The following is a 57671-nucleotide window of genomic DNA, read 5'->3' as shown; positions in this document are numbered from 1 at the left end:
CTTTCTAATAATATCCATATTGTTCCTTTTCTTCTCGCTTGTCATTTAGTACGACACCAAGTAGTTTACCAGACGCCTTGTCTAAAATTTGTTTCGCTTTTACTATTTTATCTTTCTCTGTTTTTTCACTGCGCACGACAAGTATGATTCCATCACATTTGTTCGCAAGTATTTGTGCATCGGTAACCGCAAGAACTGGCGGTGTGTCTATTAAAATAATATCAAACATGTTATATGCTTCTAGTAATACCTCGTCCATTACTCGATTTCCTAACAGTTCTGCTGGGTTTGGCGGTATTGGACCTGCCCCCATTAAGTATACATTCTCTATATCTGTTTTTTGAATGCATTGCATTAATTTTGCTTGTCCTAATAATACGTTCGTTAATCCATTTGAATGATGTATTGCAAATAAGTTTTGTATCGTCGGCTTACGTAAGTCGGCTCCGATTACTAAAACTTTCTTTCCTTGTTGACCGAAAACAACTGCTAAGTTTGCAATTGTCGTCGTCTTTCCGTCACCTGGATCTGCTGAAGTGACAATAAGAGAACGAATATGATTATCTACAGATGTAAATTCAATATTTGTACGAATGTTGCGGTATTGTTCTGTAATATGCGATTTAGGCTCTTTATGTGTAATTAATTGTTTTAATGGCTTTCTTTTCTTTCTCCCGAACATGTTCTAGTCTCCTTTTTTTAAGCGCGACCTTTTCCCCCTATTTCTATATGCTCGGTATACACGCCCATTTCATTCATGATCGATATATTACGCTTATTCCCCACTTATTTCCACAGGTGAATCCACCCATTTTTTCTCCATACCTCATCATAACCAGTACTATTCTATTTTGTCCTATATAAAGACTGTAACAATATGACAATGGCTTCATTTCTTTTATACCTTTATCATTTATCTCAATAACGAGATAAATGATAAAGTAATTATATGGTAATCCAAATTAATTTACAATGAATTTTCTGACTAGTTTGTATTTATATCGATATATATAGTAAATAAAAAAATCTCCTTGCATTTTTACAAGAAGATTTTTTTATTCTATCTATTCTTTTTTATCACCAATTGCAAATGTAATTTCAGCTTCACACGCAACTTCACCATCCACTGTTGCGATTGCTTTTCCTTTTCCGATTGGGCCACGTACGCGCGTCATTTCTACTTCTAAACGAAGTTGATCACCTGGGCGCACTTGTTTTTTAAAACGGCAGTTGTCGATGCCTGCGAAGAAAGCCAGTCTCCCGCGGTTTTCTTCTTTCTTTAATACAGCAACTGCCCCAACTTGTGCTAATGCTTCTACAATAAGTACACCAGGCATAACTGCATAATCTGGGAAGTGTCCATTAAAGAACTCCTCGTTTGCAGATACATTTTTAATTCCAACCGCTCTTTTCCCCTCATCCACTTCTAATATTTTATCAACAAGTAAAAACGGATAGCGGTGAGGAATGATCTCTTTAATTTGTTCTATATTTAGCATGTAACAATCGCCCCTTTTGCAATATTGGTCTTACCACTTGGACATATTGTTATTATCCCATTTTGTTTATTATTTGTCATTATAAAGTGAAACTTTAATCAGTGGGGGGCCATCCCCCACTGATTATTAGCCCACACCAATCGGGCTTTTACGGGCAGCCCGACTCCCACCTAACTCCCTTGCATTCGCCGAATTTTGAGGTGGGAATCTTACTGCCCGGCAAATAGCGGGGTAAAGTACTACTTTACTTCCTAATTATAAAAAAATGCATACACTCTATTCCATTAAAATAGTTGCACTTCCCAGCAACTGACACGGAGGTAGAAAAGAGTGTATGCCCAAATTAGGGAAAGGCAATATGTATTTAAACATTCTTTGCCTTAATGTCGTATTCCGAATCATTATATTACATACGTTTTCAAATAAGAAAACATTAAATTTAACTATATATATGAATATATCGCCCTATTCCTTTATTTTTCTCTATTTTTCTTCCGTTTTCGTAAAAAATTAGAATTAAAAAAATCAAAAAAAAAAAAAAAAAGAACTAAGGTTTTCCCTTAGCTCTTTTTCACTTTATTTCAAAGCACGTCTTGGTAATTTATCGATATTCTCTAACATAATACCTGTACCAATAGCAACACATTGCATTGGGTTTTCAGCGATTAATACTGGTACCTTTAATTCTTCTGCTAGAAGCATGTCGATACCGTGTAATAAAGCTCCACCGCCTGTTAGAATAACACCGCGGTCGATAATGTCCGCAGATAGTTCTGGTGGTGTGCGCTCTAGTACGCCTTTTGCAGCTTGTACAATGATAGCTGCGTCTTCTTTTAGTGCTTCTGTAATCTCTTCAGAGCATACTGTAATTGTACGTGGTAAACCTGTTACCATGTCACGTCCGCGAATTTCAAGCTCTTCACTACGTGCACCTGGGAATACTGTACCAACTTTAATTTTAATATTTTCTGAAGTACGTTCTCCAATTAATAGCTTATACTTACGTTTAACGTAGTTTAAGATTTCCATATCAAACTTATCGCCAGCCATTTTGATAGAGGAAGAGGTAACAATATCACCCATAGAAAGTACGGCAATATCTGTTGTACCTCCACCAATATCAACAACCATGTTTCCGCTTGGCTGGAAGATTTCCATACCAGCACCAACTGCGGCTACTTTTGGTTCTTCTTCTAAAAATACTGTTTTACCACCTGAACGTTCAGCAGCCTCACGAATTGCTTTTTGTTCTACAGATGTGATATTTGTTGGACAGCAAATTAAAATGCGAGGTTTTGAAAAGAAGCTCTTCACGTCCAATTTGTTAATGAAATACTTTAACATTGCTTCTGTAATTTCGAAATCTGCGATTACACCATCTTTAAGCGGACGAATTGCTACAATATTACCAGGTGTACGTCCCACCATACTTCTTGCTTCTTCACCTACTGCTAATACTTTTCCACTATTACGATCAATTGCCACAACAGATGGCTCATTTAATACAATACCCTTACCTTTAACATGAATTAATACGTTAGCCGTACCTAGGTCAATTCCGATATCTCGCGCAAACATTCCCGTCATTTCCTCCTCGATATTCAAAATCAGGTTACACCCGAATTCTTTTACACCTAATTTCTGATTTTATCATAAATTTAACAGAAACGTAATATTCGCAAAAAGAATTCTTCTGAAAAATATTACCGAATTCACAAGGAATGTTTGCTATTTTAGATTTATTGGCGTACAGGGTTTTCTGTATCTTCTTTTCGATACTTTTGCTTTGTTGCTTCTCCACCTCTTAAATGACGAATAGACTTATGATAATCAAGAATTTCTTTCACTTCATTTGCCAGCTCTGGATTAATTTCTGGCAAACGTTCTGTTAAATCTTTATGGACTGTACTCTTTGATACCCCAAACTCCTTTGCGATTACACGCACTGTCTTTCTTGTCTCCACGATATACTTGCCAATCTTGATAGTTCTCTCTTTGATGTAATCGTGCACACCACTCGCCTCCCTAAATTGGATGTGAGAAGTGTGAAATGAGACTCGCTGCATACGACTATGAAGTAAATGTGAGTGCTGTTTGTAAGCGTTAAACATTCTTGGATTTATAATGAAATGATTCACGATTTCTCACCTCAAACACTCTCTTTGCATTGGTTTATACCATTGTATTGCCCGCACTACTGATATATGCTACATGTTCACTATTTTTGCGGACTAAGTTAAGAAAAATTACGTTTTTTTGTGAGAAATACGTTAACGATGACAATTATGGCGAAAAAAAGTGACACCTCTTTATAAAAGGTGTCACTCTTCTCTTTCATATTCTTCTTCTAACAACTGATGGTGGGGAACTTCTTTCTTACCGGCAATATAATAATATAAAGCGAATAAAACAAACAATAAAATGATAGCAATCGACAGAACAGATAAAAATGACACAGTATCCCCTCCCTTTTGTAATATATATTCGAGAATCTCGTCATTTTTCCTTGTTATTGCAACTTTTTTCTCGAAATTGATTATTTTTATATGAAAATAAAAAAATCAGCTCTCCTAATGAGAACTGATTTTTTCACTTTATTATTCTTGTGAAGAAGAACCGTTAGATGATTCTGTAGAACCATTCGTTGATTTTTCTTCTTTTTGAGATTTGTCATCTTGTTTGCCGTTCGTCTCTTTATCACTAGTCGAACCGCTTGTTGATTTCTCTTCTTTTTGAGACTTATCTTCTGGTTTCGTACTTGTCGACTTTTCTTCTTTTTGAGATTTGTCATCAGCTTTTTTACCAGAAGCATTTGTCGCCTTTGCAGCACCTGCATCAGCTTTAATTTCTGCTACTGATTTATTTAAATAACGCTCAGGGTTCACAGCCACATTGTCTTTACGTACTTCAAAGTGAACGTAAGAACCTGCATCTTTATTCATTGCATTTAGACCTGATTTTCCTAACACTTCACCTTGCGCGACTCTTGCACCTTTTTCTACTTTCACACTGCCTAAGCTTTGATAAGATGCTGCTACACCATTTCCACTATCTACTGTTACAACATAACCAAGAAGTGAATCTTTTTCAGCTTTCGTTACTGTACCACTTAAAGCAGCTGTAACATCGAATTCTTTTCCGTTTTTCGCAGCAATGTCAATTCCTTTATTCGGGGAATATGTGTTGTTATAAAAGACAAGTGCTTTTTCTTGTTCCGCCTCTGATGCTGCATCTTCATAGAATTTCTTCTGTACTACTACTTCTGCATTTGCTGCAGTTGGCATTTTCACTACTTCTGAAGATTTTGTTACTGGTACTGCCGGATCTTCCGTTTGTGTATACGGTGTTGCTTGATCTTGGTTCGGAGCTTTCTTTGGATTAGCTCCCTGGAACCATAGCGCAACCATTAAGATTACCGCTGCACAAGCAATGTATAGTGCCGGAAACACCCATCTTTTTTGAAATAAATGTACTACTTTTTGCGACTTTTTACTATTTCTTCCTCGCATTCCATCATCACCTCAGCAATCATTTTGAACAATATTCACTCATCCTATACAACCTATAACTAATTACTTTTCGACAAATTCTGTAAAAATATGTATAGGAATTGCAAAATTTCCGAGGAAATGATAGAAAAAGGAAAAAACTGAGCGTTTCAGCTCAGTTTTTTAGTCTAGTTGTTTCTTTTTATAAACGATAATACAAAGAATAATAGAAAGTACGCACCAAATTATTATATTTATTAAATCACCACTAACAGTTGATAATCCCTTTCCGTTCATTAGCTTCGGCATTGCATCCGCAAGGTGTTTCGTTGGAAGAAAATCAATCATTTTTTTTACAAAATCATTTTTAAAAAAAACTCCTAATATTGGAGCTAGAAGGAAAATAAATAAGATTGGCATACCTACTACTGATGTTGATGCTGTTGTTTTAGCTATTAATCCAATCGCCGTACCTAACATAAGAAAGAAAAATATACTAATAAGTAAAAATAGCACTATTAATGGAATATTCCCCTTTACTACACCTAAAATTGCGAAGTTACTAAAACAAATTGCAAATGTAATAAGACCTGTTAATGCGCTTTTTCCTAGTAACACTTCTAACGATGATGCTGGTGATAACATCAGCACACGTAGCGTATGCTTTTCTTTTTCTTCTGCAATTAAAGCCGCTTGAACAAAGCTTCCTACCATTGTTAAAGCCATTAAAGTTACCATATTAGATATTTCATCTTTCGGCCCATCCATCTGTCCATAAACAAAAGCAAATATAATTGGAAGTATTGCCATTACAAGTACAGATGCATTTGCTTTAATATCCTGTACCTCTTTCCAAAAAATCGCTGAAAATCTTCTCATCGAAAACGTCATTATAATCCCCTCCCAGTAACTTCAATAAAGATATCGCCTAAAGTTGGCTCTTGTGAATGAATGGATAGTAGCTCGCCCTTTTTCATCCATTCTGAAATACGTTTTGCACCTAATTCATCTTTTTGCACTATTTCTTTCTTCTTATCTGTTAATACGACTCGTATTTGATCTTTCGCGTATTGCAAGCGAAGGTTTTCTGGTGTATCAAGAGCTACAATTTCTCCGCCGCACAGAAAGGCAATACGGTTACAAAGCGTTTCTGCCTCGTCCATGTTGTGCGTTGTTAAGAAAATCGTTGTTCCTTCTTTATTTAGGTCTTTTAAGATTTTATGAATGTTTTGTACGTTTACTGGATCAAGTGCAGATGTTGGTTCATCTAAGAAGAGGATATCTGGTTTGTGAAGGATCGCTCTCGCTAGCGTGACACGCTGCTTCATTCCTTTTGATAATTTTTTCACTTGTGTTTTTTTATCATCCAATAAGTTCACTTGTGCTAACACTTCATCAATTCGTTCTTTTTTGCAATCGTATAAGTCACAAAATAATAGTAAGTTATCATAAATGCTAAGTCTTTCGTATAAGCCGCTATTGTCTGTTAAAATGCCGATTCGTTTGTAATCGATGCTGCTTGGTCCTGTAATGTCTTTCCCCAACACTCGTACCGTTCCAATACTATGAAGCAATTGAGATGTTAATATTTTTACGGTTGTCGTTTTTCCAGATCCACTCGGTCCGAGGAATCCAAAGATTTCTCCTTGCTTTACCTCAATATTTACATTTCGAAGGGCCGTTTTTCCATCGAAACTTTTCATTACATCTTTCATTTCAATTGCCAATGTCATTTCGTCATCCCCTTTGTTTTTCTTTTATAGATGAAATTTGCTTTCGCAAGTTTCGATTTGATTGTTTCGCTTTTCTTGACTCAATCATATGAAAAACAAAGGGTTTACGCAGTAAAATACCAGTAAAAGGAGTATTTTTACTGTTGAATGAATCGTATTTTGAGCTTATCCGAGCATTTTTTATAGCCCAATTACACCTTTTAACTCATCCATTCGTCCTTTTGAAAGCGGGATTGAACTTTTTCTTTCGTCATCCAAAATTAAACTAAAACTATTACGTGTCCAAGTAATGACTTCTCGTACTCTTTGTAAATTAACGAGGTACGAGCGATGACATCTGAAGAACCCGAATCCTGTTAATCTCACTTCTAGTTCACTTAATGTTAATGCACATACGAAATCACCTTCGCGCACATGAATATGTGTCACTCCATTTTGTGTTTCAATGAAATGGATCTCCATCGGATCCAGTAAAATGATTTTATCGTTCACTTTCGCTGGTATTCTTTCCAGTTTCATTTGCGGAATCATTTGAACTACTTTTTCTTCATCTACTTCTTCAACTTCTTCTTGCTCTATTTCTATCTTTTTCACACCATCATTGTTTAATATGTACACATCTTCTGTCAGCGAAAGGGCATCTGATAAAAAGGAGGACGTAATAAAGATTGCCTTTCCTTGCTCTTTCATTTTCATAATCGCTTTTCGAATAATGATCGTACTCTCTGTATCGACATTTTGCTCTGGCTCTTCTAAAATAACTAAATCCGGATTATGAATCATAACTCGCCCAAGATGAAGACGGCGTTTCTCTGAAAATGACAATTTTTCTATTTTAACGTTCAACTTGTCTAGGAGACCGACATATTGTACTACTTCTTCCATACTCATGTTAGATTCATAAAGCCCTAATATAAACTTGAAGTACTCCCTCACCTTCAAACGATCGTATGCTTCATCTTTCAAAAAACAAAAGCCGATGCGGGAATAATTCTTCTTTCCAATCGCTGTGCCTTCAAATAGTACATTACCAGTTGAAGCTTCTTCTTCACCGATAATGATGCGGTGCAACACTTTAGCTGTATGATTGTTGCATTGCAAAACAACACATTGCCCTTTTTCAACCTTCAGTTCAACTGCCGGTAACTGGTTCGTCTTCCCTAACTGTTTCAACTCCAATAACGCCATTCCGTCTCCTCCAGATGTTTTTATCCTATTATACCAAACAATTAATGGAAAATTATGATATTTTAAACAAAAAAGAAGTAGGTATCAGGAAACCCCTGACACCTACTTCTTCACCATCAACTTTCCTTCATAATCATTCATCGTCTTTATTTCAATGCCTTTATAGTAATGAGCGACTATCTCTGTATATTTCTTACCTTCCACTGCCATACCATTCGCACCGTACTGGCTCATACCGACGCCGTGACCGAATCCTTTCGTTGTAACGGTGATGTTATCTCCTTCTTGTTTCCACGTAAAGTCTGAGGAGCGTAAATCTAACTTTTCACGAACTTTTTTTCCTGTTAATGTTTTTCCTTGAAACTCTACATCCTTTACTCGCTTTCCTTCCGTAAGGTCTTTAATATTACCAACCTTTCCGTCCGCTAGTACTTTCACACCGAGGCGTTTTTGAAAATCAGCTACTGTGAATTTTTGCTCACTCGTAAATTTTGGAGAGGCTTGATCCCACGGACTATCTACACTCTTTAAGTACGGATAATCATTCCCCCAATAATCAGCTGCATTTTCTGTTCGTCCGTTACTCGTTGAGAAGAAGGATGCTGAAATTGGTTTTCCATCATACGTTAAAACTTGTCCTGCGGTTTTCGAAACGGCTTCCTCAATTTTCTTTAAATTATTTTCGTAGTTATTACCCCATTGTTTCTTCAATTCCTCTTTGCTTTTGTACACTTGATCTTTCACCGTATCTGTCACGTCCGCATTGTTTTTCTTACCTCCGCTTAGCATACGCTGCACTACAAATGTTCTTGCTGCTAATGCCTGCGCCTTTAGCGCCTCTATTTCAAAGCTGGCATTCATCTCAGAAGCTACTACACCGGCCACATACTCCTCCATAGGCAATGTCTCTACCTTCTTCTGCTGATCACGATATACAGCAACTTGAACCGCTGTATCCACTTTCCCTGGAGCTGGTATACTTTCTATCGCTGGAGGAGTTTTAGAAGCTGCTTCTTCCCCTACTTTTGCTTTCGCAAACGGAATAACAAGAGCAGCAGGTACAATGATAACGAGCGCTATTAAGAGCGCTACTGTAATGAAAAGTGGCTTTGAAAATTTCATCCTATTCCCCCAATATAAAGTTGGATTCCTTTCATTCTTATGGAAATACGGGATCTTTTAGAACATACTTGGGGGTATCGTTATAAAGTGAAACTATAATCAGTGGGGTTTTACTGACCGCAAATAGTGGAATAAAACAAAAATTTTCTAAATATTTTTACTGAGACGTGCATAAGTATAGAATTTATTGACTATAACAGTAATAACCCAAAAAAAAATAGCCCCTATGTCAAAAGACATAGAGACTACTTCAATTAAGCGTGAAGATCAGAAACTTCTTGTTCTTTCACTTCTTCTACTTTTTCGTTTACACGTTCAATAGTTGCACCTAATGCAGCTAATTTCTTATGGAAGTCTACATAACCGCGGTCAAGATGTTTTAACTCTGTTACACGAGTATAACCTTCTGATACTAAACCAGCTAAGATTAATGCTGCTGCTGCACGTAAATCAGTTGCGCCAACTTCAGCTCCTTGCAAGCTACTTGGACCGTTCATAATTACAGAACGACCTTCGATTTTAATATCAGCATTCATACGACGGAATTCTTCAACGTGCATAAAGCGGTTTTCGAATACCGTTTCTGTAATCATACTTGTTCCATCAGCATGTAGTAATAATGCCATCATTTGTGATTGCATGTCTGTTGGGAAACCTGGATGAGGCATAGTTTTAATATCAACCGCTTTTAACTTATCTGGGCCGATAACACGTACACCTTCATTTTCCTCAATAATTTTAACACCCATTTCTTCCATTTTCGCTGTAATTGAGCGTAAATGTTCAGGCACAGCATTTTCAATTAAGATGTCTCCACCTGTAATTGCCGCTGCAACCATGAATGTTCCTGCTTCAATACGGTCAGGAATAATAGGGTGGTTCGCACCATATAATTTTTCAACGCCTTCAATACGAATCGTTCCAGTTCCAGCTCCGCGTACTTTCGCTCCCATTGCATTTAAGAAGTTAGCTAAGTCAACGATTTCTGGCTCTTTCGCTGCGTTTTCAAGGACTGTTGTCCCTTTTGCTAATGTAGCTGCAGACATAATGTTTTCTGTCGCGCCTACGCTTGGGAAGTCTAAATAAATTTTAGCTCCTTTTAGTTCGCCCTCTACGTGTGCCTCAACAAATCCGTTACCAACTTTTACTTTCGCTCCCATTGCTTCGAAGCCTTTTAAATGTTGGTCAATTGGACGTGAACCAATTGCACATCCACCAGGAAGTGCAATACGAGCACGACCGTTACGTGCTAATAATGGTCCCATTACTTGAACAGATGCACGCATCTTACGTACATACTCAAATGGTGCTTCAATGTTTAATTCTTTAGAAGAATCGATTGTTACTTGGTTATTTTCAAATACGACTTCAGCATTTAAATGACGTAATACCTCGTTAATTGTGTATACATCAGATAATACTGGTACTTCAGATAGTACATTCTTTCCGTCACTCGCTAATAGGGCTGCAGCGATTATAGGTAATACAGCATTTTTTGCGCCCTCAACACGCACTGTGCCGCTTAACCGCTTTCCGCCACGGACGATGATCTTTTCCAAATTATTCCCCTCCGTGTCCTTTTTTCAGTATCTATTCACTCAATACTCAGAAGTTATGATCGGTGTGCCAACCACAATTGTATCTTTGTTGTTTGTAGAACGTATTGCTATTTGCACATTTATTTTCTCTCTATTTGTTGAAAGAGCGTCATTCCACTTTTTATTATATGCGGAGACTGATACAAATGCTCTTTCTTCTATCTGTTCGATCGCTCTTGCTGAAAGATCTTTCAAAACCTGATTGGTTTTATTTTGCAAAACACCTTCAATCTTATCATTCAGTACACCTTGAACACAAGTGTAAATTATAGGTTTTTCACTAAAAATTTTATCCATGTTCTGAACGTACTTCGGGTCCCATTTCGCCCCGCTCACTTCAAAAATAATAAAAGTGTTTTCTTTAGTATTTTCCTTACTCCAAGTTACTACTATTCGTTCTTCATGTGAAGAAGATTTTTTATAGGATGTAGCCTTATATCCATCTGGAGATTGTTCTAATTCCCAACCTTCGATGTTTGCCTCTTCCTTCACATCGTTTAACAATTTTTGAAACGTATGTATATTAGAAATTGTTTTCGTTTCTCGCGCTAACCATGACCACCGCTCTACTTTTGCATCGTTCTTCTCTAAAGCTGCAATCATGCTCTCCATTTTCTGTTCATCGCTTATAGGTTTCATCTCTTTATATCCAACCAAAAATAAAACAACACTTACGATAACGATAAGAATGGCTTTAAACTTCAATTTCATCCCCTCCTATCCCCATTGTTAACGGAGATATGAGGTTCTATACACTTACTTTACTAAATACGTTAAACTCTTTGAATAGCCTAAATAATCAAGGAAAAAGTTACTTACAGATGTCCCAATTGCAATTGTAATTAGGATAAGTAATACTCTCGTCTGCATCACTTTTCCAGACTTCATTAAGCGCTCAATGTGAATACCTTGTAAGGCCCACCACGTAATGGTAATAAACAATAAATGCGAAACAATGGCAATCAGTGCTTGTTGCCCTAAAAGATGTGCCAAAAAATCGACCCCTTTTTTGCTTGGCTACTACTTACGCAAAATGTAAAAAACGATACCATAAATAAGTAGGAGCCACACTTTTTCAAACGCAAATAAGCATCTTACATCGTAATTTCCTCTCGGAAAACATATACCTATAGACGTTTTCATTTGTTGTTACTCCAAAATAAAAAGCGTAGAGTACGGACTCTACACCTTTTATTTCCACTATTGTACCACGTTCCCCAAGAAGAAGAAATCCTTCATTAATGGAAAATGTTCATAAAAGAAATTGTAACCAATCATCGGCATAATCCCTAGTATTACAATTGAAATTGCGCAAAGACTCATGACAATCTTTATATTTAACGGTAATCGGAGCTTTTCTTCTGTCTCTCCCTTGCGGAAAAACATTTGCTGTAATATTTGGAAATAATATATGAATGAAATAACCGTCGTCCCCATCATAATAGAAGCTAATACGTAATGAGCAGGTTCAACATGAAGTGCCCCTAAAAAAATGTTAATTTTCCCGATGAAACCTGCTGTCCCCGGTATTCCAGCTAACGATAAAATAAAGACCGTCATCACTATAGCTGTAAAGGGGGATCGCTTATATAACCCTGTAAAAATCGTCATGTTTTCCTTATCATTTTGTAAGATTAATCCGTGGATGATTGCAAATGCTCCTATATTCATAAGCATATATGCAAGCATATAAAACCACATACTATCCATCGTAAACTGTGATAGCGCTACAAGAGGGACTAGCAAATACCCAGCATGCGCGATACCTGAATAGGCAAATAGACGTTTTACGTTGTATTGCTTTAATGCTACTACGTTCCCAACAATCATCGTAATACTAGCTAGTACCGCAATGTATATACTCATACGCCCGTACAAAGATTGTGCGTCTCCTTGGATTGCCACACCTGCAAACACCATAAGAAACAAACGCGTAATGAGTAGAAAACCAGCAATTTTAGAAATCGTTCCGAGAAAAGCAGTGACAGGTGTAGCCGCTCCCTCATACACATCTGGTGCCCACATATGAAATGGCACTGTTGCAATTTTGAATGAGAGTCCAACGAGCAAAAGTAGAAATGCGAGAGCTAACAATAACTGAATGCCCCCGGCCAATCCTTGCGTAAATACCTTTTGCATTTCCACTATGTTGGTCGACCCTGTAATACCGTATAAATAACTCATTCCAAAGAGTGTAATTGCTGTTCCAATTCCTCCGTTAATGACATATTTCATTGCAGCCTCATTCGATGCGCGGTTTCTTTTTCGGATTCCTACTAAAATATAGGAAGAAAGCGAAAGCAACTCTAAACCAACGAACAATGTGATGAAATCAACGCTAGACGCCATGAACATCGCTCCAAGAAGCGCCATTAAAAACAAATAATAATATTCCCCTTTATCTTGAATAGGCTCCTTCTTGTCATCGCTTATTGCCATACATAAAACGAGAGCTGATCCACCTAATAACAACGTTTTAAATCCTTTTGAAAATCCATCTAGTACAAACGATCCATTTAAAATATCTCCTGCCGGTTCGCTATATAGCGTCATTAATGACACTATCGCTAACAAGGCAGCGGCAATTGCACCAATCGCGACGTACCTATGGTTCAGCTTAAAAAACAAATCACATATGGAAAGAAGGATGGCTGCCCCGAGAATAATGAATTCTGGTACCATGAGATGCCATGATAAGCTAAGTAACGTGTTCATATCCATCCTACTTCACCCCCAATGTTTTCAATGTAGTTTGAAGTGGATCCCCTAGTAGTTCTGGCATTACCCCAATTGCAATAATACAAACGATAAGCACTATAACAGGAACGTACTCCCATCCGTGTATATCAATTTTCGCTTCCCATTCTTTCTTACCAAATATCACTTGAAGTGTCGCTCTTAATACGTATACAGCGGTTAAAATAATTCCAATTACACCGACGGCGGCGATAACAGGTTTCCCTTGGAATAAACCGAGAAAGGCAAGGAATTCGCTAATAAATCCGGACATCCCTGGCATTCCAAGCGATGCCATACCGCCCGCTAGGAAGAAACCGCTAAGCACCGGAACACTTTTTGCAAGTCCACCAAGTGCTGTAATATCCGAAGTCCCGAAACGCTCTTCAATAATGCCAAGCAAGAAGAAGAGTAAGGCCGCAATTAAACCGTGAGACACAACTTGGAACAATGCCCCTTGTGTACCTGGTGCATTTAACGCCGCAAGCCCCATTAATACAATGCCCATATGCGAAATACTAGAGTAAGCAAGTACCTTTCTAAAGTCCGTTTGGATGAGTGCTAGAAAGGCTCCATACAATAAATTAATTACCCCTAAAATCGCGATTAGCGTTGCAAAATCACGAAAATATTCTGGGAATAATCCTTTCCCGAAGCGAACAATACCGTACGCGCCAATCTTCAGCAAAACCCCCGCGTGAAGCATAACTACAGCAGGATGCGCTTCTATGTGTACATTGACCATCCAGCGATGCAAAGGGAAAACAGGGAGTTTAATCGCAAAAGCAATCATTATGGCAAGAAACAAGCCGAACTGTACGCTACTTGAGACGGCCATTCCTCCCCCAGCACCTACACTCGTTAATATTTCTTTAAGCTCTGCAATATTTGTTGTACCTGTTTTCGCAAATAAAACCGAGAAAACGATAAGTAAAATAGCTGATCCAATACCGTTATATATTAAATAACTATATGCAGCCTTTTCACTCGACAATTTCCCCCACTTGCCAATTAATAAAAACATTGATGGCAACGTAATTTCAAAGAACATGAAGAACAACATTAAATTTTGAGCAGCGAAGACACCGAGCATACCTATTTCTAACATGAGTAACAGCATGTAGAATGCTTTCAAATTTCTTTTAATAGAAAATGCCGCAATAGCTGCAAGCATCGCTAGAAGGGCTGTGAGCACCATCATTACAAGCGATAAACCATCAATACCAAGCTCGTAATAAATTGAAAACCACCTTTTGTCCACTGCTGTGAAATCCCCAAATTTAATCCATTTCACTTTTTCATCAAATATCGATAAGCTCTTTCCTGAAACGTATGTACAAGCAAGAACGATAGCAATTCCAAATGGAAGCGCCGTTCCGAATAAACCAAGCGCCTGCACTGTACGCGATTCTCGTTTCGGCGTTAATAAAAGCAAGAGAATTCCTAAAAGCGGGGAAAAAATGAAGAACGTTAATAGCAATCCATTCACCGTAAATCCCCTCCCGTATATAACAAAATAATTAGGAGAACTGCGAGCGAAACTGCTGTTACAGTTCCGTACACTTGTACATTCCCGTTTTGAAGCCGCGATCCTAGACCACTCATACCTTTAACGAGTCCAGCAATTAAAACTGCGATTCCTTCTACAACGTATACTTCAAATAAGCGAAGCACATGAGCGATTCCTTTCGTAATAGGAAGCACCGTCACATTGTATAGTTCATCCACATAATATTTTCCTTTCAAAAAGTTATAAAGAGGCGTCCCTTCTCCGCCGGCCCAATCTCTAGAGATAGATTTCTTGCCGTATATGAAATATGCAAGGGCAATTCCCGCAAATGAAACAAGCGTCGCAACAACCATAATCCAAACAGGTCCATGCACTTCCTTCACCTGGAATCCTATATCTTTCGTAAGCCAATCCCCAAGAAACGTTCCGAACCACGGTGTATTTATATAACCTGCAACTACCGCAAGAACACCAAGGACAATCATCGGATACGTCATTGTGCGAGGTGATTCATGCACCTCTTCCTCCGTCTTCGTTTCCCCTGTAAAAACAAGAAAGTATAGACGGAACATATAAAATGCTGTTAGAAATGCCGCAATTACTGCTAAAACGAATAGAAAGTAATTGCCACTCATCCAGGCCGCCGCTAAAATTTCATCTTTACTAAAAAATCCGGAAAGCAGAGGAACACCACTAATTGCAAGTGTGCCTATTAAAAATAGTGCACCGGTTACTTTCATCTTTTTCTGTAAACCGCCCATTTTATTAATGTTTTGCGTATGGACTGCATGAATTACGCTTCCTGCTGCCAGGAACAATAATGCTTTAAAAAAGGCGTGTGTCGTTAAGTGAAAGATACCAGCTACATAACCCGCCGAGCCTAGCGCAAGCATCATATACCCGAGCTGACTAACTGTAGAGTAAGCAAGAACCCTCTTAATATCAGTTTGTACTAGACCAATAGAGGCCGCAAAGATTGCGGTGAAAGCCCCAACGATTGCCACAGTTTGCATCGCTACCGCACTTGCTGAAAATAGCGGGAACATCGTCGCTACTAAATATACGCCGGCTGCAACCATCGTTGCCGCGTGAATAAGTGCCGAAACAGGCGTCGGTCCTTCCATTGCATCTGGCAACCATGTATGAAGCGGGAACTGACCCGATTTCCCCATCGCACCGATAAAAATTAATATCGCCGTTATTGTAATCATAGAAGGAGAGAGGTCGCCCGTATGAATCGCTTTAAAAATCGCGTCATATTCAAAACTACCTGCGTGCCAAAAAATTAATATCATCCCAATAAATAGCCCAACATCCCCAATGCGTGTCATAATAAAAGCCTTTTTCGCAGCAGCCTTCGCTTCTTCTTTAAAGAAATAAAAACCGATAAGTAAAAACGAACCAAGGCCGACTAACTCCCAAAATATATAAAGCTGTAATAAATTCGTCGATATAACTAGCCCAAGCATCGCAAAGGTAAAGAGCCCTAAATATGCATAAAAGGTTGGTAATCTGGTGTCACCTTTCATATAACCTTTTGAGTACACATGTACAAGAAAACTCACAAGCGTAACGATAAACAACATTAAAGCCCCTAATGCGGTAACTTCAAAACCAAATGATATATCTATATCTCCTACCCTAAGCCATACCCACTTATGCTTCACTGCCTCGGATGAAAACCGTTCTATTAGTACCACTACCGCGGATATAAAGGAGAGAAAGGTAAAGAAAATACCTAGTACACTACTTCCCTCTCTAATTTTCTTCCCGAACACAATAAGTAACAAAAACGAAACAAGCGGGAAAAGCGGTATGAGCCATGCATAATCGATCATTGTTTCCTTCCCCCTTTTCGGTCACAATGCTATCCTTTGAGCGTATCCATCTCATCTACATGAACTGTCGGGCGATTACGGTACAAAGCAATCAAAATTGCAAGACCTACCGCTGCCTCCGCTGCCGCTACAGACATCGTAAACAGCGAAAAAATTTGTCCTGTTAAATTCGGAAACAAGCCTAATTTACTAAACGCTACTAAATTTAAATTGGCGGCGTTTAACATCAATTCGATACAAACTAGTACAATTACTGTATTTCGCTTTGTTAAAGCTCCAAATAAGCCGATGCAAAACAAAATAATCGCAAGTGTTAAATACGCAGAAGCCGGAACGCTACTCATGGGAATCCTCCTCTCCCCCATCCTTCTTCGCAAGGATAATCGCTCCTACAAGTGCTACAAGTAAAATAACTGAGGTTAATTCGAATGGAATAATATATTTTGAATAGAGAAGTGTACCGATTTGAAGTGTGTTATTTTCATGGAGAGGTAAACTTCCTTGTGTGCTTTGATTTGAAAAATCGATACTATTAACAGCGAAATACATAACCGCTCCAAATGCTACAACCGCAAAGAAGATAATCCATTTTCGAAGAGTAAGGCGCGATTCATTTTCCGCGTTATGTTTCGTTAACATAATGCCAAAAATCATAATAATAGTGATCGCACCAGAGTAAAGTAAAATTTGTGCAACTCCGATAAATTCGGCTGATAAGAGAAAGTACAAACCCGCAATGCTAAGGAACGTAAGCACAAGGGCCAGCATCATATGCATTACTTTCGTTAAATTCAGCATAAGAACGCCGCCGATAATCGCAGACAAGGATAATATAAAGAAAGCTACAAACTCGCCATTCATGCTTTATTCTCCTTCCTGACGTTCTCGTCGTTCTCGTCAAGCCACTGCAAATTTTTAAATAAATCATCACGTGAATACTCTGCGAGTTCAAAGTTATTTGTCATTACAATCGCCTCTGTCGGGCAAACTTCTGTACATAAATCGCAAAGAATACAAATTTCAAAATTAATATCATACGTATCGATAATTTTCCCTTTTTTCGTAGGATCAGGATGTTTTTTCCCTGTTAATTGAATGCAATCTGTCGGACAAATGTTGGAACACTGATTACAAACAATACATTTCTCTGGATAAAACTTTTGAATACCTCGAAAGCGGTCTGGTAATGGCAACGGTTGATTTGGATAATCATACGTCACCTTTTTCTTACTCAAATTACTAAGTGTATATTTTAACCCTTTAAATAGTCCTTTCATCTCTTGCTGGCACCCCCTTTATAGATTAGAAGAATAGCTCCTTAATCAATGCCGTTAAGAAAATATTTGCAAGTGCAATTGGTAATAATACTTTCCAGCCAAACTCCATTAACTGGTCACCTCTTATGCGCGGGAACGTAACGCGGAACCAAATCAATAGAAAGACCACACTGCTGAATTTTAAAGCAAACCATACGGCTCCTGGAATAAATCCAAGGAACATAACTGGATTCCATCCGCCTAAAAAGAGTACTGTAATTAAAGATGACATCCCGAAGAAATACACATACTCTGAAAGCATGAAAAACGCCCAGCGAAACCCTGAGTATTCCGTATGGTATCCTGAAACAAGTTCTGACTCCGCTTCTGGTAAATCAAACGGCGTCCTATTTAACTCTGCAACTGCCGCGATTAAGAAAATGACGAAACCGATTGGCTGTGCGAAAATGTACCATACCTTCTCCTGCGCCGCTACAATTTCATTCAAGTTAAGACTACCAGCTAACAAAACGACACCAATTACACTCATCACAAGTGGAATCTCATAAGAAATCATTTGTGCCGCCGCACGCATCCCTCCTAAAAGGGAATACTTATTATTTGATGCCCATCCCCCAGTTACAACTCCGATCGTCGTAATCCCAGAAACAGCAATGTAATACAGTAACCCTACGCCAATATCCGCGAACTGAAATTTATCAGTAAACGGGATAACCGCAAGTACCATAAATGCTGGTGCGAATGCAATAACAGGTGCTAATATAAACAACGGTTTATCAGCAGCTTTCGGAATGCTATCTTCTTTTAATAATAGTTTCAAAACATCAGCTACCGTTTGGAGTAAACCGAACCGGCCCCCAACTTGGTTTGGTCCAATCCGTCCTTGCATAAATCCCATCACTTTCCGTTCTGCCAAAATACCGTATGTAACGAAGCCAAGGACTGCAAATAATAGAAGCACCGCTAACCCGAAAAAAACGAAGAAATTCGTCCAGCTTGAAGGTGATTGTAAGAGCGTCTCAATCATTAGCCGTCAACCTCCCCAAGTACAATATCAACCCCACCTAAAATCGTAATTAAATTGGCGATATTTTCACCTTTCAATAATTTCGGTAAGATTTGCAAATTATAAAAAGACGGTCTGCGAAATTTCAAACGGTACGGCTCTTTCTTTCCATCACTAGCAATATAACAGCCAATCTCCCCGCGTGGTGACTCTATACGGACGAACGCTTCTCCCTTAGGTGCTTTAATAATTTTCGGGACTTTCGCCAGCACAGCGCCGTCTTTCGGGAACTGCCCGGCTGCTTGCTCAATAATTTTCAATGACTCCTCAATTTCCTCCATCCGGCAAACGTAGCGATCCCAAGCATCTCCCGTGCTCCCAACAGGAACATCAAAGTCAAAACGATCATAAATAGAATACGGCTCATCTTTGCGAAGATCAAAGTGGACTCCCGTGCACCGCAAATTTGCGCCGCTTAAAGAATACGAGATCGCCTCTTCCGCGCTATATACGCCAACGCCCTTCACACGATTTAAGAAAATTTCATTTCCGCTAACGAGGTCGTGGTAACCTGCCAATTGCTCTCTCATATACGGAACAAACTCTTTCACCTTTTCAATCCAGCCGTCTGGCGCATCCCACTTCACACCGCCAACTCTCATATAGTTGAAAGTAAGCCTTGCACCGCACAATTCACTTAATAAATTTATAATCATCTCTCGTTCACGAAAGGCATATAAAAATGGACTAACCGCTCCTATATCAAGCAAGTTCGTTCCCCACCAGACGAGATGGCTCGCAACCCTCCCAAGCTCCATCGCAAGCACCCGTAAATATTCAGCACGCTCTGGAATCTCAAGATCTATCATCGTCTCTACAGCGTGGCAAAGGACGTAATTATTCGTCATTGCTGATAAATAGTCCATTCGATCTGTATACGGGATAATTTGTGTATATTGCAAGCTCTCAGCGATCTTTTCTGTTCCGCGATGCAAATATCCGATAACCGGTGTAGCCTCTTTAATAATTTCCCCGTCAATCTTAATCACAAGCCGAAACACACCATGTGTACTCGGATGCTGCGGCCCTACATTTAAGAGCATCTCTTCCGTACGGATCACAAGCTACACCTCCACATCATACGGTTCATAATCTTTCCTAAGCGGATACCCCACCCAATCATCCGGCATTAAAATGCGAGATAAATTAGGATGACCTTCAAATATAATACCGAGCAAATCATACGCTTCACGCTCCGGCCAATCTGCCCCTTTCCAAAGCGGCGTCACCGATTTCACTTGCGGCGCTTCCCTATCTAGCTTTACCTTCACTGCTACTGACTGTTTCTTTCCATATGAAAATAAATGAACGTATACTTCCATATGTGTCACAAAATCCGTCGCATGTAGCTCTGACATATAATCAAAAGCAAGTCCTTCATGGAATCGCATTAATTCCATCACTTCATAATATTTCGAAGGCTCCGCCACAAGCGTTGGAACATCTTTTGAAAGCTTATTAATATAAGAATCTACTAATGCATATTCTCCTACCCTCTCCTTAACAACCTCCACATAGCGATTTAAATATGGTTGGTTAACTGATGGTTCTTCCTGCTGCAGTTCGTCTTCTATCTTATTTACAGATCTCTTTGCCCTTGCCGCAGCAGCGGCTTTCGCTTTCGCGGCTGCAATTGCCTTTGCTTTCTCATCTCCAGAATCCCTCTCACCTTGTGAGGCTTTCTGCTTCGCTAACGCTGCTGCTTTTGCTTTTGCAGCTGCTACGGCCTTCGCTTTGGCTTTTTCTTCGTCCGTTACTTCTTCTGATCCTTCTCGCTTCTGTTTCGCTAATGCCGCTGCTTTTGCTTTTGCGGCTGCTGCAGCTTTCGCCTTCGCTTTGGCTTTTTCTTCGTCCGTTACTTCTTCTGATCCTTCTCGCTTTTGTTTCGCTAATACCGCTGCTTTTGCTTTTGCAGCCGCTGCGGCTTTCGCCTTCGCTTTGGCTTTTTCTTCGTCCGTTACTTCTTCTAATCCTTCTCGCTTCTGCTTCGCTAATACCGCTGCTTTTGCGGCTGCTGCGGCTTTCGCCTTCGCTTTGGCTTTTTCTTCGTCCGTTACTTCTTCTGATCCTTCTCGCTTTTGCTTCGCTAGTGCCGCTGCTTTTGCTTTTGCGGCTGCTGCAGCCTTTACCTTCTCTTTAACCTTTTCCTCTTCCGTGGCTTCTTCTGACTCTTCTTGCTTCTGCTTCGCTAGTGCCGCTGCTTTTGCTTTTGCGGCTGCTGCGGCTTTCGCCTTCGCTTTTTCTTCGTCCGTTACTTCTTCTGATCCTTCTCGCTTTTGCTTCGCTAATACCGCTGCTTTTGCCTTTGCAGCTGCTGCAGCTTTCGCCTTTGCTTCTTCTACATTAATCCCCTTATCTTTTGGTAGCGCTTTCTCTTTTTCTCGATGTTCTCCTTCAAGTTTAGACATTTCCGCCTCATGTTTCGCAGCAAGACGTTTTCGCGCTTCCTCTTTCGCATGACGGGCTGCTTCTCTTTTCATACTTTCTAAGTCTTTATTTGGATCACTCATTTATTCGTCACCTGCTTCCCGGTCCTCGCCTCGTAACGAATTTTTTCTTTTAATTTATTAATTCCATAAATTAAGGCAGCAGGATTTGGAGGGCATCCAGGAATATACACATCAACTGGTACAATTTGATCTACACCTTTCACAACAGCATACGAATTCACATACGGACCACCGGCCGTTGCACAAGATCCCATCGCAATTACCCACTTCGGTTCAGGCATTTGATCATATAGGCGCCGAACAATAGGTGCCATTTTCTTCGTTACCGTTCCTGACACAATCATGACGTCCGATTGTCTTGGTGAAGTCCGAAAAAATGACCCAAATCGATCTAAATCGTAATGTGATGAACCTACTCCCATCATTTCAATCGCACAGCATGCCAGTCCAAACGTCATCGGCCATAAAGAGTTGCTCCGCGCCCATCCCTTCAACTGTTCCAATGTAGAAAAAAAGATATTTCTTTCTAATTCCGCTCGCTCCTGTGGGTGTAATTCCTCAAAATTTATAACCATTGTAACACCTTCTTTTTCCAAGCATACGCTAATCCAACTAGCAACATCACAACGAAAATTAGCATTTCGATCAGTGCAAATAAACCAAGCTTGTCATATGCAACAGCCCATGGGTATAAAAATAAAGTTTCTACATCAAAGATGACGAACAATAAAGCGAAAATATAATAACGAGCATGAAACCGAATATTTGCATCATGAAAAGGCTCAATTCCACTCTCATACGTCGTCGCTTTCGCTGCACTCGGTTTGTTTGGACGCAGCATTTTCCCTAATGTAAGAGCCACTACCGGCAGCAATATACCTAATAGCAAGAAAATCAAAACGATCATATAACTATTTTCATATACACTTGCCATTGTGAAACCCTCCCCCCTGAATTAAGAACAAGTTCACATAGTAAACAATATGTCTTACTTGCATCATTTATTATTTTTAAATTTTTCTAAATAATGCAACTATTTAATTCATTATAGCAAACTTCAAATTCCTATGTCGATATATTGGGAACAGAAACAACAATTAATACTTGCTGAGCAAATCTATTTTTACAACTCATAATAAATGTGTAAAATAAATATAGAAATTCTATATGTTTTCAAGCAATCATAAAAAACATAAACTACAAAAAGGTGGTTCTTATGTATATACAGTGGGTGATATAAATGAAAAAACAAACACATGTAAGTATTCTTATAAGCATTTCATTGTTGTATATAACTATTCATTACGTATCAATGCCCTTTTTATATGAATACGCACTTCCATTTCAAATTTTGACTGGAATAAGTACCATATTAATTGATATTACAATTTGCAGTTATATATTTTACTTTTCAAATGTAAAACAAGGATTAGCACGTTTATTTTGGATAATATTAACTATCGGAACCTTCTCTTATTTCATCGGTGATATAATAGTTGCTTATCAACGCTTAATTTTGCATGACTACTATACATTCGTTGATCCATCAGACTTTTTTTACTTATTATTTTTAGTTAGCTTTGCATTTGCCTTTCTATATGAAATTATTTATGGCCGAGACTTATTGGAACAGCTTTTTACGATATGTGATATTTGTATTATTGTTACGGCTCAATTTACTTTAAGCTACTATTTGCTTATTGAAAGAACCATTCATATTTTTACAACATCATATATCGACATGTTTGTTCAACTCACGTATCCAATGGCTGATCTACTCTTTCTTTTAATAGGAATCAACCTTTTATTCAAACCATTATTCTTACTACCAAAACAAGTTGGCGCTCTTCTTGGCAGTGCTTTAATTTTGTATGCTACTACGGATGCTATTTATGCTTATATAAAATATTTCCAGCCCGAGCACTCTATGTTCACAGTTGCTCCATTATATCAAGTAACCTTAGTATTAGTAGCAATCGCTTGTATACTTCATACAAAAGATTCTGAAAAACAAGAACAAGTATTACTAACGCCTCAATTGGGTGAATCCATCCGATTATCATTACCATATATTTCTGTCGTGATGCTTATTGTTTTTATATTGGTCGAAAATGTTTTTGCACCTATCGTAGTAATTGGGCTTATGGTAACCTTCGCCTTCGTTCTCATACGCCATATGTTAGTTCGAAGACAAAATAAAATATTATTGCTAGCACAAATGCAATTCAGCTTAGAACTCGAGAAACAAATCGAACTACGTACAGAAGATTTAGTAGAACAAAAAAATGAGTTATATCATAACCAACAAATGTTTAAATCTTTATACGAGCATCATCCAGATCCAATTTTTACATTAGATTTGTACGGTAATTTTCTCAATGTGAACAACGCTGGAACTACTTTACTCGGTTATCAAACGAATGAATTATTAAACCAACCATACTATTCACTTATGTATGAAGAAGATTTGGAAGAAATCATTAATACCTTTCATCAAGTGAAAAAAGGGAAATCTATTTCTTTAGAAATACGGGCATATCATAAAAATAGAGATATTTACTACTTGCTTGTTACAGCTGTTCCCATCTTTTTAAAGGAACATATTTCTGGGGCCTATTTAATGATTAAAGATATTACAGAAAGCAAGCAGCAACAAGAACAAATTAATTTCCTAGCATATCACGATACTTTAACGGAACTTGCAAATCGCCGTTCATTTCATCAGTATTTAGAAAAAGCAATTGCACGAGCAAAAATATCGAAAAGCCCTTTTGCTGTTATGTTTCTAGACCTAGACCGCTTTAAAGTTATTAATGATACCCTCGGTCACCGGGTAGGAGATCTTCTATTAATTGCAGTAGCAAAAAGGCTCGAGCGAATATCAACACATAATATGAAACTTGCTCGGTTAGCTGGGGATGAATTCACAATCCTTATCGAAAATTATCAAAAAAGGACAGATGTAAAGAAGATAGCTGATATGATTGTAGCAGCCATGAACGAACCATTCGAAATCGAAAATCAACATTTACGAATCTCACCGAGTATCGGAATTGCCATATACCCTGAAGCAGGCGAAGACCCACTGTCTATTTTACAACATGCCGATATGGCCATGTACGAAGCAAAAAATAAAGGGAAAAATCGGAGCTCTCTTTACACGAAAGAACTATATAAAAAAATGGAACGAAAAGCTCGAATCGAAAAAGATTTGCCACTCGCTTTAGTAAACAACGAATTTTATCTCGTCTATCAACCACAAATTGATACGACAGCAAATAAAATTATCGGTGCTGAAGCATTAATACGTTGGAAACACCCGCTCCTAGGTGACATTTCACCATGTGAGTTCATTCCAATTGTGGAAGAGACTCCGCAGGTCATCCCACTTGGACATTGGGTGCTACGAGAATCTTGTCTTCAACTAAAAATATGGCAAAGTTTTGGATACACAAACTTAAAAATGAGTGTCAATTTATCAGCGAAAGAATTTCAACAAAATCAATTAATCGAAAATATTTCACGAATACTAAAAGACGTTAGGATTGACCCGAAAGATGTAACACTTGAACTAACAGAACGAATTGCGATGATTGATGAAAAAGAAACATTATCGAGACTAAAGCAATTAAAAGAATATGGTATTCAAACGTCCATTGATGACTTCGGTACCGGCTACTCTTCTCTTGCTTATTTATCAATTTTCCCTATTGATACATTAAAAGTACCAAAAGAATTTACACAACTAGCCGATCATCGGCCTGAAGAAAGAGCCATCGTTTCCACTATCCTTTCCCTTGCAAATACTTTAAATCTCTCTGTCGTTGCTGAAGGAATTGAAACAGAAAAACAGCTTAAGTTTCTGCAAAAAAACAACTGTAAATACATGCAAGGTTACTATTTCAGTAAACCTCTAACAAGTAAACAGTTTATAAAATTTCTACAAAAAACACCCCGTATGAACCAATAGTTCACACTGGGTGTTTTTTAAAGTGTCGGAATTCTTTTTTCGTAATATTCTTCTGCAATCTCTTCGTAAAAAGCTGCTGTCGTTGTATAAAAATACGGAATCAACCATAAAAATCCAATCCCTAATGTAATACAACTTAATATAAACCAACCAATAAAACTTAAACATAATATGAAATACTCCATCTTATGTCCAGCCATCATACGACGACTTTCTGTAATAGCTTGATTTATTGAATACTCAGGATGATCATTTATAATAAAATACGTCATCGCATAAGAAAATGATTTAATAATGCCTGGAATAATAAATAGTAAACACCATAAGAAAATATAAATGTTTACTACTATATATAACAAAAATGACCTTATAAACTTACTTCCTTCTGTAAACCATCTAAATATATGCCCAATACGCGCTTCTTTTTCACGAATTATATGTAGTGCTAAACAATAACCCCCTAGCGTTAAAGGCCCCACCAGCAATATTGTAATAACATCTATTGAAAGTGAGCTATTCACTTCTTTCCACTCCCAAACCTGAGAGAGAAGGAACTGAATACTAAAACTAAAAGCTGAAGTAAGAATCGAAATAAGTAATGTTGCCCCAACAGCTAAGCCCCATTTTCCTTCCAGTGAATCTAGCGCTTCTCCTTTTAAATCACTAATCATACTTAACCTCCTATACGTAATAATTCTATTAGTATAGCACGTCCCTACTGCAATTCACCTTTTGCAATATAGCGATAAAAATGTGCTGTCGTTGTACCTACATATGGACTAAGCCAAAGAAATCCTATTCCAAGAGTAAGAATTGCTAAAATAGCCCATCCTATGAAGCTAAGCCTTGAACTACCCCCACTTTCACTTCGTTTAGAAGTGGGGGATTCCTAAGTAAAGAGTTCTATTGAACTCTAATTTATTAGGCTATCTCCGCAGTCCTTGCGGTTAGAAGCCTTATCGCTTCATTCTTTAGATTGATACTTGCGTTAATATCCCTATCATGGTGTGTAAGGCAAGAAGGGCAGTCCCATTTACGTAGGTTGAGATTTTTAACGTCTTTGTTTTGATATCCACAACAAGAACATAATTGGCTTGAAGCAAATGTTTTCGATACGACAATGATTTGTTTGCCGTACCATTCCGCTTTATATTCCAACATGGTTCGAAACTGTGACCATGATACCTCACTAATCGCTTTTGCTAACTTATGATTCTTTAACATATTAGATACTTGCAAATCTTCTATACCGATAACATCGTGGTTTTTGATGATTTCAGTTGAGATTTTGTCCAAGTAATCTTTTCTAGCATTTGCTATGTATTCATGAATTCTAGCTACTTTTACTCGTTGTTTATTCCAGCGAGAAGATCCTTTCATTCTTCTAGAAAGAACACGCTGTGCTTTTGCCAACTTCTCTTCTAACGATCGAAAAAACTTCGGATTTTTATAGGTTGTTCCATCTGACAAAATGGCGAAATCTTTTAGTCCCACATCCATTCCAATGTAAGAATTTGTTTTCGGAAGTTCTTGCACTTCTGTTTCAACTAACAATGACACAAAGTATCTGCCAGAAGAGTTCCGTCTAACCGTAGCATTTAAAATACGTCCCTTTATTTCACGACTTTTGGCAAATCGAACAAGACCTAGTTTTGGTAATTTTATTTTGTTTCCTATAACGGAAATGTTTTCATTTGTTTGTTTTGTGGTGTAAGATTGTACGTTGTTTTTCTTAGACTTGAAACGCGGGGCACTATTTTGTTTTTTAAAAAAGCGTGTATACGCATCCGCAAGGTTGCGAACAGAAGACTGAATCGCAATACTATCCACTTCTTTTAGCCAAACAAACTCTTTCTTCATGGCAGGAAGTTTGGCAGAGCATGTACCATATGTCAAACCTTTTCCTGTTTCTTTGTATACATTATCCCATAGAGATAGGAAATGATTGAATACAAAACGAGAACAGCCAATCGTTTTATTGATTAGGGTCGCTTGTGCTTTATTTGGATAGATACGAAATTTATATGCTTTATTGATTATCATTCGTTTCACCCCCATTTCGATATGTGCCTATTATACAACAAACGTACATTTGATAGGTAGTGAAGTAACAGTTTATGTATGTCGAACAATTAAGACGGCTTCCTGCCATCCCTTGTCCGAAGCCAATTCATCTCCCACCTACTCACTTCGCGTTCCTTGAGGAAGGAGTCTTCTTGGCTAAAATGATAAAAGAAATAAATCTAGTTTATGTCCCTTCATAACGTTCTTACTTTCTCTCATTGCTTGTGAAACGCTATAATTTGGATTTTCAACCATAACATAATACGTCATCGCATAAGAAAAATACATCACAATCATTACAACAATCGAAATAGCTAATAGTACAAAGAAAGCAATTGTTAACGATACATTCCCTTCCTCACCAAAAAACGCGAATACACCTAGTAACAACATCGGAATCCACGTACCTGTATATAACAAAAAACGAACCTGCAGTTCTTTTTATTTCTTGATTTTCACACTTGGCATCGGGCAGAAAAAGGATCTGACCGCTTCTATGCACGGCTAGATGCTCTCTCCTACCTAAAGAGAGGCGTTTTTTTCCTCTTTTTATTTATATCCACAACAAAAAATCCGTAAAGGCAAGAGCCCTTACGGATTTTTTTACTTCATATCAGAAACGTTTAAACGGTTCACAGCACGCTGCAAGGCCATTTCTGCACGTCTAAAGTCAACATGCGCTTGTTTATCTTGCATACGTTGCTCAGCGCGACGTTTCGATTCATTTGCACGATGGATATCGATATGGTTTGCTTCTTCAGCAGATGATGATAATACAGTTACTTTATCTGGACGAACTTCGATAAAGCCACCGCTTACTGCTACATAATCAGTGTGCCCACCATTTTTCAGACGAACCGCACTAATTTTTAAAGGTGCAACAGTTGGAATGTGACCTGGTAAGATCCCCATTTCCCCACTCTCTGCTTTTACGCTTACCATTTCTACTTCTTTTTCGTAAACCGGTCCATCAGGAGTTACAATACTGACTGGAAATGTCTTCATAATTCGTCCCTCCTAAGGCCTTACGCCATCATTTTCTTCGCGTTTTCAATAACTTCTTCAATGCTACCAACAAGACGGAACGCATCTTCTGGAAGGTCATCATATTTTCCTTCTAGAATTTCTTTGAAACCACTAACTGTATTTTTTACAGGTACGTAAGAACCTTTTTGACCTGTAAACTGTTCAGCTACGTGGAAGTTTTGTGATAAGAAGAATTGAATACGACGAGCACGATGTACAACTAACTTATCTTCTTCAGATAACTCATCCATACCTAAGATAGCGATGATATCTTGAAGCTCTTTATAACGCTGTAAAGTTTGCTGTACTTGACGAGCTACTCCATAATGCTCTTCTCCTACGATTTCTGGAGAAAGCGCACGAGATGTAGATGCTAATGGATCTACGGCTGGGTAAATACCCATTTGTGTTAAACGACGCTCTAAGTTTGTTGTTGCATCTAAGTGAGCGAACGTTGTAGCTGGTGCTGGATCCGTATAGTCATCGGCTGGTACGTATACCGCTTGGATAGACGTGATAGATCCTTTATTTGTAGATGTAATACGCTCTTGTAATTGACCCATTTCTGTTGCAAGTGTTGGCTGGTAACCTACCGCAGATGGCATACGACCAAGAAGGGCAGATACTTCAGAACCCGCTTGCGTGAAACGGAAGATGTTATCGATGAACAATAGTACGTCTTGTCCTTGCTCATCACGGAAATGTTCAGCCATTGTTAAGCCTGTTAATGCAACACGTTGACGTGCTCCAGGTGGCTCGTTCATTTGTCCGAATACCATCGCAGTTTTCTTAATTACGCCAGAATCGCTCATTTCGTGGTATAAGTCGTTACCTTCACGAGTACGCTCACCTACACCAGCGAATACAGAGATACCACCGTGCTCTTGTGCGATGTTGTTAATTAATTCCTGAATTAATACTGTTTTACCTACACCGGCACCACCGAATAGACCGATCTTACCACCCTTAATGTAAGGAGCAAGTAAGTCTACTACTTTAATACCAGTTTCAAGAATTTCTACTTTAGTAGATAACTCTTCGAATGCAGGCGCTTGACGGTGAATTGGATCACGACGTACATCCGCAGGAACATCACCATCTAAGTCAATTGCATCACCTAATACGTTAAATACACGACCAAGTGTTGCATCACCAACTGGTACAGAGATTGCTTTACCAGTATCTTCTACTTCTGTGCCACGAACAAGTCCATCTGTGGAAGACATTGCAACTGTACGAACTGTGTCATCACCTAAATGAAGTGCAACTTCAAATGTTAAGTTAATGCTTGCTCCGTTTTCGTTGCTTTGTTTTACCGTAAGGGCGTTGTAGATTTCTGGTAGCTTTCCGCCATCAAACTTAACGTCTACAACCGGACCCATGATTTGCGTAACGCGCCCTTTATTCATCGGGTTCCCTCCTAGCTTTCTTTTAATTAGCCAGCTTTCTAAGAGAAGTCGGCTTTTAATTTTTATTAGTTTATAGCTTACGCGACTCTCCTGTTCTGGACGAACCGCCTACGCTTTTTATTGAATCTAGCTCCAGCGGTTAGAATGTTCGGTGGCTTCGCTTTTTCCTGCGAGGCACAAATCGCCTCTACGTCAAAAGCTCCATCCCCCTCTCATTCTGAACGAACCGCCTACGCTTTTTAATACTATTCTAACGCCGCTACTCCACCAACGATTTCCGTAATTTCTTGCGTAATCGCTGCTTGACGCGCACGGTTGAATGAAAGTGTAAGTGAATCGATAACTTCCATTGCGTTGTCTGTAGCACTCTTCATTGCTGTCATACGCGCCGCATGCTCACTTGCTTTACCGTCTAGTAATGCACCGTACACTAAGCTTTCTGCGTATTGTGGCAATAATACTTTTAAAATTTCTTCTTCAGAAGGTTCGAATTCATAAGCTGTCGTCGGTTTATCAGACGCCACATCCGTAAGCGGTAAAATTTTATTTTCCGTTACTTCTTGTGAAATTTTACTTACATAATGATTGTAGTAAATATACAGCTCGTCATAAGCACCATCTGCGAACATCGCAATTGCTCGAGAAGCAATATCTTTAATATCAGTAAATGATGGGTGGTCAGATAATCCAACTACTTCATCAATGATGTTAAAGCCGCGACGTTTTAAATAATCACGTCCTAGTCGTCCAAGCACAATAATTGAATATTGGTTTGAATCCATATTATGACGTTCACGAATTACGTTACTTACTGTACGTAATACGTTACTGTTATAACCACCTGCTAGTCCGCGATCAGATGTAATAACGATGTATCCTGTACGCTTTACAGGACGCGCATTTAGCATTGGATGATTAATCCCTTTACTTCCTTGCGCAATGCTCGCTACTACTTCTTGAATCTTTTCCATATACGGAACGAAAGATTTAGCATTTTGCTCTGCACGGTTTAACTTAGATGCAGATACCATCTCCATCGCTTTCGTAATTTGACTCGTTTTCTTTGTCGAGTTAATCTTCGCTTTTATATCGCGTAAAGATGCCACAGGTTTTCACCACCTTTTTTCCGGAAGTTGGCACGATTAGTAAGAATCCTCTTCCTAATCTACGTTGCAAGATATTCTTGCTCATGATTGAAGGAAAAGAATAGGTGCACCTACTCTTTTCCTTTACATAACCGTCAGCAATCTCAAAAGCTGAGATGCCTTTTATATGATCTAGCTAAGCCACAGTCGACTTCACTTTTAATTATTATTCAGAAGCTACGAATACTTTTTTAAATCCGTTAATTGCTGCTGCAAATTTGTCGTCATCCGCAAGTTTCTTAGTTGTGCGAATTTCGCTTAATAAGTCAGTTGCATTTGAATCTAACCAAGCATGGAATTCTTCTTCGAAACGAGTGATATCTACTACTGGGATATCATCTAGGAATCCACGTGTTAAAGCGTAAAGAATGATAACTTGTTTCTCTACACGTAACGGTTTGTGTAATCCTTGTTTTAATACCTCAACTGTACGAGCACCACGGTTTAGTTTCGCTTGTGTTGCTTTATCAAGGTCAGAACCGAACTGAGCGAACGCTTCTAACTCACGGTAAGATGCAAGGTCAAGACGAAGTGTACCTGATACTTTACTCATCGCTTTAATCTGAGCTGATCCACCTACACGAGATACAGAAGTACCCGCATCGATCGCTGGACGTACGCCAGAGAAGAATAGGTCAGATTGTAAGAAGATTTGTCCATCCGTAATAGAAATTACGTTTGTTGGGATGTAAGCTGATACGTCCCCTGCTTGTGTTTCGATGAAAGGTAGTGCAGTTAAAGAACCGCCGCCTCTTGCATCACTTAATTTTGCTGCACGCTCTAATAAGCGAGAATGTAAGTAGAATACATCCCCTGGATATGCTTCACGACCTGGAGGACGACGTAATAGTAATGAAAGCTCACGGTAAGCCGCTGCTTGTTTTGATAAGTCATCATATACTACTAAAACGTGTTTACCATTGTACATGAACTCTTCACCCATTGTTACACCAGCGTAAGGAGCTAGGTATAATAATGGAGCTGGTTGAGAAGCTGATGCAGTTACAACGATTGTGTAATCTAATGCACCGTGCTTACGTAGTGTTTCTACTACGTTACGTACAGTTGATTCTTTTTGTCCGATAGCTACATAGATACAAACCATATCTTCATCTTTTTGGTTAATGATTGTATCAAGTGCAACTGCTGTTTTACCTGTTTGACGGTCACCGATGATTAACTCACGTTGACCACGGCCAATTGGTACAAGAGCATCGATCGCTTTAATACCTGTTTGAAGTGGCTCATGAACAGATTTACGATCCATTACACCTGGTGCTGGACTTTCGATTGGACGAGTGTTTGTTGTATTGATTGGGCCTAAACCATCAACTGGTTGACCTAATGGGTTTACAACACGACCGATTAGTTCTTTTCCTACTGGTACTTGCATGATGCGACCAGTACGACGAACTTCGTCACCTTCACGGATTTCTGTGTAAGGTCCTAAGATAATGATACCTACGTTGTTTTCCTCTAAGTTTTGTGCTAGTCCCATAACGCCGTTAGAGAACTCTACAAGTTCACCAGCCATAACGTTATCAAGACCATGAGCACGCGCAATACCGTCACCAACTTGGATAACTGTACCAACATCACTAACTTCGATTTCAGACTGATAGTTCTCGATTTGTTGCTTTATCAGTGCGCTAATTTCTTCAGCTCTGATGCTCATGTGCTTCACCCCTATCTATTCTTCATTAATTCACGCTGAATACGTGCTAATTTTCCTTGTAAGCTTCCGTCGTAAATGCGATTTCCAATACGTACTTTAATGCCGCCTAGTAAATCTTCATCTACAACATTTTTCACGCGAATTGCATCTTTTCCTGTTTTTTTTGCAAATGCTTCTGCAATGTTAAGTTTTTCGTCTTCTGATAGAAGACGAATAGAATATACAGTTGCATCCGCTACGTTACGTTCTTCATTAGCAAGAACAACATATTCATCTGCAATTTCAGGTAGAATATCAATACGCTTGTTATCAATTAAAATATATAACGTATTTAAAATAGATTCAGAAACAGATGCGAATACGTTTGCAAGAAACGTTTTCTTCTGCTCTTTTGAAATGTTCGGTTGCGTTAAAAAGCTATGTAGTTCTCCGTTCTTTACATAAACGTTTTGTACAAGGCGTAATTCCTCTTCAAACATTTCTAATACGTGTTTTTCTTTTGCAATTTTGAAAAGAGCGACAGCATAACGTTTTGCTACAATCCCATTGCTCATCGCGCTTCTCCTACTTCTTTAATATAATCGCGAATTAACTTCACTTGATCTTCTTCTTTTAACTCTTTTTCAATTACTTTAGAAGCAATTTGAACAGATAAAGAAGCGACTTGTTCTTGTAAAGCAGCAATCGCTTGCTCTTTTTCGCGTTGAATTTCTTGTACAGCAGATGTTTTAATTGATTCTGCTTCTTCTTTCGCAGCAGCAACAATAACATCTTTTTGATCTACAGCTTGTTTTTTCGCTCTTTCGATTAACTCTTGTGCTTCAACACGCGATTGTTTTAACATTTCACGTTGTTCTTCTACTAACTTCTTCGCTTCAGTGTTACTTCTTTCTGCAGCGTCGATTTCATTAGTAACATGCTCTTCACGTTCTTTCATAATTCCCATTAAAGGACCCCACGCAAATTTGCGTAGCATTACTAATAGAAGTAAGAAAATGAACAATGTATAAGCAATCGTTCCAAATGGAATGGAAGCCCCTAATAATAAAGTTGGCACAAGGATTCACTCCCTTCAAAATATCTAAATTGATCATATGAAAAAAAAAGACATACGTTTAGTTCATAAAGCAATGGCGAAGAAAGTTCAAAAAACACTCTTCGCCATCTATGTAAGGGGAGTCTCCCTTATTTGTTCATTACGATGAAAGCAATAACTACACCGATAATTGGAAGTGCCTCAACTAATGCAACCCCGATGAACATAATTGTTTGAAGTGCGCCTTTTAATTCTGGTTGACGAGCAACACCTTCGATTGTACGTGATACGATAAGACCGTTACCAATACCTGCACCTAATGCTGATAAACCAATTGCAATTGCAGCTGCGATTACACCTAAACTCATTTAATTTGTCCTCCTTTGTATTATAAAAAAATAAATTTTTTCTTACTTAAATTATATTAATGGTCATGGCTTACTTTATGAGCCATATAAACCATCGTTAACATTACGAAAATAAATGACTGGATTGAACCAACGAATACGCTGAATCCCATCCATGCTAACATCGGTACAAGTGCACCTAATGCTCCTAAGAATGATGCCCCACCTAACTTAGCAAGTAATCCTAATAAGATTTCACCTGCGTAAATGTTACCAAATAAACGAAGACCTAACGTTAATGTGTTAGCAAACTCCTCAATAACCTTTAATGGGAATAAGAATTTCATAGGTTGGAAATAACCTTTAGCATATTCTTTCGTACCCTTCATCTTAATTCCATAGTAATGGGTGAGGGTAACTACCATCACGGCTAATGTTAATGCAACTGCTGGATCAGACGTTGGTGATCTCCACCATGCAATATGTTCGCCAGCCTCAACTGTTGAATACATGAATGGTAAACCAAGGAAGTTCGATACGATGATAAACATGATAAGCGTAACGCCAAGCGTTAAGAATCGTCCACCTGTTTTCCAGTCCATCGTACTATTGATAATCCCTTTCACGAAGTCAAACACCCATTCCATGAAGTTTTGCATTCCGGTTGGGCGAAGCGCTAAGCTGCGAGTTCCGATAACAGCGATTAAGAAAACAATAACTGCTGCTACAGTAACCATCATAACTGATGACAAATCGAACGTTAAACCTAGAAATTCAACTAATTTACCGTGTTCCACTAGTAATTCACCTCTCTTCCCTGCTCGTATACTCTAAATAAAGAAAATCTATGATCATGACAAGGTATCCTGTCAGCAATCCTACACCTAAGCCCCACATCGCAATTAACTCTTGATATTTGGCTGCAAATAAAATTAATAACCCAATCGTGGCGAATCTTGAATATGTACTTACCGCTGTCGCCTTAAACTTCACGTTTTCTCCATTTGTTACGCGATCTAATAGCTTGTCTGTTCTACGTGCAATGATGCGCAAACTAAGAAAACTGAAAATCGTTCCGATAATCAGCCCAAGAAATACATCCTTGTAAGAGGTAATTCCCCATCCTAGCACTAGAAGCGCAAGCAAGTAGTACATATATTTCTTTTGTCGTTGGACAAGTCCATGTACGTCTATCATCATTGCTCTCCCGAATAGTAATGTTGAATGAGTCGAATCATTGCGTATACCCCTGTTCCTAACCCGAGTAATAACCCTATAATAAGAAACAACGGAAACGTTCCAACCTTATTATCAATCCATTGCCCACCAAAGATTCCAATAAGAATAGAACCAACTAACTGAGCAAGTATTCCTGACATTAAAGCATACGCTTTTATATGGCTGCGATCGTTTTTTTGCAAGGATTCATCCCTCCAATATGTAACCCTCATTCACGATGTGTTAATAATAACTCATTTTTCTGCATAAATTCTATACAAAATAAAAAGTTTACATTTTCGTCACGGAATAGATGCATTTTTGTCACTGAAAGCCCTACCATCTATCCCCGTTGTTAGCATACAATAGGGTATTAACAGTGTCAACGAGAAATCGTAAAAAATCAAAAAATTTGAGTATTAGGCATTTCCTCCCAAAAATGAAAACGTTCCCCTTCTAAATACTGGTTAGAGATATGCAATTTCTAACAGTTTTCTCTTTATAATAGAAGAAAATGTTCACAAGTTTGTCACTATTATATTTTTAAGATATAGCACTTTCCTTCCATAATATAGTGTCCCCGAGACGTAAGACTTCTATATTATATGTGATGTGTATATAACTTATGTTGTATATACCCTGTATATTTATCTCCCCCTCCCCCGTGCGCTGAGGGCGAAAAAAAACGAGCGGGGAATCCCCCCTCTCGTCTGTTGTCTTACTTCGTTCCGAATAAACGGTCACCAGCATCACCAAGACCTGGAACTACATAACCATGGTCATTTAACTTCTCATCTAATGCCGCTACATAAATATCAACATCAGGATGCTCTTCCTGCACTACTTTTACTCCTTCTGGAGCAGCTACGATACACATTAATTTAATTTGCTTTGCACCGCGCTTTTTCAGAGAATTAATTGCTTCAGCCGCAGAACCACCTGTTGCTAGCATCGGATCTAGTACGATAAAGTCACGCTCTTCTACATCCGTTGGAAGTTTCACATAGTATTCTACCGGTTGCAATGTTTTAGGGTCACGGTATAGACCAACGTGTCCTACTTTTGCTGCTGGAATTAATTTCAGAATTCCATCAACCATTCCTAAACCTGCACGTAAAATCGGAATTAAACCAAGTTTTTTACCAGCGATCACTTTTGTTGTCGCTTTGCTTACAGGTGTTTCAATTTCAATGTCTTGAAGTGGAAGGTCGCGAGTAATTTCGAAAGCCATTAAGCTTGCTACTTCGTCCACTAATTCACGAAAATCTTTCGTACCTGTATTCTTATCGCGAATATATGTAATCTTATGTTGAATTAACGGGTGATCAAATACATACAGTTTTCCCATGTGAATCTCTCCTTTAGATGATATTCATGCGTTTACACGCTTTTTTACACTATTTACGATTGTAAAGAAAACGCTACTAATATTCAAGGGCAAATTTGGTAAAATCGTGAATTAGAATGAATCTATCTAGTATCTTTACCAATTATGGGAGCTGTATCCTTCATTATATCGCCAAAATTTATTCATCATTTGTATACATACTTTAAAAATAATATATGTCCACAAAAAAGACTGCCAAAACAATTACGTTTCAGCAGTCTTTTTCAATCTATTATAGACTTGTATACATTGGGAATTTGCTCGTTAACGCTTCTACACGCTTACTTGCTTCTTCTAATGCAACTTCATTCTCATGATTTTTTAATGTATAAGCAATAAGTGCCGCAATTTCATCCATTTCTTCTAAACCGAAACCACGAGATGTTACAGCTGCTGTACCGATACGTACGCCGCTTGTTACAAATGGGCTTGCTGTTTCAAATGGAATTGTATTTTTGTTCACTGTAATACCAACTTCATCTAATACGTGCTCTGCTACTTTACCTGTAATTTCTAAGTTACGAACATCAATTAAGATTAAATGATTGTCTGTTCCGCCAGAAACAAGTGTAAGTCCTTCCTTTTGAAGGCCTTCAGCTAAACGATTCGCATTATTAATGATATTTTGTGCATATGTTTTAAAATCATCTTGTAGTGTCTCACCAAATGCAACAGCTTTTGCAGCAATTACGTGCATAAGTGGACCACCTTGAATACCAGGGAAGATTGATTTATCAATTTGTTTTGCAAATTGCTCTTCACATAAAATCATACCACCACGTGGACCACGTAATGTTTTATGTGTTGTCGTTGTAACGAAATGTGCATGTGGTACTGGGTTTGGATGTAAACCAGCAGCTACTAAACCAGCGATATGTGCCATATCAACCATAAAGTATGCACCCACTTCATCTGCAATCTCACGGAATCGTTTGAAATCGATAACACGAGGATATGCACTTGCACCTGCAACGATTAATTTTGGTTTATGTTCTTTCGCTTTTGCTAATACATCATCGTAATTAATACGGTGAGATTCAGCATCCACGCCATATTCTACGAAATTATATTGTACTCCACTGAAGTTAACAGGGCTTCCGTGTGTTAAGTGACCACCATGAGATAAATTCATACCAAGTACTGTATCGCCTTGCTCTAAAATCGTAAAGTATACTGCCATGTTCGCTTGTGCACCAGAATGTGGTTGAACATTTACATGCTCTGCGCCAAAAATTTCTTTCGCGCGATCACGTGCGATATCTTCTACTACGTCTACGTGTTCACAACCACCATAGTAACGTTTTCCAGGATATCCTTCAGCATACTTATTCGTTAGAACAGAACCTTGCGCCTCCATTACTGCTTCACTTACGAAGTTTTCCGAAGCAATTAACTCGATCTTTGAACGCTGTCTTCCTAGTTCTGCCTCAATTGCAGCAAATACCTTTTCATCTTGACGTTTTAAATGATTCACCAAAATCCCCCTTTTCTGAACGAATTACATCAATTCCCAATAGTTTTTTCTCATTTATTCAGAAAAAACGAAAATTCAGGTTGTAATTCTTTCGAACCTTCATGTTTTCAACTACATTCTAACATGACTTTCTATATCATAAAAGAAAAAAAAAGACCAAAATTGGTCTTTTCTTTCTTCTATTATAAAGTCAGACTACATACCTTTTAACTTTCGATATAAAGCTGTTATAAGACTTTATAATTTTTCATGTTTAACGGCAAGGAATAGCTTCTTCATTTGCCGCATAAACGGCACGTGCTCCACCTATTAGTTTCCCACGTGTTTTCGCCATCGTTACATGCGCACTTCCTATTTCCTTCACACTTGTACGAACCGGTACAGCTACATGCTTTAAATGCATACCGATAAATGTATCGCCGATATCCATTCCTGCATCTGCTTTAATAAACTCAATTACTACCGGATCTTTAAAATTGTGATACGCATACGTCGCTAATGCACCACCTGCTGATCTAACAGGCGTAACTGTTACAATTTCAAATTGATATTTCATCGCTACATCTCTCTCAACTACTAAAGCACGATTTAAATGCTCACAACATTGAAACGCCAATTCAATACCTGTTCTCTCTTGAAATTGTTTTAATTCAGAAAAAATCGCCTCTGCCACTTCCATCGTTCCTGATGTTCCAATTCTTTCACCTAGCACTTCGCTCGTGCTACACCCCACTACAAAAATTTGGCCTCTTTGCAGCGTGGCTTGTTCTTGGAAATCAGAAAGCGACATTTGTAGCTGTTCTCTTACCTTTACGATTTCTGTCATTACGCCTCTTCCTTTCACAGGTTGGTTCACCAAATTATATTTCATACTACTTATAGTTAGAATCTATTACTTTGTTTCGTACGTTTTAATTTTTCCTACGCGGTTTTCGTGACGGCCACCTTCATAGTCAGTTGTTAGCCAAATTTTCGCGATATCACGCGCTAGACCAGCTCCAATTACACGCTCGCCCATTGCTAACATGTTAGTGTCATTATGCTCTCTCGTCGCTTTCGCACTGAAAGTATCATGAACTAATGCACAACGAATACCATTTACTTTGTTTGCTGCGATTGACATGCCAATGCCTGTCCCGCAAACTAAAATACCACGATCCACTTCACCATTCGCGACCATTTCTGCTGCTGGAAACGCAAAATCAGGGTAATCAACAGAACCAGCTTCACATTCACAACCTAAATCAATATATTCAATATTTAACTCTTCTAATAAATTTACAAGTTCTTTACGGATATTCATACCGCCGTGATCAGATGCTACTACTACTTTCATTTTTACCCCTCCGAAGTCTCAATCAATTATCTTCATTTCACACTCGCTACCTTAATGGAACAAAGTGATCTCCAATATCGTATTATACACGAAACATCAACCTTCTGAATGTTTTTTCAGTAAAGTTTGTACAAGTTTTTCCATCTCTTCTAACGTTTCTTTATAAATAGAAAGCGATCCGCCAAATGGGTCTGAAATATCCTTACTTACACCCTCAGTTAATCCATATAATGTATCCAATTTCTTTTCAACACTCGGATAATGCCCAAGTACAATTTGCTTATGGTTTTCCGTCATTGTTACTACAATATCCGCCCAATCAACCAAAGTATCGTTTACCTGCTGCGCGGCATGATCGATTACAATTCCTTTTTCAGCTAAAGCTTCCTTTGCATGTACCGACGCATCGCTTCCAGGATAGGCGAAAACACCAGCAGATTGCACTTCAAATTTACCTTCTCCATAATGGCGAAGCAAAGCCTCAGCCATCGGACTACGGCATGTATTTCCAGTGCAAACAAATAACACCCGTTTCATCTAAACCCACCCCTTTTTTTCTGTTTCCTACCATTTATCATAGCGTACATTAGAATAGAACAAAAGAAATGTGAATATACGAAAGGCGCATTTCTCTTATATTTTTTCTAAGAAAAATGCGCCTTATCCACATATATGTGAAACCCTATTTCCAAGTGCCCAAAGTATTTCACCATACATAATGAACACACTACGAAACAAAAGAAGGAATCCATTTCATATGAAACGGATTCCTTCTATCAAATAATTATTTCATTGTAACTTTCATTACTTCTGTTGAACCTTTTGTAGCTGTTACACCTACAGTTGTCTTAATAGACTCAGCTGCATCTGTGTTTGTAATAACGATTGGAGTAATTGTGCTTTTCGCTTTTTCACGAATTAATTCTAAGTCGAATGAGATTAATTTATCTCCAGCTTTTACAGCTTGTCCTTCAGAAACGTGAGCTTCGAAACCTTCACCTTCCATTTTTACAGTTTCTAATCCAACGTGGATTAAAATTTCTGTACCGTTTTTCGCTTTAATTCCAATAGCATGTTTCGTGTGGAATAATTGTACGATTTCACCATCAACTGGAGATACAACTACACCTTCAGTAGGATCGATCGCAACACCGTCACCCATCATACGACCAGCGAATACTGGATCTGGTACTTCTTCAATATTTTTCACTGCTCCAGTTAATGGAGCTACGATTGTTTCTTCATTTGTTTTTGAACCAAAACCGAATAATTTTTTAAACATAGGATAGTCCTCCTTATAATTTACCTAAAAGTTTATAGGGCAATCTCTATTCAAGATCGAAATACACGTAAGACTTCATACTTCGAATGTTATACTGTAAAAACTCTTTCGAAATAAATCATGTCATTACTACTAGACTCTTATTGTAGCGCTTCACAAAATTCCAGTCAATTCTGATTGTCTGAACAACAATGAGAAGTTAACTTCTACTTATATTTTCTCTTTTTTTCACTTACTTGTCTAGAGGTCTTTACTACATTTTATTTTTTGTTGTTAATTTGTAAAATTACTTTCAAATTTTTGTCGAAATCCACTTGACTAAAGTAAGTAACTATTTTATTATTACTTACATAAGATAAGTTAATAACTTTTAGGAGGTTTTTTAAAATGATGGATATCGGTCTTCTTATTATTCGTCTTATTATAGGAATTACATTCATGGGTCATGGTGCTCAAAAATTATTTGGTTGGTTCGGCGGTTACGGCTTAAAGGGAACTGGCGGCTGGATGGAGTCAATCGGCTTACGTCCAGGTGTATTTATGGCATTTATGGCTGGCGCAACTGAACTATTAGGTGGTTTCTTATTCGCAGCAGGTATTTTCACTGTAGTTGGTTCATTATTTATCGTAGGAACAATGTTAGTAGCAATTTTCACAGTTCACGGAAAAAATGGTTACTGGGTAACACAAAACGGATTCGAATATAATTTAATGTTAATCGCTGTCGCTATCGGTGTAGCTTTAATCGGTCCTGGCGCTTACGTTTTACTTTAATGTTTATCTCTATTTCAAGATATTTACAAAAAAAGAGATTACTTCAGTACAATCGAGGTAATCTCTTTTTTTTACATCATCAAAAAAATATTATTTTCAGCAGGAGATTCCCATTGATATCTTGTAAAGGAACAATAAGTATTCATATTTAGAAAGGGGATTACAACATGTTATCCATTAATCCAAACGAACAAACCGAAAAAGATAATTACAAATTACTAACTGGAAGTATCATTCCACGTCCTGTTGCATTCGTTACTTCTGTAACTAAAGATGGCGTATTGAACGGTGCGCCATATAGTTATTTCAATATCGTCGCTGCCAATCCACCACTTATCTCAGTTTCAGTACAACGCAAAGAAGGAAAACCGAAAGACACTTCCAGAAACGCAATAGAAAAAGGGGAATTTGTCGTACATATTTCTGATGAATCTTACGTAGAAGCGATCAACGAAACAGCAGCGAACCTACCTCCTAATGAAAGTGAAATCGAATTAGCAAAACTAACACCGATTGACAGTGATGTCATTTCAGTACCAGGGGTTAAAGAAGCAAACATTCGAATGGAGTGCATATTAGAACGCGCTATCCCACTCGGCGGAACCGAAGACTCGCCAGCTTGTGACCTACTAATCGGCCGCGTCGTTCGCTTTCACGTCGCTGAACACTTATACGAAAACGGCCGAATTCACGCCGAAGAACTAAAACCAATAAGCCGCCTAGCAGGACACAACTACGCAAAACTAGGAGAACAATTTGAATTAGTGAGGCCCATTTAAAGGCGGAAGCGGCTCGTTCAGAATCGCAGGGCATTGGAACTCTCGACCTTGAAGCGCTTTTTGCTTCGAGCAAGAGAGTGAAATGACCGGAGATTCTAGCCGCTGGAGTTGGATATATTTAAAAGTGGAAGGGGCCCGCTTAGCTCTGACCAGCTAAGGTTCTCTCGCACAAAAGGTGCTTTATACCTTTAGTGCGGGAGGTTCTTAGACGCGAAGAGCTGGCCACTGGAGCTGGATGCCACCGAAAAGCTCCAGCTTCATCACTCAAACATACCCCCCCCCCCGCTGAAAGCGGGGGATTTTTTATCGTAATTCTTCGTTCTTCTCCTCTAATGCCGGGAATTTCTCTTTTTTAGATCTACCAAGCTTTATTACAAAGAAATATAAGGAAAGTAACGTAATAAGGAAAACAATTAAAAACGGGTACGGAGAATAAAAAGTACGCGCCGCCTCCGATTTTCCTGCAACAAACTTCAATGACTCAATATCTAAAAACTCAGCAAACATTTGTACACCGAGCATACTGAACCAAAAAACAAAAAAACTAATAATAATACCAAAAACTTGCTTCAATCTCGTCATCCATCTCATCCTTTCTATATTTGTAATTTTTTAGTGTGATCAATATAGTACAAACGAAACTATGCACAGAAAGGAACGATCTCACCATTCACGAATTAACTTAATCCAACCTAACATCGAAATTTGCAAAATAATACCCCAGATTATTAGCCTTCTTAGCCATCTAGGAAAGAAGGTTAAAAACTTAACATACCATTCCAATAACTTGTTCATAATTCCCTCCTATATAAAATTATATAGGAAAAAGGAGATATAATCCAAATCCAACCAGAATGATACCACCTACTATTTCACCATATGTACCAAGCATATTTTTGGCATGCCTACCGAGCAATAAACCCATCCACGCCAGTAACATACTTATTAGTCCGAACAATAATATCGTAATAATTGTCTCTGCTCCGTAAATTCCAAGACTAAGACCTACTGAAAAACTATCTATACTGACACCAAATGCAAATACAAATAAACTAATTCCAATTGGAGCAGTTCTAGTCTCTTCACTTTCTAAAATAGACGAATATACAATATAGAACCCTAGCCCAATTAATAAAATAGCTCCTGCAAAATTCGCGACATCCCCATACTTCTCTGATAGAAAACGTCCTAGTACCATTCCGATAAATGGCATAATAATATGAAATATCCCAATTGTCATACCTATATAAAGGATTTGTCTTAACTTTAATGTTACCATCCCCATACCGAGGCTCACTGAAAATGCATCCATCCCCAGGGCAAATGCCATAATTATTAAAGGTATTAATTGTTCAAGTGTCATTCATATCCCCCCTCGGACGTGCTACTTCACAATATGCTTATCCGAGGAAAAATATTCTGTTTGCTAAAGGTACATTATCATTCAGTGATAATATGATGTCCCGCAGCTTTTGTTAAACGATTCATAATTGCATTTCCTATGCCTTCATTCGGGAATGATTCACTAAAAATAACATCTACTTCACTTGCATCAAACGTTCTAAGCACATCATATAACTTAGTCGCAACGCTGGCTAAATCGCTTCGCACACCACAAGACAATACAACATCTGCACTATACACATGTTGATACTCTTCGGTCGTTAATACACCTACTTTAAATCCTTCTTTCTTTTTCTCATCCACAATACGTTGAATAAACTCACGGGATCCTTCAACAATACTAAGTGGCGCTTTCGGTGCATAATGTGTATATTTCATTCCAGGCGATTTCGGTTTTTCTTTCTCATCCTTTAAAGCTGGATCTAAAGAAACATTTCCTATTACTGCTTCCAATTGTTCCTGCGTAATCCCACCAGGACGTAAAATCGTCGGAACTTCGCTCGTACAATCAATTACAGTTGATTCAACACCTACTCCTGTCGCCCCGCCATCAACAATACCAGCAATTTTCCCATTTAAATCTTCATACACATGAGAAGCTAACGTTGGACTTGGGCGTCCTGAACGATTCGCACTCGGTGCCGCAACAGGCACGTTTGCCTCTTCAATAAGGGCGAGCGCTACTGGATGATCCGGCATCCTCACTCCGACTGTATTAAGTCCTGCCGTAACCCTCTCTGAAATCCCTTTTTTTCTCGGTAAAATAATTGTTAATGGTCCTGGCCAAAAATGCTCCATTAACTTTTCTGCAACCGGCGGAATTTCTTTTACGATACCATCTAACTGAGATTTTGTTCCTATGTGGACAATCAGTGGATTATCGCTCGGTCTCCCTTTCGCTTCAAAAATTTTCGCTATCGCTTCATCATCCATTGCGTTTGCTCCTAACCCATAAACCGTTTCCGTTGGGAAGGCCACCGCTTCATTTTCTCTTAATAATCTCGCTGCTTCTTTTAATTGTGGATAATATTTTTTTCTTTCCACAACATTATCCACAACCCACATATTTGTATGCATTTTTTCCCACGTCCTTTTCTACCATGAAATACTTGTCTATTTTTAGTTTACTATGAGATTTATCCAAAAGACAAACAAGGTTTATCCACAAAATGTGGATAAACCTTGTTAATCCGTGGATAACTTTGTGAATAGCTGACAATTTAGTATTATTGCATTTAGCTCTTTTATATTTTTACAAAAGTGTTCTAACTGTCGAATTTCCTCTGGCACTTCCTCTTTCTCTATAATGACAAAGTTAAAAAACTGAAAGATGGTCACAGATTGTGGATGATTTGTGAGTAAGTACAATTGTCGAATATCTTTTTCTTTCATATACTGCAAAAACATCTCGAAAAAATATAAGAAAGTCTGTTTATCCACATTAGGTGTGAATAAACAAGAACGGATAAGTGCATTTTCTCCACTCTGTTCATATCCAATTACCGCTCGTATTTCTCCCGCCTCTTCCAAGATCATAAATTGTGCGTACAACTCATTTATTTTATCATCTTTTTTATTAGCTTGTCCGAAAAAAGAATGTAATCTTTCTACATCTGCTTTCGTAGCAAAATACACGTTCTTCATAGTAAATCCCTCCTCATTGATATATATGAGGAAGGATTTATTAATAGCACTATTTAGAGAATAAAGATGTAAAAGCTTCGACGATAAATAATTTAACTTCTGGTTTCTCTTCCTCTTCTACTGTTACATACTCATTTTGCTTTTCTTGTTTTTGCTCCACAGGTTTCTCCACTTTTTCCACAGTTTTTGTTTCTACTTTTTTTACAGGCTGTTCTTCTACTTGTGTTTCGTGTTTTACTACTTTCTTTTCAGAATCTGTTACTTTTTTTGCGACTTCCTGCTTTACAACCTTCGTTTCTTTCACTTTACCCTCTTTCTTCTCTGGTACATCCACTACTTCCTCATCTTGCTCCTTAACTTCCCCCTCCTCAGGAGATTCAGCCTTCACAACATGTTCTTCTTTCCTTACAGCTGTACCACTTGAAAAATCTAAGAAACACATCGGTGGAAATAATACACACCACCAGTTTGCACCTTCACCTTTTCCAATTGTAATAAGTACCGCTTCATATTCTCCTGCCGGATAAATAAAATTCCCATATACCTTTGTAGGAAACTTCACATTCTTACCGAATTTCACTTGAAACGCCTCTTTACTTCCTTCTCTTTTCAGCGTATTCGCCACTGTCTTTTCAATTTCAGGAATATGATTTTGAATTACTTTTCGAGCTTCTTCAAATGACGTTAAATCCGCTACCCATCCATCAATTTGCTCTTTCACTTCATCACGTACTTTACGTTTTAATGCCTGATCTTTATCGGAATCACTATTAGCTAAAATACGTAATCGAACGGCCTCTTTCGGAATAACAGTAGGCCCTTTTGCATCAGCTTTCATATATCCAAACTGCACAAGTAACTGTGCACCAATTAATAATAAAAGAAAGTAAGCAATAACTTGTTTTTTCATTTCCTCCACCGTCCCCTCTAAAAACAGTGTGGACAGACTTTCATCTTTCTAAACTATTAAATTCAAAATCTATATGAATTTTTGTAACTAATCAGCCACTCTATGAAAAACCGACAGAAAAACATTTTTTTAAATAGACGAGAGGGACTGGCTATGCACAGGAGCGGTCAGGGCCTTTTCCTGCCACGCGCAAAGTTTTAAAACAAAGAAAGCTAGCAAAGTGTATGTCCATTTTTATCTTCGTGGCAGCAATCTATATGCTGAAAAATGAAAATAACTTTCTATAGGTAATAAGAGGCGTATTTTCTCTGGAATAATACCCCTTACCAAAATTCTAAATAAAATGTATGGCTGAGTAGTTACGAATTTTTCATACAAAAAATAGAGTAAGGCTTATGCCTTACTCCATCTCTGCAAATACCATGCGATCTTTTCCATTAATATCAAATACAACTTCAACTTGAGCGCGCGGGAAAGTTTGCTGTAATAATGCTTTCACATCTTCACCTTGCCCTACACCAATTTCAAACGCCACAATCGCCTTTTTCTGTAATACATTCGGCAATTCTTCCATAAAACGACGATAGAAATCTAGTCCATCTTCACCACCAACAAGCGCACGCTTCGGCTCATGCTCCTTCACAACAGTAGAAAGACCACGCCAATCTTCCTCTGGTATGTACGGAGGATTGGAAACAACAACATCTAACTTCTGACCTGTTTCATAAAACGGAGACAGTAAATCGCCGTGATAGAAAGTTACATCCGCCCCTAAAGTTTTTGCATTTTCTTTTGCAACTTCAATCGACTCCTGTGCGATATCTACTGTATACACATGAAGATTTTTATTTTCTAAAGCGAGCGTAATAGAAATCGCTCCACTACCTGTTCCAATATCCGCTATGTGAAGCTCCTCATTACCGAAATGGCGCTCAATTCTCTCTAGCACTCCAACTATAAGTTCCTCTGTTTCCGGTCTTGGTATCAATACCTCTTCATTTACAAAGAATGATCGGCCATAAAACATTTCATAACCGAGCATATATTGGATCGGAATACCTTCTACATGGTTGTGGATAAATTCTGCAAAACTTTTCTCTTGTTCCGCAGTTATTTCTTCACGCATATTCATGAGCATTCCGGTTCTGTTTGTCTTTAATACATGACAAAGGACAATTTCTCCCGCATTTTCATCTCGTCCATTTTCCTGTAAAAAAGAAGAAGCCCATTTCAGGGCTTCATAGACACGCATTACTCAGCTGCCTCCATCTTTTGCGCCTGATCTTCCATCACTAAGGCATTGATGAAATCATCTAACTTACCTTGTAGGATTTGATCTAGCTTTTGAATCGTTAAACCGATTCGATGGTCTGTAACACGGTTTTGCGGGAAGTTATACGTACGAATACGCTCTGAACGATCTCCCGTACCAACAGCTTGTTTACGGTTTTGATCATACTCAGCTTGCGCTTCTTGTCTAAATTTATCATAAACACGTGCGCGTAATACTTTCATCGCTTTTTCTTTATTCTTAATTTGTGATTTCTCATCCTGACAAGATACAACTACACCAGTCGGTAAATGTGTTAAACGTACCGCTGACATCGTTGTATTAACGCTTTGTCCACCAGGACCACTAGAAGCAAACGTATCAACACGAACATCTTTTTCATGAATATTAATTTCTACTTCTTCTGCCTCTGGTAGTACAGCTACAGTTGCTGTAGATGTATGAATACGTCCACCAGATTCCGTTTCTGGAACACGTTGTACACGGTGAGCACCATTCTCGAATTTCAGCTTCGCGAAAGCACCTTTACCATTAATCATAAAGATAATCTCTTTATATCCACCTAACTCTGTATAGCTCGCTTCGATAATTTCAGTTTTCCAACCTTGCACCTCAGCATAACGGCTATACATACGATATAAATCACCAGCAAATAAAGCTGCCTCGTCACCACCAGCAGCGCCACGAACCTCAACGATAACGTTTTTATCATCATTAGGGTCTTTTGGAACAAGTAAAATTTTCAGACGTTCTGATAATGTTTTCTCTTGTCCTTCTAATTCAGAAACCTCTTCTTTTACCATATCACGCATATCAGCGTCTAACTTATCTTCTAACATTGCTTTTGCATCTCGTAATTGCTCACGAACATCTTTATACTCACGGTACACCTCTACCGTGTCCTGAATATCAGATTGCTCTTTTGAATACTCACGAAGCTTATTTGTATCGCTAATAACCTCTGGGTCACTTAACAATTCATTCAACTTCTCATAACGATTTTCTACAGCTTGCAAACGATCTAACACACCATTCACCTCTACATCCTAGTATCTAATACAAATAGTATATGGTACTTAATCAAAAAAACGCAAATTATATTTAAAAGCGCAGGTGGCTTGTTCAGAATCGCAGGACATTGGAACTCTCGGCCTTGAAGCGCTTTTGCTTCGAGCGAGAGAGTGAAATGGCCGGAGATTCTTGCCACCAATCTTCATCTATTTTCGAAAAAAACCCGCTCTACATAGCGAGTTTCACTTATCTTTGTTTTGTAGGTACTGCATGACAATGACGACAACGTGGTTCATACGATTCTGAAGCCCCAACTAAAATAATTGGATCATCAAATGCCGCTGGTTCTCCATCGATTAAACGTTGCGTACGACTTGCAGGAGATCCACATTCAGAACAAACTGCCTGCAATTTAGTTACATGTTCAGCAATCGCCATCAGCTGAGGAACTTGTCCAAATGGTAGACCACGGAAATCTTGGTCTAATCCAGCTACAATGACACGATAGCCACGATTTGCCAATACTTGCACCACTTCCACAATGTCCCCATCAAAAAATTGTACCTCATCGATTGCAATAACATCCATTTCTTCTGTTACATGGTTAAATATATCTTTTGAAGCTGAAACAGGAACTGCTTTAACCTTTAATCCATTATGTGATACAACATCTTCTTCACTATAACGATTATCAATACATGGTTTAAATACAATTGCATGTTGTTTCGCAAATTGTGTACGGCGTATACGGCGGATGAGCTCTTCTGATTTTCCAGAAAACATACTCCCGCAAATCACTTCAATCCAACCATTTTGATTCATTAAGTACATTGAGCTCTCCTTTCATCTACTTTCCTAATCCAAAGTAGGGCAAAGGTTTAATATTTTCGCAAAAAAAACAGACAAGCGAATACATACACTTGCCTGTTTTATGTTCTTTATTACTTAATGCCGTATTTCTTATTGAAGCGGTCAACACGTCCGTCTGCAGTAGCAAACTTCTGACGTCCAGTGTAGAATGGGTGAGAATCAGAACTGATCTCAATTTTTAGTAATGGATAAGTGTTACCATCTTCCCACTCAACAGTTTCGCTAGAGCCTTTTGTAGACCCGCTTAAGAATTTGAAGCCAGTGTTCGTGTCCATAAATACAACTTTATTGTAATTTGGATGGATTCCTGCTTTCATTCTTTTCATCTCCTTCCGCCCTGAATCATTTTCGAAACAGAGTTTTTCATCTTCAGCTGCTTACACAACTATATTGATGAAACACATATGATGAAATTATAACAAGGCTAACCCCATTTTGCAACTACCTGTTTTTGTCTTTTTAAAAATTAAAAGCGCAAGCGGCTCGTTCAGAATCGCAGGACATTGGAGCTCTCGACCAAGAAGCGCTTTTTGCTTCAACCGAGAGAGCGAAATGGCCGGAGATTCTAGCCGCCGGAACTGGATATCAATTAAAAGCGCAAGCGGCTCGTTCAGAATCCAGGTCACTTCAAGCTCTCGACCAAGAAGCGCTTTTTGCTTCGACCGAGAGAGCGAAATGGCCGGAGATTCTAGCCGCTGGAGCTGGATATACCTAAAAGCACAAGCGGCTCGTTCAGAATGAGAGGCGGATGGAGCTTCTGACGTAGAGGCGCTTTTTGCCTCGTAGGAAGACGCGAAGCCACCGACCATTCTCTAGCCGCTGGAGATGGAACTAGATACACCTTAAAGCGCAAGCGGCTCGCCCAGAATCGTAGGGCACTTCAAGCTCTCAATCCAAATATGATTTCCATCTCAAAAAACAAATTTTTTCCATATATTACTCTCTCTAATATTCCCTTAAAAACATAAAAAACTCGCTTACTACGAAATAAGCGAGTCCCCATCTTTTCCCTTTACTTAGTGGTTACATACCTTTTTGAGTCTGCAACAATGTTTTGTAAAAATTCTTCATTTGTCTTTGTTTGACGAAGTTTACGTAAGAAGCCTTCAACAAAGTCTGGTGTATCACGCATTGTTTTACGAATACCCCACAGCTTGTCTAAATGTTCTTTCGGAATTAATAGGTCTTCTTTACGCGTACCAGAGCGACGAATATCAATCGCTGGGAAGATACGGCGCTCAGCTAATGAGCGATCTAAGTGAAGTTCCATATTTCCAGTTCCTTTAAACTCCTCGTAAATTACATCATCCATACGAGACCCTGTATCAACAAGCGCTGTTGCTAAAATCGTTAGGCTACCGCCCTCTTCGATATTACGCGCAGCCCCAAAGAAACGCTTCGGTCTATGAAAAGCAGCAGGATCAATACCACCCGATAAGGTTCTACCACTTGGCGGAATAACAAGGTTGTAAGCACGCGCTAAACGGGTAATACTATCCATTAAAATAACAACGTCCCTTTTATGTTCTACAAGACGCATTGCACGCTCTAATACAAGCTCAGCTACTTTAATATGATTCTCTGGCACTTCATCAAAAGTAGAACTTACAACATCACCTTTAACAGAACGTTCAATATCTGTTACTTCCTCTGGACGCTCATCAATTAAAAGTACAATTAATTCTGCTTCCGGATGATTTGTTGTGACACTGTGTGCAATTTCTTTTAACAGACTTGTTTTACCAGCCTTTGGAGGCGCAACAATTAAACCACGTTGTCCAAATCCAACTGGTGCGATTAAATCCATGATGCGTGTCGGTAACTTTTTCGTTTCCGTCTCCAATTTCATTTGGCGATCTGGGTATAACGGTGTTAATGCAGGGAAATGTACACGCTCTTTTGCTGAGTCTGGATCATCTCCATTTACAGCTTCAACTTGTAGCAATCCAAAATAGCGCTCATTTTCTTTCGGAGGTCGTACTTTACCAGAAACCTTATCTCCATTACGTAAATCGAAACGACGAATTTGCGAAGCCGAGATATAAATATCTTCTGAGCTTGGAGAATAATTGATAGGACGTAAGAATCCAAATCCTTCTGATTGAATAATTTCTAATACGCCTTCCATGAAAAAGAAACCTTCTTTTTCTGCTCGAGCTTTTAAGATAGAGAAGATTAGCTCTTTTTTCGTTAACTTGCTGTAATACGAAATCTTAAATTCCTTCGCAAGCTCGTATAACTCTTTTAATTTCATGTTTTCTAATGCTGCAATTGACAAATTCATTCAGACACCACACTTTAACTTTATTCTCTTTTCACATGGGTAAAGGGAAAAATACGGAAGGCAAATAAATAATAATGAAAGGCAATAAGTTCAAGTAGGATAATATTCACTATTGTAACCCTTTTATCTAGTTTTAATCAATACGTTGAAACACAAATACAAGAAGCGAAGACAAGAAAATTTGTCTTCGCCTTTTCATATTTCTTTCTTTTTTCTACTCACCTGATTTTAAGGCAGAATAGATAAGGTATTTCTGCTTGTATTTAATCCAGTTCCGGCGGCTAGAATCTCCGGTCATTTCGCTCTCTCACTCGAAGCAAAGAGCGCTTCAAGGTCGAGAGCTTGAAGTGTCCTGCGATTCTAAACGAGCCGCTTACGCTTTTTATTTAATCCAGCTTCAGCAGCTAGAATGGTCGGTGGCTTCACTTCTTCCTGCGAGGCAAAAAGCGCCTCTACGTCAGAAGCTCCATCCCCCTCCCATTCTGAACGAGCTGCTTACGCTTTTTATTTAATAACCAAATTCGGTTTTTTATTTAAGCTATGGCGGCCGTCTACGAAGCGTACTGTGCCTGATTTTGCACGCATAACAAGGGATTGTGTTGTTCCAACGCTACCTTTAAATTGAACGCCTCGTAATAGTTCTCCGTCTGTTACACCTGTTGCTGCAAAGATTGCATCGTCACCTTTTACTAAATCTTCCATACGAAGGATACGATTGATATCTTCAATACCCATTCTTTTACAACGAGCTAGTTCAGCTTCGTTTTGAGGTAAGAGCTTCCCGTGAATTTCTCCACCTAAGCATTTTAATGCGACCGCAGCTAATACACCTTCAGGTGCTCCACCAGAACCGAATAGAATATCTACACCAGTACGGTCAAATGCTGTATTGATTGCTCCAGCTACATCTCCATCGTTAATTAATTTAATACGAGCACCAGCTTTACGAATTTCTTCGATAATTGCTTGATGACGTGGACGGTTTAAAACTGTCGCTACAACATCTTCGATATCTTTATTTTTCGCTTTCGCCACTGCACGTAAGTTGTCGATAATAGGTGCGTCAATATCAACTGCACCAACTGCTTCTGGACCAACCGCTATTTTATCCATGTACATGTCAGGAGCATGTAACAAATTGCCGTGATCTGCAATTGCAATAACAGCAAGCGCATTCCATCCGCCAGCTGCTACGATATTTGTCCCTTCTAAAGGATCAACTGCAACGTCTACGCGTGGTCCATATCCTGTACCCAACTTCTCTCCGATATATAGCATTGGCGCTTCATCCATTTCACCTTCGCCAATTACAACTGTACCTTTCATCGGAATTGTATCAAATACATCACGCATAGCTGATGTTGCTGCACCATCTGCCTCATCTTTTTTTCCGCGCCCCATCCAACGCGCTGATGATAATGCTGCAGCCTCTGTTACACGTACTAACTCCATAGATAAACTTCTTTCCACGATAATCCCTCTCCTTTAAGTCTTTATATTTCTGCCGTATTTTGTGAACCTTGTTTTTCTATAAAGTGTACTTCCGTTAGTAGTGATTCTTCGCTCCCCATTAACGGAAGTATCACCACCTTATCCCGATTGGTGAGGGTTAATAATCAGCGTGGGGTAGCCCATACTGATTAAAGTTTCACTTTATGCATTCTTCATTTCTTCAATTTCTTGCTTTGTCATTTGTTCTCGCCAAATGTTTGCACCAAGCCCTTTAAGCTTGTCTACTATATTTTCGTAACCTCGATCAATATGATCAAGTCCCGTTACTTCTGTAATGCCATCTGCCATTAAACCCGCAATAACAAGGGATGCACCAGCTCGTAGGTCACTCGCTTTCACCTTCGCACCTTGCAATAAAACCGGTCCAGTCACAATTGCTGAACGGCCTTCTACTTTAATTTGCGCGTTCATACGGCGTAATTCATCAATATGCTTGAAACGTGCGCTGTAAATTGTATCAGTTACAACTCCTGTTCCATGCGCTTTTGTTAAAAGCGTTGTAAACGGCTGTTGTAAATCTGTTGGAAACCCTGGATATACAAGCGTTTTTACATCAACTACTTTTAACCTTCTATTGCCGTTCACTGTAATTTGGTCATCGTTCGTTTCAATTTGAACACCAGCTTCTCTTAGCTTCGCCGTAACGGATTCTAAATGCTGAGGAATAACATTATCAACTGTTACTTCTCCTCCTGATGCTGCTCCTAAAATCATATACGTACCAGCTTCAATACGGTCTGGAATAATAGTGTGGTGACAACCGTGCAGTGAATCCACACCATCAATTCGGATTACGTCTGTACCAGCACCTTTAATACGTGCTCCCATACTCGTTAACAATGTAGCTACATCAATAATCTCTGGTTCTTTCGCTGCATTTTCAATAACAGTTCTACCTTTCGCTCGTACAGCCGCTAGCATAATATTAATCGTAGCTCCTACACTAACAACATCTAAATAAATACGTGCCCCACGTAGTTCGTCTGCTCTTAAATAAATGGCACCTTGTTCATTTGTAACATATGCCCCTAACGCTTCAAACCCTTTAATATGCTGATCAATCGGTCGTGGCCCTAAATGACATCCACCTGGAAGCCCAATAACAGCTTTTTTAAAACGGCCAAGCATTGCACCCATTAAATAATAAGAGGCGCGCAATTTTTTCACTTTTCCATTTGGTAAAGGCATCGCAACCATGTTAGAAGGATCGACTACCATCTCTTCTTCCTGCCCATAAGTTACTTTCCCTCCAATTTCCTCTAGTAAGTCTCCTAACATTTTCACGTCCGAAATATTAGGAACACCGCCAATAGTTACTGGAGTATCTGCTAAAATTGTCGCTGGAATTAGTGCAACAGCACTGTTCTTTGCACCACTCACACGAATCGTTCCATTTAAAGCTCTTCCGCCTTCAATTAGCAACTTTTCCATATTGAGCTCCCTTCTTGTGAATGTATTTATCTTCTACTTCTTTATAAGAAGTAGAAGATTCCCCCTTAAGAATCTCAATCACTCTTTCCATCCTGAAACTCAATAAGTAGAAAACCATCACCTGTAGCTCCCCTGCTGTACAAATAGATGAAGATTAACTATTCATCGAATCAAATTACTCAATTCAGATACTTACCACATTTATTAATAGGACTATGCACATTATTTTCTATATTCGCAAACCAAAAATTCACTTTATAAAATCTTTAGACTTGTTCGCGCTTTCATTATACAACGAAAGGAAACCGTCTAAAAGACTAGACGGTTTCCAAAACGGAATTTTATTCTTACGCTTTACCGTTAGAACCGAACTCACGCATTTTACCAGCAACAGTTGCTTTGATAGCGTCGCGGCCAGGTCCAATATATTTACGAGGATCGTAAACTTCTTGGTCTTTGTTTAATGCTTCACGAACAGCTTTTGTAAACTCAATTTGGTTCTCAGTGTTTACGTTAATTTTTGAAGTACCTAAAGAAATAGCTTTTACGATATCAGCAGTTGGGATACCAGTACCACCGTGTAATACTAAAGGTACGCCAGTGAAGTCGCGAACTTGTTCCATTTCAGCGAATCCTAAGTTAGGCTCACCTTTGTAAGGACCGTGTACAGAACCTAAAGCTGGAGCTAGGCAATCGATACCTGTTGCTTCAACAAGGTGCTTACACTCTGCTGGATCAGCGTAAATTACGCCTTCAGCGATGATGTCGTCTTCTTGTCCGCCAACTGTTCCAAGCTCAGCTTCAACAGATACGTTACGAGCGTGTGCGTATTCTACCACTTTTTTAGTAGTTTCAACGTTTTCATCGAATGGGTGGTGAGAAGCGTCGATCATTACAGATGTGAAACCTGCATCAATTGCTTCTTTACATTTTTCGAAGCTTGAACCATGGTCAAGGTGAATCGCTACAGGAACAGAAATGTTCATTTCTTCGATTAAAGCTTTAACCATAGCTACAACTGTTTTGAAACCAGTCATATGACGAGCTGCACCCTCAGATACACCTAAGATTACAGGAGATTTTTCTTCTTCCGCAGCAGCTAAGATAGCTTGAGTCCACTCTAAGTTGTTCATGTTGAATTGACCAACTGCGTATTTTCCTTCTAGTGCTGTGTTTAGCATTTCTTTCATAGAAACTAAAGGCATGGTGAATCCTCCTAAAAAACGTTTTTTGTATCCGATAAATTCTTATCGCTGGTAGTATGACCAGAATAAGGTAAAATATGTATATTTACATACCGGACTTCTTTCTACACTCAATAGGATAACAACTTGTACTCAAAAACTCAACTGTATTCACCTGCTCAATAGTCCATGTAAACGCTTTTTTCCATATTTTTTATAAAAAATTCATTTTTTACGCCTCTACAGCAAGCTGATCTCTCACTGCTTGACGAATCTCATCAATATCAAACGGTTTAGCAAAGTGCATTAAAGCTCCTAAATCTTTCGCTTCTTGAATCATATCCAATTCTCCATAAGCAGTCATTAAAATCACTTTAATACTCTCATCAATTTCTTTTACATGTTTTAAAATCTCTATACCATCCATACCTGGGATTTTCATATCTAACACTACTAAATCCGGATTATCTTTTTTCACGATATCTAAAGCTTGAAATCCATTCGCTGCTTGGAACGTCTGATAACCTTCTTTTTGGAACACTTCATGCAATAAAACACGAATGCCATATTGATCATCAACGATTAAAATTTTCCCTTCCATAACTCCCAACCTTTCTGTGTAAGTACAAGATTTAAAGCTTCTTATATCTTATCGGTTTATTTTCGCTACTCTTTGCCAAATCCCTTCCTATTCTTTCTTATTTTACCGTTTCCTATTTTGTTATGCCACCCTACTATTTCCCCTTTCCAAAAAAAATAAGCTATAATGAGAACCAGCTAACACGAAAGAAAGGAGCAACAACATGTTAAAAATTTTCTCGACTCAATTAAGTGGATATTTCTCTCGAATTTCTCAAAAAGAGGAATTGAATATAGAAGATAGCGCTCGTCTACTTGCCCAGGCGTTAGTTGGCGACGGCTTCATTTACTTGCATGGTACAAACGAAATGGAAGGTATTTTTTCAGAAGCATTATTTGGCGCCGAACCAATGAAACAAGCAAAACGTTTAATAGAAAACGGTGAACCGGCGGCAGTGACTTCTGCGGACCGCGTACTTCTTATTAGTCGTTTTTCGACAGATGAAGAAATTATAAAAACCGCGAAAAAACTTCATGAAGAAGGCCAATCTATCGTTGGAATCTCGGCTATTCAAGAAGGTGTTGAATCACTGGAACAATATACAGATGTACATATTGATACAAAGCTGTTAAAAGGTCTTATTCCAGATGATGAAGGTAACCGCTATGGGTTCCCAAGTTTAATTATAGCTTTATTTGCTTATCACGGATTGAAATTTACAATTGATGAAATGTTAAACGAATATTAAAAAAAGCGCCCTATTTCAGGCGCTTTTTTTTATTACTTGCTCTCTTTATTCGTAATAGAAGCACTTACGAAGTCATGGAACAATGGTTGTGGACGGTTTGGACGAGATACAAGTTCTGGATGGAACTGTGCTGCCACGAACCAAGGGTGATCTTGTAATTCAATAATTTCCACTAGACGACCGTCTGGGCTTGTACCAGAGAATACAAATCCTGCTTTTTCCATATCTGGACGGAATTGATTGTTGAACTCATAACGATGACGATGACGCTCATATACAACCGGCTCATTGTAAGCATTGTAAGCATTTGTTTCTTCAGCAAGCTTACATGGATATAGACCAAGACGAAGTGTACCACCTAAATCTTCTACATCT

Annotated in this window: 64 protein-coding genes and 2 pseudogenes (1 of these 66 cut by a window edge); 4 read left to right on the top strand and 62 right to left on the bottom strand. The window is 38.6% G+C overall.

The features are described 5' to 3' along the window. Positions 1–4 precede the first annotated feature (4 nt). The 24 genes from ABH955_RS18540 to nuoA all read right to left on the bottom strand — a co-directional run bounded on the left by ABH955_RS18540 (position 5) and on the right by nuoA (position 22439). Positions 5–682 carry a CpsD/CapB family tyrosine-protein kinase gene (locus ABH955_RS18540; protein ID WP_404491443.1) on the bottom strand — a complete coding sequence of 226 codons (678 nt, stop codon included), beginning with the start codon at positions 680–682 and terminating at the stop codon, positions 5–7. A gap of 382 nt (positions 683–1064) precedes the next feature. After that, positions 1065–1499, bottom strand: a complete 435-nt coding sequence (gene fabZ, locus ABH955_RS18535) for a 3-hydroxyacyl-ACP dehydratase FabZ (protein ID WP_000931959.1) — start codon at positions 1497–1499, stop codon at positions 1065–1067. Positions 1500–2075: 576 nt separating this feature from the next. Beyond that, the gene (mreB, locus tag ABH955_RS18530) at positions 2076–3077 is read right to left on the bottom strand and encodes a rod shape-determining protein (RefSeq protein ID WP_002130035.1); all 1002 of its coding nucleotides are present in this window, start codon (positions 3075–3077) and stop codon (positions 2076–2078) included. A gap of 161 nt (positions 3078–3238) precedes the next feature. Continuing rightward, positions 3239–3511 (bottom strand): sporulation transcriptional regulator SpoIIID, encoded by a 273-nt coding sequence (gene spoIIID, locus ABH955_RS18525; protein ID WP_002089714.1) that lies wholly within the window; start codon positions 3509–3511, stop codon positions 3239–3241. A 309-nt stretch (positions 3512–3820) separates the two neighbouring features. Continuing rightward, on the bottom strand, positions 3821–3955 hold the full coding sequence (locus ABH955_RS18520) for a hypothetical protein (RefSeq protein ID WP_002016211.1): 135 nt from the start codon (positions 3953–3955) through the stop codon (positions 3821–3823). Between the two features lie 141 nt (positions 3956–4096). Beyond that, complete coding sequence (gene spoIIQ / locus ABH955_RS18515; protein WP_002139038.1) at positions 4097–5008, bottom strand: stage II sporulation protein SpoIIQ; 912 nt, start codon at positions 5006–5008, stop codon at positions 4097–4099. A gap of 162 nt (positions 5009–5170) precedes the next feature. Continuing rightward, complete coding sequence (locus tag ABH955_RS18510; RefSeq protein WP_404491442.1) at positions 5171–5878, bottom strand: ABC transporter permease; 708 nt, start codon at positions 5876–5878, stop codon at positions 5171–5173. Then, positions 5878–6720: an ABC transporter ATP-binding protein gene (locus tag ABH955_RS18505; protein ID WP_404454745.1), complete on the bottom strand. Its 843-nt coding sequence runs from the start codon at positions 6718–6720 to the stop codon at positions 5878–5880. Before ABH955_RS18505 ends, ABH955_RS18510 begins: the two co-directional genes overlap by 1 nt. A gap of 180 nt (positions 6721–6900) precedes the next feature. Next, positions 6901–7908, bottom strand: coding sequence for a LytTR family transcriptional regulator DNA-binding domain-containing protein (locus ABH955_RS18500; protein WP_404454748.1), 1008 nt, complete (start codon positions 7906–7908; stop codon positions 6901–6903). A 102-nt stretch (positions 7909–8010) separates the two neighbouring features. Then, a complete protein-coding gene (gene spoIID / locus ABH955_RS18495) occupies positions 8011–9030 on the bottom strand; it encodes a stage II sporulation protein D (RefSeq protein ID WP_404491440.1) in 1020 nt (339 codons plus the stop codon). A gap of 254 nt (positions 9031–9284) precedes the next feature. Beyond that, on the bottom strand, positions 9285–10589 hold the full coding sequence (gene murA / locus ABH955_RS18490; protein WP_002068497.1) for a UDP-N-acetylglucosamine 1-carboxyvinyltransferase: 1305 nt from the start codon (positions 10587–10589) through the stop codon (positions 9285–9287). A gap of 39 nt (positions 10590–10628) precedes the next feature. Continuing rightward, the gene (locus ABH955_RS18485) at positions 10629–11333 is read right to left on the bottom strand and encodes a YwmB family TATA-box binding protein (RefSeq protein WP_002130043.1); all 705 of its coding nucleotides are present in this window, start codon (positions 11331–11333) and stop codon (positions 10629–10631) included. Between the two features lie 51 nt (positions 11334–11384). Then, a complete protein-coding gene (locus ABH955_RS18480) occupies positions 11385–11621 on the bottom strand; it encodes a DUF1146 family protein (RefSeq protein ID WP_002016201.1) in 237 nt (78 codons plus the stop codon). Between the two features lie 207 nt (positions 11622–11828). After that, a complete protein-coding gene (gene nuoN / locus ABH955_RS18475; RefSeq protein WP_404491491.1) occupies positions 11829–13343 on the bottom strand; it encodes an NADH-quinone oxidoreductase subunit NuoN in 1515 nt (504 codons plus the stop codon). Positions 13344–13350: 7 nt separating this feature from the next. Next, the gene (locus tag ABH955_RS18470) at positions 13351–14853 is read right to left on the bottom strand and encodes an NADH-quinone oxidoreductase subunit M (RefSeq protein WP_404491438.1); all 1503 of its coding nucleotides are present in this window, start codon (positions 14851–14853) and stop codon (positions 13351–13353) included. After that, complete coding sequence (gene nuoL / locus ABH955_RS18465) at positions 14850–16712, bottom strand: NADH-quinone oxidoreductase subunit L (RefSeq protein WP_404491437.1); 1863 nt, start codon at positions 16710–16712, stop codon at positions 14850–14852. Before nuoL ends, ABH955_RS18470 begins: the two co-directional genes overlap by 4 nt. Positions 16713–16741: 29 nt before the next feature. Continuing rightward, positions 16742–17056: an NADH-quinone oxidoreductase subunit NuoK gene (gene nuoK / locus ABH955_RS18460; protein WP_000100081.1), complete on the bottom strand. Its 315-nt coding sequence runs from the start codon at positions 17054–17056 to the stop codon at positions 16742–16744. Beyond that, entirely contained in the window at positions 17049–17573 is a 525-nt protein-coding gene (locus ABH955_RS18455) for an NADH-quinone oxidoreductase subunit J (protein WP_404491436.1), read from the bottom strand. Before ABH955_RS18455 ends, nuoK begins: the two co-directional genes overlap by 8 nt. Further along, positions 17570–17989: an NADH-quinone oxidoreductase subunit NuoI gene (nuoI, locus tag ABH955_RS18450; protein ID WP_000677191.1), complete on the bottom strand. Its 420-nt coding sequence runs from the start codon at positions 17987–17989 to the stop codon at positions 17570–17572. The genes ABH955_RS18455 and nuoI overlap by 4 nt, the downstream gene beginning before the upstream one ends. Before the next feature lie 25 nt (positions 17990–18014). After that, on the bottom strand, positions 18015–19016 hold the full coding sequence (gene nuoH, locus ABH955_RS18445; protein WP_404491435.1) for an NADH-quinone oxidoreductase subunit NuoH: 1002 nt from the start codon (positions 19014–19016) through the stop codon (positions 18015–18017). Next, positions 19016–20116: an NADH-quinone oxidoreductase subunit NuoD gene (gene nuoD, locus ABH955_RS18440; protein WP_404491434.1), complete on the bottom strand. Its 1101-nt coding sequence runs from the start codon at positions 20114–20116 to the stop codon at positions 19016–19018. The genes nuoH and nuoD overlap by 1 nt, the downstream gene beginning before the upstream one ends. A 3-nt stretch (positions 20117–20119) precedes the next feature. Further along, positions 20120–21565 (bottom strand): NADH-quinone oxidoreductase subunit C, encoded by a 1446-nt coding sequence (locus ABH955_RS18435; RefSeq protein ID WP_404491432.1) that lies wholly within the window; start codon positions 21563–21565, stop codon positions 20120–20122. Further along, positions 21562–22080 carry an NADH-quinone oxidoreductase subunit NuoB gene (nuoB, locus tag ABH955_RS18430; protein WP_002089729.1) on the bottom strand — a complete coding sequence of 173 codons (519 nt, stop codon included), beginning with the start codon at positions 22078–22080 and terminating at the stop codon, positions 21562–21564. Before nuoB ends, ABH955_RS18435 begins: the two co-directional genes overlap by 4 nt. After that, positions 22071–22439 carry an NADH-quinone oxidoreductase subunit NuoA gene (nuoA, locus tag ABH955_RS18425; RefSeq protein ID WP_000179270.1) on the bottom strand — a complete coding sequence of 123 codons (369 nt, stop codon included), beginning with the start codon at positions 22437–22439 and terminating at the stop codon, positions 22071–22073. The genes nuoB and nuoA overlap by 10 nt, the downstream gene beginning before the upstream one ends. Positions 22440–22745: 306 nt before the next feature. On the opposite strand from nuoA, the gene ABH955_RS18420 reads away from it, so the two are divergent. Further along, positions 22746–25475, top strand: a complete 2730-nt coding sequence (locus tag ABH955_RS18420) for a putative bifunctional diguanylate cyclase/phosphodiesterase (protein WP_404491431.1) — start codon at positions 22746–22748, stop codon at positions 25473–25475. A 17-nt stretch (positions 25476–25492) separates the two neighbouring features. Here ABH955_RS18420 and ABH955_RS18415 read toward each other — a convergent pair whose 3' ends face one another. From ABH955_RS18415 to ABH955_RS18315, 21 genes and pseudogenes are all read right to left on the bottom strand, one after another. Then, on the bottom strand, positions 25493–26146 hold the full coding sequence (locus ABH955_RS18415; protein WP_404454767.1) for a DUF975 family protein: 654 nt from the start codon (positions 26144–26146) through the stop codon (positions 25493–25495). Positions 26147–26190: 44 nt separating this feature from the next. After that, a pseudogene (locus ABH955_RS18410) lies at positions 26191–26319 on the bottom strand (DUF975 family protein); the annotation flags it as partial. 77 nt (positions 26320–26396) lie between these two features. Further along, on the bottom strand, positions 26397–27518 hold the full coding sequence (tnpB, locus tag ABH955_RS18405) for an IS200/IS605 family element RNA-guided endonuclease TnpB (RefSeq protein ID WP_404454770.1): 1122 nt from the start codon (positions 27516–27518) through the stop codon (positions 26397–26399). A 186-nt stretch (positions 27519–27704) separates the two neighbouring features. Next, positions 27705–27959: pseudogene (locus tag ABH955_RS18400) on the bottom strand (DUF975 family protein); the annotation flags it as partial. A gap of 183 nt (positions 27960–28142) precedes the next feature. Further along, positions 28143–28544, bottom strand: coding sequence for a F0F1 ATP synthase subunit epsilon (gene atpC, locus ABH955_RS18395; RefSeq protein ID WP_002016279.1), 402 nt, complete (start codon positions 28542–28544; stop codon positions 28143–28145). 20 nt (positions 28545–28564) lie between these two features. Continuing rightward, the gene (atpD, locus tag ABH955_RS18390) at positions 28565–29974 is read right to left on the bottom strand and encodes a F0F1 ATP synthase subunit beta (RefSeq protein ID WP_002139020.1); all 1410 of its coding nucleotides are present in this window, start codon (positions 29972–29974) and stop codon (positions 28565–28567) included. Positions 29975–30219: 245 nt separating this feature from the next. Continuing rightward, positions 30220–31080: a F0F1 ATP synthase subunit gamma gene (gene atpG, locus ABH955_RS18385; RefSeq protein WP_002016283.1), complete on the bottom strand. Its 861-nt coding sequence runs from the start codon at positions 31078–31080 to the stop codon at positions 30220–30222. 205 nt (positions 31081–31285) lie between these two features. Beyond that, entirely contained in the window at positions 31286–32794 is a 1509-nt protein-coding gene (gene atpA / locus ABH955_RS18380) for a F0F1 ATP synthase subunit alpha (protein ID WP_113936192.1), read from the bottom strand. 11 nt (positions 32795–32805) lie between these two features. After that, positions 32806–33348, bottom strand: a complete 543-nt coding sequence (atpH, locus tag ABH955_RS18375; RefSeq protein ID WP_002113044.1) for a F0F1 ATP synthase subunit delta — start codon at positions 33346–33348, stop codon at positions 32806–32808. Next, positions 33345–33851, bottom strand: coding sequence for a F0F1 ATP synthase subunit B (gene atpF / locus ABH955_RS18370; protein WP_002113045.1), 507 nt, complete (start codon positions 33849–33851; stop codon positions 33345–33347). The genes atpH and atpF overlap by 4 nt, the downstream gene beginning before the upstream one ends. Before the next feature lie 128 nt (positions 33852–33979). Then, complete coding sequence (atpE, locus tag ABH955_RS18365; protein ID WP_000052064.1) at positions 33980–34198, bottom strand: F0F1 ATP synthase subunit C; 219 nt, start codon at positions 34196–34198, stop codon at positions 33980–33982. 56 nt (positions 34199–34254) lie between these two features. Next, positions 34255–34974 (bottom strand): F0F1 ATP synthase subunit A, encoded by a 720-nt coding sequence (gene atpB, locus ABH955_RS18360; protein WP_002089740.1) that lies wholly within the window; start codon positions 34972–34974, stop codon positions 34255–34257. A gap of 7 nt (positions 34975–34981) precedes the next feature. After that, positions 34982–35374 (bottom strand): ATP synthase subunit I, encoded by a 393-nt coding sequence (locus tag ABH955_RS18355; RefSeq protein ID WP_002016288.1) that lies wholly within the window; start codon positions 35372–35374, stop codon positions 34982–34984. Further along, complete coding sequence (locus ABH955_RS18350) at positions 35374–35598, bottom strand: AtpZ/AtpI family protein (protein ID WP_002089742.1); 225 nt, start codon at positions 35596–35598, stop codon at positions 35374–35376. Before ABH955_RS18350 ends, ABH955_RS18355 begins: the two co-directional genes overlap by 1 nt. Before the next feature lie 26 nt (positions 35599–35624). After that, positions 35625–35738 (bottom strand): DUF4024 domain-containing protein, encoded by a 114-nt coding sequence (locus ABH955_RS18345; RefSeq protein ID WP_000232963.1) that lies wholly within the window; start codon positions 35736–35738, stop codon positions 35625–35627. A gap of 375 nt (positions 35739–36113) precedes the next feature. Continuing rightward, entirely contained in the window at positions 36114–36743 is a 630-nt protein-coding gene (gene upp / locus ABH955_RS18340; protein ID WP_002139017.1) for a uracil phosphoribosyltransferase, read from the bottom strand. Positions 36744–37014: 271 nt separating this feature from the next. Next, the gene (glyA, locus tag ABH955_RS18335) at positions 37015–38256 is read right to left on the bottom strand and encodes a serine hydroxymethyltransferase (RefSeq protein ID WP_242310796.1); all 1242 of its coding nucleotides are present in this window, start codon (positions 38254–38256) and stop codon (positions 37015–37017) included. Between the two features lie 253 nt (positions 38257–38509). Next, entirely contained in the window at positions 38510–39082 is a 573-nt protein-coding gene (locus tag ABH955_RS18330; RefSeq protein WP_002089746.1) for a TIGR01440 family protein, read from the bottom strand. 66 nt (positions 39083–39148) lie between these two features. Then, positions 39149–39592 carry a ribose 5-phosphate isomerase B gene (gene rpiB, locus ABH955_RS18325; RefSeq protein WP_002089748.1) on the bottom strand — a complete coding sequence of 148 codons (444 nt, stop codon included), beginning with the start codon at positions 39590–39592 and terminating at the stop codon, positions 39149–39151. Between the two features lie 96 nt (positions 39593–39688). Beyond that, positions 39689–40129 (bottom strand): low molecular weight protein arginine phosphatase, encoded by a 441-nt coding sequence (locus ABH955_RS18320; RefSeq protein ID WP_404454776.1) that lies wholly within the window; start codon positions 40127–40129, stop codon positions 39689–39691. Between the two features lie 247 nt (positions 40130–40376). Beyond that, positions 40377–40874: a PTS sugar transporter subunit IIA gene (locus ABH955_RS18315; RefSeq protein WP_002016294.1), complete on the bottom strand. Its 498-nt coding sequence runs from the start codon at positions 40872–40874 to the stop codon at positions 40377–40379. A gap of 387 nt (positions 40875–41261) precedes the next feature. On the opposite strand from ABH955_RS18315, the gene ABH955_RS18310 reads away from it, so the two are divergent. Together ABH955_RS18310 and ABH955_RS18305 are read left to right on the top strand one after the other, a co-directional pair. Further along, positions 41262–41648: a DoxX family protein gene (locus tag ABH955_RS18310; protein ID WP_002068579.1), complete on the top strand. Its 387-nt coding sequence runs from the start codon at positions 41262–41264 to the stop codon at positions 41646–41648. A 167-nt stretch (positions 41649–41815) separates the two neighbouring features. Then, positions 41816–42427, top strand: coding sequence for a flavin reductase family protein (locus tag ABH955_RS18305; protein ID WP_002034901.1), 612 nt, complete (start codon positions 41816–41818; stop codon positions 42425–42427). Between the two features lie 303 nt (positions 42428–42730). Here ABH955_RS18305 and ABH955_RS18300 read toward each other — a convergent pair whose 3' ends face one another. The 16 genes from ABH955_RS18300 to spo0F form a co-directional block, all read right to left on the bottom strand. Next, entirely contained in the window at positions 42731–43009 is a 279-nt protein-coding gene (locus tag ABH955_RS18300) for a DUF3935 domain-containing protein (protein WP_002034899.1), read from the bottom strand. An 81-nt stretch (positions 43010–43090) separates the two neighbouring features. Beyond that, entirely contained in the window at positions 43091–43222 is a 132-nt protein-coding gene (locus ABH955_RS18295) for a hypothetical protein (RefSeq protein WP_001037634.1), read from the bottom strand. A 19-nt stretch (positions 43223–43241) separates the two neighbouring features. Beyond that, complete coding sequence (locus ABH955_RS18290; RefSeq protein ID WP_113936188.1) at positions 43242–43790, bottom strand: manganese efflux pump MntP; 549 nt, start codon at positions 43788–43790, stop codon at positions 43242–43244. Positions 43791–43867: 77 nt separating this feature from the next. Then, positions 43868–44908, bottom strand: coding sequence for an L-threonylcarbamoyladenylate synthase (locus ABH955_RS18285; protein WP_113936187.1), 1041 nt, complete (start codon positions 44906–44908; stop codon positions 43868–43870). 108 nt (positions 44909–45016) lie between these two features. Next, on the bottom strand, positions 45017–45475 hold the full coding sequence (locus ABH955_RS18280) for a GNAT family N-acetyltransferase (protein ID WP_002016300.1): 459 nt from the start codon (positions 45473–45475) through the stop codon (positions 45017–45019). Between the two features lie 49 nt (positions 45476–45524). Beyond that, positions 45525–46385: a stage II sporulation protein R gene (gene spoIIR / locus ABH955_RS18275; protein ID WP_404491429.1), complete on the bottom strand. Its 861-nt coding sequence runs from the start codon at positions 46383–46385 to the stop codon at positions 45525–45527. 400 nt (positions 46386–46785) lie between these two features. Then, entirely contained in the window at positions 46786–47637 is an 852-nt protein-coding gene (gene prmC, locus ABH955_RS18270) for a peptide chain release factor N(5)-glutamine methyltransferase (protein WP_002143879.1), read from the bottom strand. Continuing rightward, positions 47637–48704 carry a peptide chain release factor 1 gene (gene prfA / locus ABH955_RS18265; protein ID WP_002139009.1) on the bottom strand — a complete coding sequence of 356 codons (1068 nt, stop codon included), beginning with the start codon at positions 48702–48704 and terminating at the stop codon, positions 47637–47639. Before prfA ends, prmC begins: the two co-directional genes overlap by 1 nt. Before the next feature lie 229 nt (positions 48705–48933). Further along, positions 48934–49518: a thymidine kinase gene (locus ABH955_RS18260; RefSeq protein ID WP_002016305.1), complete on the bottom strand. Its 585-nt coding sequence runs from the start codon at positions 49516–49518 to the stop codon at positions 48934–48936. Positions 49519–49628: 110 nt separating this feature from the next. Then, on the bottom strand, positions 49629–49874 hold the full coding sequence (locus ABH955_RS18255; RefSeq protein ID WP_000643447.1) for a type B 50S ribosomal protein L31: 246 nt from the start codon (positions 49872–49874) through the stop codon (positions 49629–49631). A 96-nt stretch (positions 49875–49970) separates the two neighbouring features. Next, positions 49971–50366: a hypothetical protein gene (locus ABH955_RS18250; RefSeq protein WP_404491427.1), complete on the bottom strand. Its 396-nt coding sequence runs from the start codon at positions 50364–50366 to the stop codon at positions 49971–49973. 203 nt (positions 50367–50569) lie between these two features. Further along, positions 50570–51841, bottom strand: a complete 1272-nt coding sequence (rho, locus tag ABH955_RS18245; protein ID WP_002016308.1) for a transcription termination factor Rho — start codon at positions 51839–51841, stop codon at positions 50570–50572. A 504-nt stretch (positions 51842–52345) separates the two neighbouring features. Next, positions 52346–53311, bottom strand: coding sequence for a class II fructose-bisphosphatase (gene glpX / locus ABH955_RS18240; protein ID WP_002016310.1), 966 nt, complete (start codon positions 53309–53311; stop codon positions 52346–52348). 183 nt (positions 53312–53494) lie between these two features. Beyond that, positions 53495–54784, bottom strand: coding sequence for a UDP-N-acetylglucosamine 1-carboxyvinyltransferase (gene murA, locus ABH955_RS18235; RefSeq protein WP_002034893.1), 1290 nt, complete (start codon positions 54782–54784; stop codon positions 53495–53497). A 347-nt stretch (positions 54785–55131) separates the two neighbouring features. Next, entirely contained in the window at positions 55132–55989 is an 858-nt protein-coding gene (locus tag ABH955_RS18230) for a class II fructose-bisphosphate aldolase (protein ID WP_002016312.1), read from the bottom strand. Positions 55990–56200: 211 nt separating this feature from the next. Beyond that, the gene (spo0F, locus tag ABH955_RS18225; RefSeq protein ID WP_000398592.1) at positions 56201–56569 is read right to left on the bottom strand and encodes a sporulation initiation phosphotransferase Spo0F; all 369 of its coding nucleotides are present in this window, start codon (positions 56567–56569) and stop codon (positions 56201–56203) included. 202 nt (positions 56570–56771) lie between these two features. Between spo0F and ABH955_RS18220 the strand changes: the two genes are divergently transcribed. Further along, positions 56772–57296 (top strand): DUF2529 domain-containing protein, encoded by a 525-nt coding sequence (locus tag ABH955_RS18220; RefSeq protein ID WP_404454780.1) that lies wholly within the window; start codon positions 56772–56774, stop codon positions 57294–57296. 32 nt (positions 57297–57328) lie between these two features. Here ABH955_RS18220 and pyrG read toward each other — a convergent pair whose 3' ends face one another. Then, positions 57329–57671 carry the 3' portion of a CTP synthase gene (gene pyrG / locus ABH955_RS18215; protein WP_002016314.1) on the bottom strand. 1265 nt of this gene lie beyond the right edge of the window, so 343 of the gene's 1608 nt are visible here — the last part of the coding sequence; its start codon lies off the right edge, out of view — the gene reads right to left on this strand; its stop codon occupies positions 57329–57331.

This window comes from Bacillus sp. RC240 (assembly GCF_044907945.1).
In the GTDB taxonomy this organism is placed as follows: Bacteria; Bacillota; Bacilli; order Bacillales; family Bacillaceae_G; genus Bacillus_A; species Bacillus_A mycoides.
The sequence above is the reverse complement of the archived record's forward strand: the minus strand, read 5'-3'. Positions and strand labels throughout refer to the sequence as shown.

Bases quoted from the DNA above. Each gene is read 5' to 3' on its own strand.
- ABH955_RS18315 (WP_002016294.1), bottom strand. From the start codon at position 40,874: ATGTTTAAAAAATTATTCGGTTTTGGTTCAAAAACAAATGAAGAAACA.
- fabZ (WP_000931959.1), bottom strand. From the start codon at position 1,499: ATGCTAAATATAGAACAAATTAAAGAGATCATTCCTCACCGCTATCCG.
- ABH955_RS18230 (WP_002016312.1), bottom strand. From the start codon at position 55,989: ATGCCTTTAGTTTCTATGAAAGAAATGCTAAACACAGCACTAGAAGGA.
- nuoH (WP_404491435.1), bottom strand. From the start codon at position 19,016: ATGATTGAGACGCTCTTACAATCACCTTCAAGCTGGACGAATTTCTTC.
- ABH955_RS18540 (WP_404491443.1), bottom strand. From the start codon at position 682: ATGTTCGGGAGAAAGAAAAGAAAGCCATTAAAACAATTAATTACACAT.
- spoIIQ (WP_002139038.1), bottom strand. From the start codon at position 5,008: ATGCGAGGAAGAAATAGTAAAAAGTCGCAAAAAGTAGTACATTTATTT.
- nuoK (WP_000100081.1), bottom strand. From the start codon at position 17,056: ATGAGTAGCGTTCCGGCTTCTGCGTATTTAACACTTGCGATTATTTTG.
- atpE (WP_000052064.1), bottom strand. From the start codon at position 34,198: ATGAGTTTAGGTGTAATCGCAGCTGCAATTGCAATTGGTTTATCAGCA.
- ABH955_RS18435 (WP_404491432.1), bottom strand. From the start codon at position 21,565: ATGAGTGATCCAAATAAAGACTTAGAAAGTATGAAAAGAGAAGCAGCC.
- rho (WP_002016308.1), bottom strand. From the start codon at position 51,841: ATGAATTTGTCAATTGCAGCATTAGAAAACATGAAATTAAAAGAGTTA.
- ABH955_RS18455 (WP_404491436.1), bottom strand. From the start codon at position 17,573: ATGAATGGCGAGTTTGTAGCTTTCTTTATATTATCCTTGTCTGCGATT.
- spoIIR (WP_404491429.1), bottom strand. From the start codon at position 46,385: ATGAAAAAACAAGTTATTGCTTACTTTCTTTTATTATTAATTGGTGCA.
- spo0F (WP_000398592.1), bottom strand. From the start codon at position 56,569: ATGGAAGGGAAAATTTTAATCGTTGATGATCAATATGGCATTCGTGTT.
- murA (WP_002034893.1), bottom strand. From the start codon at position 54,784: ATGGAAAAGTTGCTAATTGAAGGCGGAAGAGCTTTAAATGGAACGATT.
- ABH955_RS18305 (WP_002034901.1), top strand. From the start codon at position 41,816: ATGTTATCCATTAATCCAAACGAACAAACCGAAAAAGATAATTACAAA.
- ABH955_RS18355 (WP_002016288.1), bottom strand. From the start codon at position 35,374: ATGATAGACGTACATGGACTTGTCCAACGACAAAAGAAATATATGTAC.
- nuoN (WP_404491491.1), bottom strand. From the start codon at position 13,343: ATGAACACGTTACTTAGCTTATCATGGCATCTCATGGTACCAGAATTC.
- ABH955_RS18320 (WP_404454776.1), bottom strand. From the start codon at position 40,129: ATGAAACGGGTGTTATTTGTTTGCACTGGAAATACATGCCGTAGTCCG.
- ABH955_RS18500 (WP_404454748.1), bottom strand. From the start codon at position 7,908: ATGGCGTTATTGGAGTTGAAACAGTTAGGGAAGACGAACCAGTTACCG.
- ABH955_RS18310 (WP_002068579.1), top strand. From the start codon at position 41,262: ATGATGGATATCGGTCTTCTTATTATTCGTCTTATTATAGGAATTACA.
- nuoB (WP_002089729.1), bottom strand. From the start codon at position 22,080: ATGGTTATAAATTTTGAGGAATTACACCCACAGGAGCGAGCGGAATTA.
- rpiB (WP_002089748.1), bottom strand. From the start codon at position 39,592: ATGAAAGTAGTAGTAGCATCTGATCACGGCGGTATGAATATCCGTAAA.
- ABH955_RS18255 (WP_000643447.1), bottom strand. From the start codon at position 49,874: ATGAAAGCAGGAATCCATCCAAATTACAATAAAGTTGTATTTATGGAC.
- ABH955_RS18295 (WP_001037634.1), bottom strand. From the start codon at position 43,222: ATGAACAAGTTATTGGAATGGTATGTTAAGTTTTTAACCTTCTTTCCT.
- ABH955_RS18510 (WP_404491442.1), bottom strand. From the start codon at position 5,878: ATGACGTTTTCGATGAGAAGATTTTCAGCGATTTTTTGGAAAGAGGTA.
- ABH955_RS18420 (WP_404491431.1), top strand. From the start codon at position 22,746: ATGAAAAAACAAACACATGTAAGTATTCTTATAAGCATTTCATTGTTG.
- mreB (WP_002130035.1), bottom strand. From the start codon at position 3,077: ATGTTTGCGCGAGATATCGGAATTGACCTAGGTACGGCTAACGTATTA.
- prmC (WP_002143879.1), bottom strand. From the start codon at position 47,637: ATGCGTGTCTATGAAGCCCTGAAATGGGCTTCTTCTTTTTTACAGGAA.
- nuoI (WP_000677191.1), bottom strand. From the start codon at position 17,989: ATGAAAGGACTATTTAAAGGGTTAAAATATACACTTAGTAATTTGAGT.
- ABH955_RS18300 (WP_002034899.1), bottom strand. From the start codon at position 43,009: ATGACGAGATTGAAGCAAGTTTTTGGTATTATTATTAGTTTTTTTGTT.
- ABH955_RS18250 (WP_404491427.1), bottom strand. From the start codon at position 50,366: ATGGTCGGTGGCTTCGCGTCTTCCTACGAGGCAAAAAGCGCCTCTACG.
- atpD (WP_002139020.1), bottom strand. From the start codon at position 29,974: ATGAATAAAGGGCGCGTTACGCAAATCATGGGTCCGGTTGTAGACGTT.
- spoIID (WP_404491440.1), bottom strand. From the start codon at position 9,030: ATGAAATTTTCAAAGCCACTTTTCATTACAGTAGCGCTCTTAATAGCG.
- ABH955_RS18290 (WP_113936188.1), bottom strand. From the start codon at position 43,790: ATGACACTTGAACAATTAATACCTTTAATAATTATGGCATTTGCCCTG.
- atpA (WP_113936192.1), bottom strand. From the start codon at position 32,794: ATGAGCATCAGAGCTGAAGAAATTAGCGCACTGATAAAGCAACAAATC.
- ABH955_RS18220 (WP_404454780.1), top strand. From the start codon at position 56,772: ATGTTAAAAATTTTCTCGACTCAATTAAGTGGATATTTCTCTCGAATT.
- ABH955_RS18330 (WP_002089746.1), bottom strand. From the start codon at position 39,082: ATGACAGAAATCGTAAAGGTAAGAGAACAGCTACAAATGTCGCTTTCT.
- ABH955_RS18345 (WP_000232963.1), bottom strand. From the start codon at position 35,738: ATGGTAGGGCTTTCAGTGACAAAAATGCATCTATTCCGTGACGAAAAT.
- ABH955_RS18505 (WP_404454745.1), bottom strand. From the start codon at position 6,720: ATGACATTGGCAATTGAAATGAAAGATGTAATGAAAAGTTTCGATGGA.
- ABH955_RS18285 (WP_113936187.1), bottom strand. From the start codon at position 44,908: ATGCATACAAATATGTGGGTTGTGGATAATGTTGTGGAAAGAAAAAAA.
- upp (WP_002139017.1), bottom strand. From the start codon at position 36,743: ATGGGAAAACTGTATGTATTTGATCACCCGTTAATTCAACATAAGATT.
- atpC (WP_002016279.1), bottom strand. From the start codon at position 28,544: ATGAAGACATTTCCAGTCAGTATTGTAACTCCTGATGGACCGGTTTAC.
- tnpB (WP_404454770.1), bottom strand. From the start codon at position 27,518: ATGATAATCAATAAAGCATATAAATTTCGTATCTATCCAAATAAAGCA.
- ABH955_RS18260 (WP_002016305.1), bottom strand. From the start codon at position 49,518: ATGTACTTAATGAATCAAAATGGTTGGATTGAAGTGATTTGCGGGAGT.
- ABH955_RS18280 (WP_002016300.1), bottom strand. From the start codon at position 45,475: ATGAAGAACGTGTATTTTGCTACGAAAGCAGATGTAGAAAGATTACAT.
- ABH955_RS18415 (WP_404454767.1), bottom strand. From the start codon at position 26,146: ATGATTAGTGATTTAAAAGGAGAAGCGCTAGATTCACTGGAAGGAAAA.
- nuoA (WP_000179270.1), bottom strand. From the start codon at position 22,439: ATGGCAAGTGTATATGAAAATAGTTATATGATCGTTTTGATTTTCTTG.
- nuoL (WP_404491437.1), bottom strand. From the start codon at position 16,712: ATGATCGATTATGCATGGCTCATACCGCTTTTCCCGCTTGTTTCGTTT.
- atpH (WP_002113044.1), bottom strand. From the start codon at position 33,348: ATGAGCAATGGGATTGTAGCAAAACGTTATGCTGTCGCTCTTTTCAAA.